At 72.6% G+C, this 43238-nt stretch carries 43 protein-coding genes, 1 rRNA gene and 1 riboswitch (1 of these 45 running past the window's edge); of the genes, 16 read left to right on the forward strand and 28 right to left on the reverse strand.

The genetic code is table 11. The features are described from left to right. Both ACZ6CZ_RS15580 and ACZ6CZ_RS15585 read left to right on the forward strand, forming a co-directional pair. Positions 1-124, forward strand: partial view of a DinB family protein gene (locus ACZ6CZ_RS15580; protein ID WP_469020322.1) — the 3' portion only. 392 nt of this gene lie to the left of the window's left edge; only the last 124 of its 516 coding nucleotides appear in the window; the start codon falls outside the window, past its left edge; its stop codon occupies positions 122-124. 114 nt (positions 125-238) lie between these two features. Continuing rightward, positions 239-706 (forward strand): hypothetical protein, encoded by a 468-nt coding sequence (locus tag ACZ6CZ_RS15585; protein WP_469020324.1) that lies wholly within the window; start codon positions 239-241, stop codon positions 704-706. Positions 707-747: 41 nt separating this feature from the next. On the opposite strand, the gene ACZ6CZ_RS15590 is transcribed toward ACZ6CZ_RS15585, so the two are convergent. The 7 genes from ACZ6CZ_RS15590 to ACZ6CZ_RS15620 form a co-directional block, all read right to left on the reverse strand. Then, on the reverse strand, positions 748-1365 hold the full coding sequence (locus ACZ6CZ_RS15590; RefSeq protein WP_469020330.1) for a hypothetical protein: 618 nt from the start codon (positions 1363-1365) through the stop codon (positions 748-750). A 97-nt stretch (positions 1366-1462) separates the two neighbouring features. Then, positions 1463-2146, reverse strand: a complete 684-nt coding sequence (ung, locus tag ACZ6CZ_RS15595) for a uracil-DNA glycosylase (protein ID WP_469020334.1) — start codon at positions 2144-2146, stop codon at positions 1463-1465. Between the two features lie 93 nt (positions 2147-2239). Then, positions 2240-3817 carry an ABC transporter substrate-binding protein gene (locus ACZ6CZ_RS15600; RefSeq protein WP_469020338.1) on the reverse strand — a complete coding sequence of 526 codons (1578 nt, stop codon included), beginning with the start codon at positions 3815-3817 and terminating at the stop codon, positions 2240-2242. Between the two features lie 203 nt (positions 3818-4020). Continuing rightward, complete coding sequence (locus tag ACZ6CZ_RS15605; protein WP_469020341.1) at positions 4021-4782, reverse strand: SDR family oxidoreductase; 762 nt, start codon at positions 4780-4782, stop codon at positions 4021-4023. 17 nt (positions 4783-4799) lie between these two features. After that, positions 4800-5561, reverse strand: a complete 762-nt coding sequence (gene fabG / locus ACZ6CZ_RS15610) for a 3-oxoacyl-ACP reductase FabG (RefSeq protein ID WP_469020344.1) — start codon at positions 5559-5561, stop codon at positions 4800-4802. Between the two features lie 136 nt (positions 5562-5697). Beyond that, positions 5698-6147, reverse strand: a complete 450-nt coding sequence (locus tag ACZ6CZ_RS15615; protein ID WP_469020350.1) for a DUF3037 domain-containing protein — start codon at positions 6145-6147, stop codon at positions 5698-5700. Next, positions 6144-6908, reverse strand: coding sequence for a HipA family kinase (locus ACZ6CZ_RS15620; protein ID WP_469020353.1), 765 nt, complete (start codon positions 6906-6908; stop codon positions 6144-6146). Before ACZ6CZ_RS15620 ends, ACZ6CZ_RS15615 begins: the two co-directional genes overlap by 4 nt. A gap of 172 nt (positions 6909-7080) precedes the next feature. On the opposite strand from ACZ6CZ_RS15620, the gene ACZ6CZ_RS15625 reads away from it, so the two are divergent. Further along, complete coding sequence (locus ACZ6CZ_RS15625) at positions 7081-7563, forward strand: Rieske (2Fe-2S) protein (RefSeq protein ID WP_469020358.1); 483 nt, start codon at positions 7081-7083, stop codon at positions 7561-7563. A 115-nt stretch (positions 7564-7678) separates the two neighbouring features. Beyond that, positions 7679-8146, forward strand: a complete 468-nt coding sequence (locus tag ACZ6CZ_RS15630) for a pyridoxamine 5'-phosphate oxidase family protein (protein ID WP_469020361.1) — start codon at positions 7679-7681, stop codon at positions 8144-8146. A 35-nt stretch (positions 8147-8181) separates the two neighbouring features. Here ACZ6CZ_RS15630 and ACZ6CZ_RS15635 read toward each other — a convergent pair whose 3' ends face one another. Further along, positions 8182-9084, reverse strand: a complete 903-nt coding sequence (locus ACZ6CZ_RS15635) for a LysR substrate-binding domain-containing protein (protein ID WP_469020364.1) — start codon at positions 9082-9084, stop codon at positions 8182-8184. Between the two features lie 74 nt (positions 9085-9158). On the opposite strand from ACZ6CZ_RS15635, the gene ACZ6CZ_RS15640 reads away from it, so the two are divergent. After that, positions 9159-10106, forward strand: coding sequence for a DMT family transporter (locus ACZ6CZ_RS15640; protein WP_469020370.1), 948 nt, complete (start codon positions 9159-9161; stop codon positions 10104-10106). 64 nt (positions 10107-10170) lie between these two features. On the opposite strand, the gene ACZ6CZ_RS15645 is transcribed toward ACZ6CZ_RS15640, so the two are convergent. Continuing rightward, complete coding sequence (locus tag ACZ6CZ_RS15645; protein WP_469020372.1) at positions 10171-11502, reverse strand: aminotransferase class I/II-fold pyridoxal phosphate-dependent enzyme; 1332 nt, start codon at positions 11500-11502, stop codon at positions 10171-10173. Positions 11503-11537: 35 nt separating this feature from the next. Here ACZ6CZ_RS15645 and ACZ6CZ_RS15650 point away from each other — a divergent pair, with 35 nt between their 5' ends. Further along, positions 11538-12248 (forward strand): pyridoxamine 5'-phosphate oxidase family protein, encoded by a 711-nt coding sequence (locus ACZ6CZ_RS15650; protein ID WP_469020376.1) that lies wholly within the window; start codon positions 11538-11540, stop codon positions 12246-12248. Positions 12249-12297: 49 nt separating this feature from the next. On the opposite strand, the gene ACZ6CZ_RS15655 is transcribed toward ACZ6CZ_RS15650, so the two are convergent. The 4 genes from ACZ6CZ_RS15655 to ACZ6CZ_RS15670 all read right to left on the reverse strand — a co-directional run bounded on the left by ACZ6CZ_RS15655 (position 12298) and on the right by ACZ6CZ_RS15670 (position 15995). Continuing rightward, positions 12298-13275: a DMT family transporter gene (locus ACZ6CZ_RS15655; RefSeq protein WP_469020380.1), complete on the reverse strand. Its 978-nt coding sequence runs from the start codon at positions 13273-13275 to the stop codon at positions 12298-12300. A gap of 233 nt (positions 13276-13508) precedes the next feature. Beyond that, on the reverse strand, positions 13509-14513 hold the full coding sequence (locus ACZ6CZ_RS15660; protein WP_469020385.1) for an EamA family transporter: 1005 nt from the start codon (positions 14511-14513) through the stop codon (positions 13509-13511). 46 nt (positions 14514-14559) lie between these two features. Further along, complete coding sequence (locus tag ACZ6CZ_RS15665; protein WP_469020556.1) at positions 14560-15096, reverse strand: hypothetical protein; 537 nt, start codon at positions 15094-15096, stop codon at positions 14560-14562. A 242-nt stretch (positions 15097-15338) separates the two neighbouring features. After that, positions 15339-15995, reverse strand: coding sequence for a PadR family transcriptional regulator (locus tag ACZ6CZ_RS15670; protein ID WP_469020391.1), 657 nt, complete (start codon positions 15993-15995; stop codon positions 15339-15341). A 236-nt stretch (positions 15996-16231) separates the two neighbouring features. Here ACZ6CZ_RS15670 and ACZ6CZ_RS15675 point away from each other — a divergent pair, with 236 nt between their 5' ends. From ACZ6CZ_RS15675 to ACZ6CZ_RS15685, 3 genes are all read left to right on the forward strand, one after another. Then, entirely contained in the window at positions 16232-16660 is a 429-nt protein-coding gene (locus ACZ6CZ_RS15675) for a VOC family protein (protein ID WP_469020395.1), read from the forward strand. A 592-nt stretch (positions 16661-17252) separates the two neighbouring features. Continuing rightward, positions 17253-18746: an IMP dehydrogenase gene (locus ACZ6CZ_RS15680; RefSeq protein WP_469020398.1), complete on the forward strand. Its 1494-nt coding sequence runs from the start codon at positions 17253-17255 to the stop codon at positions 18744-18746. A gap of 276 nt (positions 18747-19022) precedes the next feature. Beyond that, positions 19023-19835, forward strand: a complete 813-nt coding sequence (locus ACZ6CZ_RS15685) for a PhzF family phenazine biosynthesis protein (RefSeq protein ID WP_469020401.1) — start codon at positions 19023-19025, stop codon at positions 19833-19835. 66 nt (positions 19836-19901) lie between these two features. Here ACZ6CZ_RS15685 and ACZ6CZ_RS15690 read toward each other — a convergent pair whose 3' ends face one another. Beyond that, complete coding sequence (locus ACZ6CZ_RS15690) at positions 19902-20642, reverse strand: CPBP family intramembrane glutamic endopeptidase (protein WP_469020559.1); 741 nt, start codon at positions 20640-20642, stop codon at positions 19902-19904. A 164-nt stretch (positions 20643-20806) separates the two neighbouring features. Continuing rightward, on the reverse strand, positions 20807-22324 hold the full coding sequence (locus ACZ6CZ_RS15695) for a glutamate-cysteine ligase family protein (protein ID WP_469020407.1): 1518 nt from the start codon (positions 22322-22324) through the stop codon (positions 20807-20809). Between the two features lie 566 nt (positions 22325-22890). Here ACZ6CZ_RS15695 and ACZ6CZ_RS15700 point away from each other — a divergent pair. Together ACZ6CZ_RS15700 and ACZ6CZ_RS15705 are read left to right on the forward strand one after the other, a co-directional pair. Further along, positions 22891-23475 (forward strand): hypothetical protein, encoded by a 585-nt coding sequence (locus ACZ6CZ_RS15700; RefSeq protein ID WP_469020412.1) that lies wholly within the window; start codon positions 22891-22893, stop codon positions 23473-23475. Between the two features lie 292 nt (positions 23476-23767). Beyond that, entirely contained in the window at positions 23768-23974 is a 207-nt protein-coding gene (locus tag ACZ6CZ_RS15705; protein WP_469020417.1) for a DUF5999 family protein, read from the forward strand. A gap of 229 nt (positions 23975-24203) precedes the next feature. On the opposite strand, the gene ACZ6CZ_RS15710 is transcribed toward ACZ6CZ_RS15705, so the two are convergent. After that, complete coding sequence (locus ACZ6CZ_RS15710; RefSeq protein WP_469020563.1) at positions 24204-25247, reverse strand: endo-1,4-beta-xylanase; 1044 nt, start codon at positions 25245-25247, stop codon at positions 24204-24206. 328 nt (positions 25248-25575) lie between these two features. On the opposite strand from ACZ6CZ_RS15710, the gene ACZ6CZ_RS15715 reads away from it, so the two are divergent. The 4 genes from ACZ6CZ_RS15715 to ACZ6CZ_RS15730 all read left to right on the forward strand — a co-directional run bounded on the left by ACZ6CZ_RS15715 (position 25576) and on the right by ACZ6CZ_RS15730 (position 28996). Beyond that, positions 25576-25971 carry a TOBE domain-containing protein gene (locus ACZ6CZ_RS15715; protein WP_469020423.1) on the forward strand — a complete coding sequence of 132 codons (396 nt, stop codon included), beginning with the start codon at positions 25576-25578 and terminating at the stop codon, positions 25969-25971. A gap of 285 nt (positions 25972-26256) precedes the next feature. Next, a complete protein-coding gene (modA, locus tag ACZ6CZ_RS15720; RefSeq protein ID WP_469020429.1) occupies positions 26257-27081 on the forward strand; it encodes a molybdate ABC transporter substrate-binding protein in 825 nt (274 codons plus the stop codon). Beyond that, positions 27078-27935, forward strand: coding sequence for a molybdate ABC transporter permease subunit (gene modB / locus ACZ6CZ_RS15725; RefSeq protein WP_469020433.1), 858 nt, complete (start codon positions 27078-27080; stop codon positions 27933-27935). Before modA ends, modB begins: the two co-directional genes overlap by 4 nt. Beyond that, positions 27932-28996, forward strand: a complete 1065-nt coding sequence (locus ACZ6CZ_RS15730) for an ABC transporter ATP-binding protein (RefSeq protein WP_469020436.1) — start codon at positions 27932-27934, stop codon at positions 28994-28996. The genes modB and ACZ6CZ_RS15730 overlap by 4 nt, the downstream gene beginning before the upstream one ends. 112 nt (positions 28997-29108) lie before the next feature. Here the strand turns inward: ACZ6CZ_RS15730 and gcvP are convergent, their stop codons facing one another. Next, entirely contained in the window at positions 29109-31994 is a 2886-nt protein-coding gene (gcvP, locus tag ACZ6CZ_RS15735; protein WP_469020442.1) for an aminomethyl-transferring glycine dehydrogenase, read from the reverse strand. A 173-nt stretch (positions 31995-32167) separates the two neighbouring features. Then, positions 32168-32263: riboswitch (glycine riboswitch) on the reverse strand. Positions 32264-32375: 112 nt separating this feature from the next. Here gcvP and ACZ6CZ_RS15740 point away from each other — a divergent pair. Further along, positions 32376-32747, forward strand: a complete 372-nt coding sequence (locus ACZ6CZ_RS15740; RefSeq protein ID WP_469020446.1) for a PRC-barrel domain-containing protein — start codon at positions 32376-32378, stop codon at positions 32745-32747. Here the strand turns inward: ACZ6CZ_RS15740 and ACZ6CZ_RS15745 are convergent. From ACZ6CZ_RS15745 to rrf, 11 genes are all read right to left on the reverse strand, one after another. Then, complete coding sequence (locus ACZ6CZ_RS15745) at positions 32669-34180, reverse strand: DNA polymerase IV (RefSeq protein ID WP_469020451.1); 1512 nt, start codon at positions 34178-34180, stop codon at positions 32669-32671. The genes ACZ6CZ_RS15740 and ACZ6CZ_RS15745 overlap by 79 nt on opposite strands. A gap of 87 nt (positions 34181-34267) precedes the next feature. Next, positions 34268-34951, reverse strand: coding sequence for a MerR family transcriptional regulator (locus ACZ6CZ_RS15750; RefSeq protein WP_469020454.1), 684 nt, complete (start codon positions 34949-34951; stop codon positions 34268-34270). A 272-nt stretch (positions 34952-35223) separates the two neighbouring features. Continuing rightward, a complete protein-coding gene (locus ACZ6CZ_RS15755) occupies positions 35224-35697 on the reverse strand; it encodes a bifunctional nuclease family protein (RefSeq protein WP_026253112.1) in 474 nt (157 codons plus the stop codon). An 85-nt stretch (positions 35698-35782) separates the two neighbouring features. Further along, positions 35783-36517 (reverse strand): transcriptional regulator FtsR, encoded by a 735-nt coding sequence (gene ftsR / locus ACZ6CZ_RS15760; protein ID WP_469020459.1) that lies wholly within the window; start codon positions 36515-36517, stop codon positions 35783-35785. Positions 36518-36557: 40 nt separating this feature from the next. Beyond that, on the reverse strand, positions 36558-37094 hold the full coding sequence (locus tag ACZ6CZ_RS15765; protein WP_469020464.1) for an FHA domain-containing protein: 537 nt from the start codon (positions 37092-37094) through the stop codon (positions 36558-36560). Positions 37095-37578: 484 nt separating this feature from the next. After that, entirely contained in the window at positions 37579-38457 is an 879-nt protein-coding gene (locus ACZ6CZ_RS15770) for a DUF881 domain-containing protein (protein ID WP_469020467.1), read from the reverse strand. 5 nt (positions 38458-38462) lie between these two features. Next, a complete protein-coding gene (locus tag ACZ6CZ_RS15775; RefSeq protein WP_003988855.1) occupies positions 38463-38795 on the reverse strand; it encodes a small basic family protein in 333 nt (110 codons plus the stop codon). Further along, on the reverse strand, positions 38792-39712 hold the full coding sequence (locus tag ACZ6CZ_RS15780) for a DUF881 domain-containing protein (RefSeq protein ID WP_469020471.1): 921 nt from the start codon (positions 39710-39712) through the stop codon (positions 38792-38794). Before ACZ6CZ_RS15780 ends, ACZ6CZ_RS15775 begins: the two co-directional genes overlap by 4 nt. A gap of 100 nt (positions 39713-39812) precedes the next feature. After that, complete coding sequence (locus ACZ6CZ_RS15785; RefSeq protein ID WP_469020473.1) at positions 39813-42308, reverse strand: sugar phosphate nucleotidyltransferase; 2496 nt, start codon at positions 42306-42308, stop codon at positions 39813-39815. A 117-nt stretch (positions 42309-42425) separates the two neighbouring features. Next, entirely contained in the window at positions 42426-43034 is a 609-nt protein-coding gene (locus ACZ6CZ_RS15790; RefSeq protein WP_469020476.1) for a CDP-alcohol phosphatidyltransferase family protein, read from the reverse strand. 109 nt (positions 43035-43143) lie between these two features. Then, positions 43144-43238 (reverse strand): 5S ribosomal RNA (gene rrf, locus ACZ6CZ_RS15795); the annotation flags it as partial.

Genomic DNA, 43238 nt, shown 5'->3' on the forward strand with positions numbered 1-43238 from the left:
CCGGCAGAGCGGGCAGCCGTTCAGCCTGCGCTGGATCTACACCCACATGATCGAGGAGTACGCCCGCCACAACGGCCACGCGGACCTGCTGCGCGAGCGGCTCGACGGCGCCACCGGCGACTGACGTCAGCCTCGGCGCTCCCGGCTCACCCGGACGGGGCATGACGTCACCCGTACGGATCATCATCCGCTCGGCTGCCGTTCCCAACGCGGGCGCCGACCCAGCAGAGTTGCTCGGGTGCATCGAACGACCACCACCGCGGCGCTCCTGGTCACCGTGGCCGTCTCGGCCCTCTCCGGCTGTGTGACGGTCCAGCGTCCGGCGCCGCCCGGGCCGCCGGACACGGCGTCCTCGCAGCGGTCGGCGTCCCGGCCGGACGGCCACACCACGCCGCGCGTCGTGCAGGCGCCGGCCCGGGAGGCCCTGGAGAGGGTCGGCCCGTCCCGGGATCCACGGCGTCCCGCGGAATCCGTCGCGCATCCGCCCGCGCCGCCGCCTCCCGCGGCCCGGCGTGCGCCCGCCGCACCGGGCCGTCCGCAGCACCGGCCGCGTCCCGAGCGGCCCAGGCCGCCGCGCGCCGGCCTGCCCGGCGTCTCCGGGGCCGTCCCGGTCACCCCGGACGTGTGCGCCCTCGGCAGGCGGTACGGCGGCTGGCACCAGGACAGCCCCGAGGCGGTGATCTGCGGGCGGGCCTCCGGCCGCTGACCGCCGCCCACCCGCACCCCGGTGCCCCGGGGCCGTGGGCGCTACGTCGGCCGCCGGCGCGGCGGTCCCCCGAAGGCCCCGTCCCCGGCGCCGCCCTCGCCGAGCCGCAGTTCCAGCCGGCCGATCGCGGCCCGCACCCCGTCGCCGTAGCCGTCGTCGGCGAGGGCGCCCACCGCACCGCGCGCCCGGCGCAGGTGGACGCGGGCGGCGTCGGCGCGGCCGAGCCTGACGTAGTCGGCGGCGAGGTTGAGGTGCAGGGACGGGTAGAAGCCGCGGATGCCCGGCGGGCCCGCCCCGGCCGGCTCGGCGCCGGGCGCCTCCTGTCCGGGCCCGCCCCCGGTGTCCGCCGGTACGGCGGCCCCGGCCGCGGTGACGGCCGCTTCCGGCTCCGCCTCGGCGGCTCGGTGCGCGGCCTCGTCCGCCGCCGACAACGCGCGCAGGTCCCAGGCGAGTTCGTCGTCGGGGTCGTCCTGGGTGTCGGCGAGGTAGTGGGCCAGGGTGCAGCGGTGCAGCGGGTCGCCGTCCTCGCCGACCTCCGTCCACAGCTCGAGCAGCCGGCGCCGGGCCTCCTCCCGGTCGCCGGCGTGATGCAACATCACGACCTGCCCGATCCGGGTCAGCACGGCGTCCGGCGCCGTCCGCTCCTGTCGCTTGGCCACCGCGTCCTCCGGGCACTCGTCGGTTGTCCCCCGACGCTAACCGGCGGCGGGGGCATTCCCGGTCAGGCGGCTCCGACGGCACCGCCGGGCAGGGCGGTCAGCCGAGGTCCGGGATACGCCAGTCGATCGGCTCGTGACCCTGCCGGGCGACGGCCTCGTTGATCTGGCTGAAGGGGCGCGAGCCGAAGAACCTCTTCGCGGACAGCGGCGAGGGGTGGGCGCCCTTGACCACCACGTGCCGGCTCTCGTCGATCAGCGGGAGCTTCTTCTGCGCGTAGTTGCCCCACAGCACGAACACCGCCGGGTCGGGCCGCTCGGCCACCGCGCGGATCACCGCGTCCGTGAACTTCTCCCAGCCCCGCCCCTTGTGCGAGTTGGCCTCGCCGGCCCGGACGGTGAGCACCGCGTTGAGCAGCAGCACGCCCTGCCGGGCCCACGGCATCAGATAGCCGTTGTCGGGCACCGGCAGGCCCAGCTCCTCCTTCATCTCCTTGTAGATGTTGCGCAGCGAGGGCGGGGTGCGCACCCCGGGGCGCACCGAGAAGCACAGGCCGTGCCCCTGTCCCTCGCCGTGGTAGGGGTCCTGGCCCAGCACGAGCACCTTGACCCGGTCGTACGGCGTCGCGTCCAGGGCGGCGAAGACCTCCTCGCGCGGCGGGTACACCGGTCCCTTCGCCCGCTCCTCCTCGACGAACTCGGTCAGCTCCTTGAAGTAGGGCTGCTGCAGTTCGTCGCCCAGAACCCCGCGCCAGGACTCGGGCAGCATGGCGATGTCGGTCACGTCAACGTCCTCACGATGTGCGGTCACTTGCCGGATGCAGAACCTACCGGCGAGCACTGACAACCGGCCCCGGGGCCGGTTGCGCAAGTCCCGCTACCAGCTGGTCTTGCGGTGCAGCTCCCACATCATCATGATCGTCGACGGGTCGAGGGCGCGCTCGCCGCCGGAGACGTCGTCGCTGGCCGCCACGTACTGCCGGCCCTGCCACAGCGGCAGCAGCCGGGCGTCGTCGACGAGGATCTGCTGGGCCTGCTCGAATTCCTTGACCACCTGGGCGCGGTCGCTCTCGCCGCGGGAGCGGGGCAGCAGATCGTTGGTGATCTTCGGCGCCGGGTAGGGCGTGCCGAGGGCGTTCTGCCGGCCGACGAACGGGGCGATGAAGTTGTCGGCGTCGGGGAAGTCCGGGAACCAGCCGCGGCCGAACACCGGGTACTCGCCCTTCTGGTAGCCGACCACGTAGGTCTTCCAGGGGCGGCTCTTGAGCGTGACGGAGAACAGCCCGGAGGCCTCCAGCTGCCGCTTCAGCTCGCGGAACTCCAGTGCCGTCTCGGAGCCGTAGCGGTCGGTGGTGTACCAGAGGACCAGCGGGACGCGCTGGGTGATGCCGGCGTCGGTGAGGATCTTGTGCGCCTTGGGGACGCTCGGGTCGCCGTAGTCGTCGAAGAAGCTGGTGGTGTGGCCGGTGAGGCCCTTGGGGACCATCGAGTACAGCGGGTCCACGGTGTCCTTGTACACCTTGTGCGCGATCGCGGCGCGGTCGATGATCTGGGCGATCGCCTTGCGGACGGCGGGCTGCTTGGCCCACGGGTCCTTGGGGTTGAACACCAGGTAGCTGATGTCGGTGCCCGCGCCGTCGACCAGTTGCAGGTCGCCGGTGCCCTGCTTCTGGAGGGCGAGGATGTCGTCGGCGGCCAGACCTCGGTAGGTGACGTCGATCTGCCCGTCGCGCAGCGCCTTCACCATGCTGGACGAGTCCTGGAAGTAACGGATCGTCACCGCGTTGTTCTGCCGCTCGGCGAAGCCGTCGTAGTGGTCGTTGCGCACCAGGACGGCCTTCTTGCCGTCCTCGTAGGAGTCGAGCTTGTACGGCCCCGAGCCGAAGACCTTGCCGTCCTTGCGCAGCGACGCGGCCGGGTAGTCGTCGGGGTCGACGATCGACATGGCCGGGGTGGCGAGGACGAACGGGAAGGTGGCGTCGGGCTGGTTGAGGTGGAAGACCACCTCGCGGTCGCCGGTCACCTGCACCCGGTCCAGGCTGCCGAGCAGTCCGGCGGGGCCGCCGGGGGCGTCGATGGTCCTGATGCGGTCGAGGGAGTGCTTGACGGCCGCGGCGGTCAGCGGGTCACCGTCGGCGAACTTCATGCCCGAGCGCAGCGTGCAGCGGTAGGTGCGGTTGGTGCCGTCGGTGAACGAGCAGTGCTCGGCGGCGTCCGGCTGCGGGGTCGTCGCGCCGTTCGGGTAGGCGAGGAGGGTCTGGTAGATGTTGCGGAACAGCTCCCAGGAGCCGTCCCAGGCGGCGGCGGGATCGAGGGTGCTCGGCGCACTGGTGGTACCCACGACGATCGGACCCTGGCTGTCGGGACTGCCGTCGGAAAAGACGCTGCATCCCGCCATCAGGGATATGGACGCGACCGCCGCCACTGTGTGCAGGCATCGGTTCCGGTTGAACACGCGCACGCTCCTCGATCTGCCATACCAAGGGTCGGCAGACCATACCGCAGCGCCCGGCGCGCTGAACCACCGCGGGAGAAGGCGTCTTGATCGTTACCGATGACGACGTTGTCAGCCCGCTGTGCGTGTCCTGTACGTCCGTCGGGGCGCCGTTTCGGGGGAAACGGCGCCCCGCGCGGTGGCCGGTCCGGCCGCTGTCGCGGTCAGGCGACGCCGGCGTTGAGGAAGAGGCCGCCGTCGACGACGAGCGTCTGCCCGGTGACCCAGCCGGACTGCTCGGAGGTGAGGAACGCGGCGGCCCCGCCGATGTCGGAGGGCACGCCGAGCCGGGCGAGCGGGTAGGCCGCGGCCGCCTCGGCCTCCCGGCCCTCGTAGAGCGCCTCGGCGAACTTGGTCTTGACGACGGCCGGGGCGATCGCGTTGACCCGGACCCGCGGCGCGAACTCGTGCGCCAGCTGCTGGGTCAGGTTGATCATCGCGGCCTTGCTGACACCGTAGGCGCCGATGAACGGCGAGGGCGCGAGGCCCGCGACGGAGGCGATGTTGACGATGGCGCCGCCGTTGTCCTTCTGCCAGGCGTGCCAGGTCTTCTGGGCGAGGCCGAGCGCCGAGATCACGTTGGTCTCGAACACCTTGCGCGCGACGTCCAGGTCGAGGTCGGCGATCGGGCCGAACACCGGGTTGGTTCCGGCGTTGTTGACCAGGTAGTCGACGCGGCCGAAGGCCTCCATGGCGCGCTCGACGGCCTCTGCCTGGTGGGCGAGGTCGTGGGCCTTGCCCGCGACCCCGATGACCCGGTCGGCGCCGAGCCGGTCGACGGCCTCCTTGAGGGCGTCCTCGTTGCGGCCGGTGATGCAGACCCGGTCGCCGCGGGCCACCAGGGCCTCGGCGATGCCGTAGCCGATGCCGCGGCTGGCGCCCGTGACCAGGGCGGCCTTGCCGGAAAGTGCAGGCAGTTCAGTCATGTCCGTGATCCCGTGTCCTAGTTGAGCGGTCCGCCGGCGACGTACAGGACCTGGCCGGAGACGAAGCCGGCCGCCTCGCCGGTGAAGAAGGCGATGGCGTTGGCGATGTCCTCGGGCTCGCCGACGCGCTGCACGGGGATCTGGGTGGCGGCCGCGGCCTTGAACTCCTCGAAGCCCATCTTGACGCGGTCCGCGGTGGCCTTGGTCATCTCGGTGGCGATGAAGCCGGGGGCGACCGCGTTGGCGGTGATGCCGAACTTGCCCAGCTCGATGGCGAGGGTCTTGGTGAAGCCCTGGAGGCCGGCCTTGGCGGCGGAGTAGTTGGCCTGGCCGCGGTTGCCGAGCGCGGAGGACGAGGAGAGGTTGACGACCCGGCCCCAGCCCGCGTCCACCATGTGCTTCTGGACGGCCTTCGTCATCAGGAACGAGCCGCGCAGGTGCACGTTCAGGACGGTGTCCCAGTCGGAGACGCTCATCTTGAACAGCAGGTTGTCGCGGAGCACGCCGGCGTTGTTGACCAGGATGGTCGGGGCACCCAGCTCCGCCACGATCCGGGCGACGGCGGCCTCGACCTGCGCCTCGTCGGAGATGTCGGCGCCGACCGCGAGGGCCCGGCCGCCGGCCGCGGTGATCTTCTCCACGGTGTCCTTGCAGGCGGCCTCGTCGAGGTCGATGACGGCGACCGCGCGGCCTTCCGCGGCCAGGCGTACGGCGGTCGCGGCTCCGATGCCGCGCGCCCCGCCGGTGACGACGGCAACCCGCTGCTCAGTGGTGGACATGTGTGTCTCCTCGCCCTTGAGAGAACCTGCAGAGAACCTGACGGGTGCGGTGAGCGACCGCTTAGTACCTTCAGCAGACGTGACGCTAGAAGCCCTGGCACCCGGTGTCAACGCCACACCCGGCCGGTGTGATCCATTACCTCACCAGGAGGTCCAGCAACCGCTCCGCCTCGGCGGCCGGGTCGGCGGTCAGACCCGTGTGCACCGGGCCGGGCTGCACGACCGTCGAGCGGGGCGCGATCAGCCAGCGGAAGCGCCGCCCGGCGTCGTCGCCCGCGGCCTGCCCCGCCCCGTCCCCGCCCGCGCAGACGCGCTCCACCGCGCCCAGCGCGGCCCGCACCCCGGCCACGTCGGCCGCCGGGTCCAGGGCCAGCAGCCGGGCCTCGTCCAGGTGGGTGCGGGCGCCCACGTAGGCCCGCGCCCGGCAGTACACGAGCACGCCCGCGTTGATGCACTCGCCGCGTTCGACGCGGGGGACGACGCGCAGCACGGCGTACTCGAAGACGTCGCGGTCGCCGCCCTGGCCCGCCCGGGTGATGTGACGCTCCGTCACATGTCCGGCCATGTGGATGTGCTGCCCGCTCACGCGTCCTCCTCGATGCCGGTGATGCGCTCGTGGACGGCCGCGGCGCGCGCGAGCAAGGGGCGCGCGTAGGCCCGCCGCAGGTCGTCCGGGGTGTCGAAGCCGGGCTCGCCGGTCAGCCAGGCGTCCGGGATCTCCGCGGTGACCTCGGCGAGCAGCTCCTCGGTGACCCGGGGTGCCAGGTCGGCCGCGGCGGCCCGGACATCCGGCGCGAAGCGGGCCAGGGCGTGGTCCGAGGCGTCGTACGGGCGGGCGGCCGAGGCCTCGGCGGAGGGCCAGTTGTGGTGCCAGATCATGGTCGCGCCGTGGTCGATGAGCCACAGTTCGCCCCGGTGCACCAGCAGGTTGGGGTTGCGCCAGGAGCGGTCGACGTTGTTGACCAGCGCGTCGAACCAGACGATCCGTCCCGCCGACGCGCGGCTCACCGGGAAGGCGAGCGGGTCGAAGCCGAGGGCGCCGGAGAGGAAGTCCATGCCGAGGTTGGCGCCGCCGCTGGATCTGAGCAGCTCCTGCACCTGCGGGTCGGGCTCGCCGAGCCCCAGGACCGGGTCCAGCGCGAGCGTCACCAGCCCGGGCACCCGCAGGCCGAGCCGGCGGGCGAGTTCGCCGCACACCACCTCGGCGACCAGCGTCTTGCGGCCCTGTCCGGCGCCGGTGAACTTCATGACGTAGGTGCGGAAGTCGTCGGCCTCGACGAGTCCCGGCAGCGAACCGCCCTCCCGCAGGGGCGTGATGTAGCGGGTCGCGATGACGTCCTTGAGCATCGCCCCAGGTTACTGGGGTGCGACGCGTGCGCCGCGGGCAGCGGGCCGGCCGCTCGCGGCTGCCCGCCGGCCGGCCACCGGGGCGGCACCGGGCCGCCGTCTGAACAGGCGGCGGCCGCGGGCCGTACCCCTGGGCAGCACCACGAACAGCTCCGCCGAAGGGACGTCCCACATGACCAGCGCACCGTTCGAGCCCGCCACCGCGGGACCGGCCCGCCGTACCGTCGTGGCGGCGGCCGGAGCGGCGGGACTCGCCGCCGCGCTGACCGCCTGCGGCTCGCAGGACGACTCCACCGACGCCACGCAGGTCGGCAGCGGGGCGAAGGCCGACGGCGGGGCGAAGGGCGGTGGCGACGGCGCGGGCGGCGGGAGCGCGCTCGCCGCCGCCTCCGACATCCCGGAGGGCGGCGGCAAGATCTTCAAGGACCAGGGCGTGGTGGTCACCCAGCCCACGGCCGGCACCTACAAGGCCTTCTCGTCCACCTGTACGCACGCGGGGTGCGCGGTGGGCAGCGTGGCCGACGGCGCCATCGTCTGCCCCTGCCACCACAGCGAGTTCTCCGTCGCCGACGGCAGTGTCCGCAAGGGCCCGGCGACCAAGCCGCTGCCCGAACGGAAGATCACCGTCTCCGGCGGCGAGATCACCCTGGCCTGACGGCCCGGCCGCGTACGGGACGGGAGCGCGCCGGGGGACGACGACCCGTTCCCTTTCCCGGTGCGCTGCCGCAGGATCGGCGGGACCGCCGTGGGAGACGAACGAGGGGGGCCGGATGACCGTCGCGCAGCGCCGGGGCCGCAGGATCATGATGACACCCGGTGAACTGGACGCGTTCCTCACGTCTCAGCGCACCTGCCGGGTCGCGACCGTCTCGGCGGACGGCGTGCCGCACGTGAGCGCCCTGTGGTTCGCCTGGGACGGCACCTCGCTGTGGCTGTACTCGGTGGTGCGCAGCAGGCGCTGGGCCGACCTGCGCCGCGATCCGCGGATCGCGGTGGTGATCGACTCCGGCGAGGAGTACGACCAGCTGCGCGGCGTCGAGCTGTCCGGGCGGGCGGAGTTCGTGGGCGAGGTCCCGCGCACCGGTGAGCTGTGCGCGGAACTGGACACCGCCGAGACGCTGTTCGCGCGCAAGAACTTCGGCCTGGACGAGATGCCGCACGACGGCCGGCACGCCTGGGCGCGGCTGACACCGGAGAAGATTGTCTCCTGGGACTTCCGGAAACTGGGCGGCGCCTGAGGGCCTGTCGCGCGTCCGTGCCGGGTCGCCCCCGTTCAGCCCAGGCGCCGCGCCGCCGTGAGCAGGGCGTCGACGGCCGCGCGGATCGAGGGGCGGCGGTCGGCGTCGGCCCGCCAGACCACGTAGACGTGCCGGCGCATGCGCTGCCGGAGCGGGACCATGACGACGCCCGGTGGCACCGGGTGCCGGCCGAGCAGGGGCGCGATGCACACGCCCAGGCCGGCGGCGACCAGGCCGAGCTGGGTGTGGGTCTCGGCGGCGCGGTGGCCGATGATCGGCTCGATGCCCCGCGAGCGCAGCGTGAACATCAGCCACTCGTGGCAGAACTCGCCCTGCCCCCAGGTGATCCACTCGTCCTCGGCGAACTCCCCCAGGTCCACCTCGTCCCGCCCGGCGAACCGGTGCCCGGCGGGTATGGCCACCTCGGCCGGGTCGTCCAGCAGCGGCGCCTTGACCAGGCCGTCGGGCACCGGCATCGGCTTGTTGTACCAGTCGAGGACGACCGCGAGGTCGAGGTCGCCGCGCACCACCGAGGCGACGCCCAGCTCGGGTTCGAGTTCGCTGGAGCGCACGCGCAGCGCGGGGTGCCGCACGCGCAGGTCGGCGAGCGCGGCCGGGAACAGGCCGCGGGCGGCGGTCGGGAACGCCGACAGGCGCAGTTCGCCGGCGACCTGGCCGCGCTGTGCCTCCAGGTCGGACTGGGCGAGTTCGACCTGCGACAGGATGCGGGCCGCGTGCTCGGCGAGCAGTCGTCCCGCGTCGGTGAGCCGGACGCCCCGGCCGTTCCTGGCGAGCAGCCGCTGCCCGACCTCGCGCTCCAGCTTGCCCAGCTGCTGGGAGACGGCGGAGGTGGTGACGTGCAGCGCGTCGGCCGCGCCGCTCACCGAGCCGTGCCGGGCGAGGGCGTCCAGGGTGCGCAGGCGCTCCAGGTTCAACATGTAAGCGATCCTACGAGATATCGGGTGCGAATTCTCGATTGTGCTACGAGGTTGCGTACCGCATCGTTACCGTCATGAGCACCGCCACCACGCCCGTGACCCCCGTCTCCGCCCCTCCCCTCCCCCGCCCCCGCCGGCTCGACTGGCGGCTCCGCTTCGGGGCGCTGTCCCTGATCTGGGGCTTCAGCTTCCTGCTGATCAAGGTGGGTACGGGGGCGTACGCGCCGTTCCAGGTCACTCTCGGCCGGCTGGTGTTCGGCACGGCGGTACTGCTGGCCGCGATGGCCGTGAAGCGGGAGCGGCTGCCGCGCGGGGCGCGCACCTGGGGGCACCTGACGGTCGCCGCGCTCCTGCTCAACGCGCTGCCCTTCTCCCTGTTCGCCTACTCGGAGCTGACGATCCCCTCGACGCTGGCCGGCATCTGCAACGCCACCTCGCCGCTGTGGGGCATGGTCCTGTCGCTGGTCGCCCTCTCCGAGGACCGGCCCTCGCGGGTGCGGGTGGCCGGGCTGGGGCTCGGTTTCCTGGGCGTGCTGACGGTCCTGGGCGCGTGGCAGGGCTTCCACGGGCTGGACGCCCGGGGCACGTCGATGGCGCTGCTGGCCTCGCTCAGCTATCCGGTCGGCTGGATCTACCTCCGTCGTACGCTCGCCGGGTCGGGCGGCTCCCATCTGTCGATGACGGGGGCGCAGCTGCTGCTGGCGACGGTGCAGATGGCTGTGGTGACATCGCTGTTCACCTCCGTCCCGAGCCGGTTCGCGCCGGTGCCGCTGCTCGCGATCGCCGCGCTGGGGGCGCTCGGCACCGGGCTCGCGGTGCTCATCCAGTACGGGCTGGTGGCGGAGGTCGGCCCGACGACCGGCCAGATGGTCACCTACTTCATCCCGGTCATCGCCACCGCGGCCGGTGTGGCGGTCCTCGGGGAGTCGCTGCGCTGGACCACCCCCGTGGGCGCGGTGATCGTCCTGGCGGGCGCGGCGCTCACCCAGGTCAAAGGCAGGGCGGGCGCGCGACGCGGGTGATGCCGGACGGGCGCGGGTCCCGGCGCCGCGACACGGTGACCGCCCGCCCGGTGAAGGCGGGCGGTCAGGCGTAGCCGCGCGCCGGGGCCGGGCCGGTCGCCGCCGCCACGGCCGCCGCCAGCGGGCCGGTCTCCCGGGGCGTCAGGGTGGAGACGGTGACGCGGATGCCGGGCGGGGTCCGCAGGCGGAAGAGGGCTCCGGGGGCGACGGCCCAGCCCGCGTGGAGCAGGCGGGCCACCGCGGCGGTCTCGTCGGGCACCGGCACCCAGACGTTCATGCCGCTGCGGCCGTGGGCGGTGACGCCGAGGTCGGCGAGCGCGCCGACGAGGAGCTCACGACGCGCCCGATAGGCGGCCGCCACGGCCGGCCCGTCCACCGCGCCCTCGGTCCACAGGCGCACGACGGCACGCTGGATCAGCAGGCTCACCCAGCCCGGCCCCAGCCGCTGCCGGCCGTGCACCCGGTCGACGGTGACCGGGTCGCCGGTGACGACGGCCAGCCGCAGGTCGGGTCCGTAGGCCTTGGCGACGGAACGGACCAGCGCCCAGTGCCGGGTGGTGCCGGCGAGGGGGTGCAGCGGCAGGTCGACGATGCCGTGGCCGTGGTCGTCCTCGATCAGCAGGGTCTGCGGGTGCTCGCGCAGCACCGTGCGCAGCGCCCGGGCGCGGGCCTCGCCGACCGAGGCACCGGTGGGGTTGTGCGCGCGGTCGGTGACGAGCAGGGCGCGGGCCCCGGACTCCAGGGCGTGGCGCAGCCCGTCGGGCAGGGGTCCCTCGTCGTCGACGCCGACGGGGACCGCGCGCAGGCCCAGTGCCGGGACCAGGTCGAGGGTGCGGGCCCATCCGGGGTCCTCCACCGCGACGGCGTCACCGGGCCTGAGGTGGGCCGCCAGGACGCGTTCGACGGCGTCGAGGGAGCCCGAGGTCACGGCGAGCGGCCCGGCGGGGACGCCGTCGGCGTCGAGTCCGGCGCGGGCCAGCCGGGCCAGGTCGGGGTCGACGGGCTCGGCGCCGTACAGGACGGGCCCGCGGTCGGCCTCGGCCGCCACGGCCGCGAGCGCGGGGGCGAGGGGCGGCAGCAGTGCGGGGTCGGGGTTGCCGGTGGACAGGTCCCGGACGCCGGCCGGGACGGTGACCCGCAGCTGTTCCCGGCCGGTCGTCACCGGGCGGGTCCGGACCCGGCTGCCGCGGCGGCCGGCGGTCTCGATCACGCCGCGCTCGCGCAGGATGCGGTAGGCGGCCGCGACCGTGTTGGGGTTCACCCCGAGGTCGGCCGCCAGCTCCCGCATGGGCGGCAGGGCCTGGCCCGGTCGCACCTCCCCGGCGCCCACCGCGCGCTCCACGTCGGCGGCGATATCCGCTGCACCACGTCCGCTGATCCGATAGCCTCCTAGCACAAAACCAATTATGCACTAGTACAATGGAGGGCGCCATGCAGGGGACGCCGGAAGTCGAGGACACCCACGGAACGGCACCGGAGGGGTCCGGCGCCTACGCCCCGACCGACCGCACCGTTCCCACGCGCTCGGCGGAGCGGGCGTCGTACGACAGGGACCTGGTGCACGCGATACTCGACGAGGGGTACGTCTGCCACCTCGGCTTCGTCCGCGACGGGCGCCCGGTGGTGCTGCCGACGCTGTACGCCCGGGTCGACGAGCGGCTCTACGTGCACGGCTCCACCGGCTCCCGGCCGCTGCGGCTGACCGGCCAGGCCGACCCGGGGCTGCCGGTGTGCCTGACGGTGACCCATGTCGACGGGCTGGTCCTGGCGCGTTCCGCGTTCCACCACTCGATCAACTACCGCTCGGTCGTGGTGCACGGCACCGCCCACCAGGTCACCGACGAGGAGGAGCGGCGCGCCGCCCTCGACGCCCTGGTGGACCACGTCGTACCGGGCCGGGCGGCCGACTCCCGCCCCGCGAACCGCAAGGAGCTGGCCGCCACCGCGGTGATCCGCCTGGACCTCGACGAGGTCTCCGCCAAGGTGCGCACCGGCGACGCCAACGACGAACCCGAGGACCTGGAGCTGCCCCACTGGGCGGGTGTCGTCCCGCTGCGCAAGGGATACGGCACACCGGCCGCCAACGCCGACCTGGCACCCGGTGTCCCGCTCCCCGGCTACCTGCGGTCCCTGGCCGACTGAGGCATCCCGGTGCCCACGCGGCGCTCCCCCGTGTCCGCCCCGCACGGGCTCACGCCGCCACCGGCGTCTCCTCCGCCTCCGCCCTCTGCGGTGCCGACGCTCCGCGGCGCGCCCCGCGGGCCTCGCTCAGGGCCAGGCCGGTGACCGCGCCGAGCATCAGCAGGGTGCCCGCCACCGTCGCGGTGCTCAGCCGCTCGCCGAGGAACGCCACGGCGAGCACGGCGGCGGTCACCGGCTCCAGAAGCATGATCACCGACACGGTGGCGGAGCGGACGGCGGCGGCGCCCGCGAAGTACAGGGCGTAGGCGAGAGCGGTGGGGACGGCCGCGATGTACACCATCAGCCACAGCAGCCGGCCGGGGTGGGCGGTGTGCGGGAGCAGGCCCTCGTGCAGTGCGAACGGCAGCAGGACCAGGGCGGTCACCGCGAAGGCCGACACGGTGGTGCCGGCGGAGTCCGCCCCGCCGCCGCGCCCCCACCGGCGGGTCAGCAGCGTCATGGCCGAGTAGCCGGCCGCCGAGGCGAGGGCGAGCAGCACACCGGCCGGCCGTACGGTCGCCTGCGAGCCGCCGAAGGTCAGCACGGCGAGGCCCGCGACCGCCCCGGCGACCGCGAGGGTGCCGCCGCCGCCCAGCCGCTCGCCCAGCGAGAGCCGGGCACCGAGCGCGATCAGGACGGGACCGGCGCCGAGCGTGACAACGGTGGCGACGGCGAGGCCGGTGGCCTGGACGGCCGCGAAGTAGGCGGTCTGGAACACGGCCAGGCCGAGCCCGGTGACGACGGCCCGGCCGGCCCGGCGGCCGAGCGGCTCCGCCGGTGCGGGACGCCTGCGGGGGCGCAGCCGGCGGCCGGCCAGCAGCAGCGCCAGGCCGGCCGCGCAGCGCCAGAAAGAGAGGCTGAAGGCGCCCATGTCGCTGGTCCGGTAGACCAGGGAGGCGGCGGCGCCGGCGGTGCCCCAGGCGGCACCGGTGACGAAGAGGTAGAGCAGGCCACGCCCGACGGGCAGGCCTGAGGTGGTGTTCGGCACGAGAGGTCCTTCGCGACTGCCGCGGATGCGGACGTTCGGGCGGCGGCCCCGTACGTGCGGGGCGCGCGGACGTCATCTGCGGGCGGCACCGTCCGGCCCGGCGGCATGCCGAGCGGGGGCCTGTCGTGACGTTCCACGAAAGACCCGGTTCTCCGGGGCCCGCCTCAGGCGGCCGGAGGCGGAAGAACGAGCTGGTGCACGGACATGCCCCGCAGTCTAGTCCCGCAAGCCGGCTAGGCGGCCGTTCCCCGGGCGGACAGCGCCCGCTCCGGGCCGCCCGCGGCGACCGGCTCGGCGGAGCCCTTGGCGGGTGCGGCGGACTGGGCGATGAACGCGCCGGCCAGGACGACGGCGCCGCCGACGACCTGCGGCGCCGAGAGGTGCTCACCGAGCAGCACCCAGGCCAGCACGGTCGCGATGACCGCCTCGAGACAGGCCACGACCCCCGCGACCTGCGGGGAGAGCCGCCGTACGGACAGCACGCCGGTGATGTAGGCGACGACCGTGGCGACCAGGACGATCCAGGCCAGCAGCGCCACCGCGGGCACCGCCGTGCCGTCGAGCCGCGCGGAACCGGCCAGCACCGACCAGTGCATGCGCCAGGGGCGGGCGACGACCGTGAGGACGGCCGTCCCGACGAGCAGACCGTAGGCGATGACGCCGAGCGGGTCCGGCGCCCGCTCACCGCGGTCGGCGCCCTGGTCGGACAGCACGAAGTAACCGACCTGGCAGCAGGCGGCGCCCAGCGCGAGCAGCAGCCCGGCGGCGTCGAAGCTCAGCCCCGACCACACCTCGACCACACTGGCGAGGCCGCCCGCCGCGAGGACGACACCGAGCACGGCGGCCCGGGTCACCGGGCGGCGCTGCACGAACCGCACCCAACCCAGCACCAGGGCCGGCGCGAGGTACTCCACGAGCAGCGCGACGCCGACCGGGATGCGCGAGAGCGCGGCGAAGTAGCAGGCCTGCACCCCGGCGACGGCGAGCAGCCCGAACCCGGCGAGCAGCGCGGGCCGGCGGCGCGGCAGGGCACGGTGGCGCACGGCCAGCGGCAGCATCACCAGGGCGGCGCCCGCCACCCGCAGCCACACCACGTGCAGCGGGTCGAGTCCCGCCTCGATCAGCGGCTTGGCCGCCACTCCGGAGCCGCCGAAGGCCAGGGCCGAGACGAGCGCCAGACCGAGCCCGACACCTCTGCCGGGGCTGCCCTGACTGATTCCAGACGTATGCACCGGCACATGATGACAGGCGACGACATGAGCGTCACCCTCGTTGACACCTGTCTCATGAGGTGGACGGGGAGGTGCCCGGTGCCGTGATCCGCGCGGACACCCCGGCGGCCGGGACGCCGGCCCGGCCGAGAACCTCGACGGCCCGGCAGCCGGGGTCCATGACGAGCGAGGCGAGCAGATCGGTGCCGGTAGCGTGGCCGGCGGCGCGCCGCCGGGCGCGGCCGGCGGCGCGTTCCAGGGCAGCGGCCGCGGCCGGGGACCAGTCACCGGACTCCCCGGGCGCCTCCGGGCGCGCGGAGTCCTCCGGGCTGCCGCGCCAGCTCAGCCCGTAGCCGATGCTGCGCTGCACGAGGTAGCCGAAGACGCGGGCGAGCTGCGGGGCGTCGCCGAGCGCGGCGCGGGATGCGGGGTCGCACTCCAGGAGCGAGTGGAGCAGATGGGCGGTGTCGATCTGCCGGTCCCCGTCCCGTGCGGCCCTGCGGCGGGCGCCGGAGACCACCGCCGCCAGCTCGGCACCGAGCCCGGCGGCGCCGTCCGCTCCGGGGAGGCCCGGGTCACCGGCGGACCGGCGGGAGATGCGGGGGTGCACGGACACCACCCCATCAGTTCCGGCCCGCCGGGTCGTCCCCGGCGGGGAGCATTCGGGGGTCCCACGAGGAGTGGACACCGGCTCTCACGATCTCCTCCCTGGGGAGGAGATCAGGCCGTTCTCCGTACGACCGCGCGCGCCGGCTTGCCGTACGCCCCCGCGTCGGCACCCGGGCTCGGCGCAGGACGCGGCAGGGCGCCCGGCGGAGTGTTCCACCGGGCGCCCTGGCCGCCGTACGGCTGTCAGTCCTCGTCGGCGAGGATCAGGTACAGCCTCTTGCGCGCGTCGTTGATGACGGTCAGCGCCTTGTCGCGCTGCTCCTTGCTGCCGGTCTTCCAGACCTGCCCGAAGGCCTCCATCAGGCCGAAGCCGGCCTGGCGGATCTCGGCGAGCACCTCCCAGTCGACCCCGCGCGAGGCCTCCTCCCAGGGGGCGTCCGGCCCGGCCTCCGCCGTCTCGCGGCCGCTGTCGGTGAGCGTGAACAGCTTCTTGCCGCCCTCGCTCTCGCTGGCGATCAGGCCCTCGTCCTCCAGCAGCTGGAGGGTGGGGTAGACCGAGCCGGGGCTGGGCTTCCACGCGCCGCCGCTGCGTTCGGCGATCTCCTGGATCATCTCGTAGCCGTGCATGGGCCGGTCCTTCAGCAGGGCCAGGATCGAGGCCCGTACGTCGCCGCGCCGCGCCCTCCCCCGGGGACCGCCCCGCCCTCGCGGCCCCCAGGGACCTGGTCCGAAACCGGGGCCGCCGGGACCGAAGCCGGGGCCGCCCGGCCCGAAGGGGCCGAAGGCCGCGCGGCCTTCACCGAAGCCGCCGAAGCCGCCGAACCCGCCGGGTCCACCGCGACCACGCCGGCCGCCCGGGCCACCCTGCCGATGTCCACGCTCGAAACCGTGGGTACGCATTCCCCTCACTCCTTCGTCCTTCATCACCGGTCATCCGCCAATGGTTCATCCAGTTGACGTATCGCGTGTTGTCGCGATGGCTCAACGATATATCGCTGCCGATCGCATGACAAGCCCCTGCCGACGTCCCGCCGACGTGGACTCACCCAGGCAGATCCCGATGACGAAGGGCGCGCGGACCACCTCGGCCGACCTGCGGGCTTCCGGTGATCGGTACGCGTCAATAGGGTGGGCCGATGGCGTCGATCAGGAAGTTCCAGGTGACCTTCGACTGCGCGGAGCCCGAGCGTCTCGCCCGGTTCTGGTGCGAGGTGCTGGGGTACGTCGTACCGCCGCCGCCGGAGGGGTTCGCCACCTGGGACGACTACCAGGACGCACAGCCACCTGAGCAGCGGGACTCCTGGTTCGCCTGCGTCGACCCCTCGGGCGTGGGCCCGCGGCTGTACTTCCAGCGCGTCCCGGAGGGCAAGACCGCGAAGAACCGGGTGCACCTCGATGTGCGGGTCGGCACCGGACTCGTCGGTGCGGAGCGCCTCGCCGCACTCGAGGCCGAATGCGCACGGTTGACCCCGCTCGGCGCGGTCCACGTGCGGACGCTGTACGACGGCACCGATTCATGCATCCCGATGCTGGACATCGAGGGCAACGAGTTCTGTATCGACTGAGGGCTCGGAGGCCGCGGACGTGTCGGGCGGCCATACGCCGCTCGCCCCCCACCCTGCCCCGGAGCGCCCGGAGCGCCCGGCATCGCGGACTCCTGAAATCCACACGGTCGCATTCGCGAAAGGATTATCCGCGTCCCGGAACATTCCACTCGCGCCGCCGCCCGATCGCGCACCGGATTAACCGACCCCGCGCCCCGGGCGCGGAGGCGGGTGGCGACCGGGGGCCGGACCGGGCGGTGACCGCGTGCGCCGCGGGCGGCAGCGAGCAGGTGGGACACGTGATCCCCGGCACTGCCGTCCGCCCTGCCCGCCCCCGCGATCAGGACGGCGGGCGTTTCCGGTGCGGTACCATCTCGTATGGCGTAATGGAAGTCAGCGCCTGTGCAGAACCGTGCAGGTTGAGTCTGTAGTGCCTTCGCTGTCGATTCGGCCGCGCGCGCGAGCACTGTCCCCGCCCGGTGTGTCCGCTCCCCGAAGTTCCGAGGGGCGAGTTCTTCCCGTTGACGCACTGACGGCAGGTGACAATCTGCACTGCCCGCACGAGCCCGCCGACTCACAGATATCGGTTCGCAGGCTCCTTTCTGGAGACGATGTGAAAATCCTCCCCGAGATCTCTCGTACGCTGAGCGAATACCTCCTCATCCCGGGTCTGACCACTGAAGCATGCACTCCGGACAATGTGGATCTCGGAGCGCCACTGGTGCGTCACCGGGTCGGCGAGGAGTCGGCGGTCAGGATCGCCACCCCGATGGTGAGCGCCATCATGCAGGCGGTGTCCTCCCCCACGCTGGCCGTGGCACTGGCGCAGGTCGGCGGGCTGTCGTTCGTCCACCAGAACCAGCAGATCGAGGACCAGGTGTCGGACGTGCTGGCGGTGAAGCGGCACAAGGCCGGCTTCCGGACCAGCGAGGTCACCGTGACTCCCGGGACCTCTCTCGGCGAGGTCGGCCGGCAGCTGTCGGAGGCCGAGCAGGGCGTGGCGGTGGTCACGGAGAACGGCGAGCCCGACGGCACCTTCCTGGGCGTCATCAGCCTCGACGACTTCCACCTGGAGCGTCACGGGGCCGGCGAGACCGTCGGCAACCGGATGCGGGGCCGGGACGGCCTGATCACCGCGCCGTCCACCGTCTCCCTGTCCGAGGCGAACGAGCTGATCTGGCAGCACCACCTGGACGTGCTGCCGGTCGTCGACGACGGCCGCGTCGTCTCCCTGGTGCTGAAGCGGGACTACCAGGCCCACAAGACCTACCACCGCGCGACCGTGGACGGCGAGAAGCGGCTGCGGGTCGGCGCGGGCATCAACTCCCGCGACTTCACGGACCGCATTCCCGCCCTGGTGGACGCCGGCGCCGACGTGCTGTGCCTGGACTCCTCCGACGGCTACTCCGTGTACCAGGCCAAGGCCCTGGAGTTCGCCCGGGACAAGTACGGGGACGACGTCTTCGTGGGCGCGGGCAACGTCGTCGACGGGCGGGCCTTCCGCTACCTGGCCGACGCGGGCGCCGCCTTCGTGAAGGTCGGTATCGGCGGCGGCGCCATCTGTACGACGCGGGAGCAGAAGGGCATCGGCCGCGGCCAGGCCTCCGCGCTGCTCGACGTGGTCGAGGCGCGCGACGCCTACGCCCAGGAGACCGGGGTGTACGTGCCCCTGTGCTGCGACGGCGGTCTGCTCAACGACTCGCACATGGCGATGGCCCTGGCGATGGGCGCGGACTTCATCATGCTCGGCCGCTACTTCGCCCGGCTCGACGAGAGCCCCTCGCGCAAGCTCCAGATCGGCGGCCAGTGGTACAAGGAGTACTGGGGTGAGGGCTCCCAGCGCGCGCAGAACGCGGCCCGCTACGGCCAGCGCGGCCAGATGGTCTTCGAGGAGGGCGTCGACGGCTACGTCCCCTACGCGGGCAGCCTGTACGACAACGTGGAGCGCACCCGGGCGAAGCTGATCTCCACGATGATCAGCTGTGGCTCGACGAACCTGCGGGACTTCCACCGGGACGCGGTGCTGGTGCCCGTGTCCTCGGAGTCGTTCAAGCAGACGGGCGCGGAGATCGAGGTACGCCGCCCCGGCATCGACGCCGCGGAGTGACCTGACCGGACGCCAGGGCCGACGGCCCCGTACCACCGGCCTGGGAGTCGGTGGTACGGGGCCGTCCGGCGTTCTCCGGCAGCCGTCGAACGTCCGGACGGCGACCGCCGGAGATCCTGATCGTGTCGATGTGCCGATGTGCCGGTCCGGGAAGCCAGGGAGGCGTCCGGCGTCCTGGACGCGGTGCGCGGTCGTGTGCGCGGCCGCGGCGGACCAGGCCAGGACTCTCGAATTGGCCTTGGTCCGCCGCCGCCCGCTGCCCCTAGCGTCGTCGCCATGCGCATTCGAATCGTCGACGCCTTCACCGACCGCCCCTTCGCCGGCAACCCGGCCGGGGTCCTGCTCCTCGATGACGCCTTCCCGGACGACGACCGGCTCCAGAACGTCGCCATGGAGGTCAACCAGGCCGAGACGGCCTTCGCACACCCGCTGCCGCCGGGCGGTGAGGCGGACTGGGCGCTGCGCTGGTTCACGCCCGTCGCCGAGGTGGCGATGTGCGGGCACGCCACGCTGGCCACGGCCCACGTGCTGCACACCACCGGCGCCCACCAGGGCCCGGTGCGGTTCGCGACCCGCAGTGGGGTGCTCGTGGCGACGCCCGCCGAGGACGGCTGGGTCACCCTGGACTTCCCCACCGCCCCGCTCACCCCGGCGGAGGTGCCGGACGGGATCGCCGAGGCCCTGGGCGCCGTTCCGGTCGCCGCGTTCGACACCGGGCCGCACATCGGCGACCTGCTGCTGGAGCTGTCCGACGAGAAGACGGTGCTCGCCCTGGCCCCCGACCACCGGGCGCTGGCCGAGTACTCGGAGCGCGGCATCATCGCCACCGCCCTCGCCGACGACCCCGCACGCGGCTACGACTTCGTCTCCCGCTGCTTCTTCCCGCGGATCGGCATCGACGAGGACCCGGTGACCGGCAGCGCCCACACCGCGCTGGCCCCGCACTGGTCGCCGCGCCTGGACCGCACCGACCTCACCGGCCTCCAGGCGTCCCGGCGCGCCGGCCTGGTCCGCACGGGCCTGCGGGGCGAGCGCACCCTGCTGACCGGGCGTGCCGTGACGGTGATCGACGGGGAGCTGCTCGCCTGAGACCGGCGGGGGCGGCGGCTCCGGAACGGCCGCGGGGCCGGGGCCGTACGTCCCCCGCGTGGCGGGTCAGACGGTCGGCAGCCAGCCCACCTTGCCCGCGAGCAGGGCGTATCCGACGAACGCCCCGATGTCGAGCAGGGAGTGGGCCACCACCAGGGGGCCGACGCGTCCCCAGCGGCGGTACAGCAGGACGAAGACCACGCCCATCGCCATGTTCCCGACGAAGCCGCCGATGCCCTGGTAGAGGTGGTACGAGCCGCGCAGGACGGAGCTGGCGACCAGCGCGGTGCCCGGCGTCCAGCCGAGCCGGTCCAGCCGGCGCAGCAGATAGCCGACGACGATCACCTCTTCGAGGACCGCGTTCTGCAGCGCGGACAGGATCAGCACGGGGTACTTCCACCACACGCCGGGCAGCGCCTCGGGCACGACGGTGAGGTTGAAGCCGAGGCCGCGGGCGGCGAGGTAGAAGGCGATCCCGGTGCTGCCGATCACGGCCGCGATCCCGGCGCCGCGGGCCAGGTCGGACCAGGGACGGGTGCGGTCGAAGCCCAGGCTGCGCAGGCTCGCCCCCTCGCGCAGCAGCAGGTGGGCGACCAGGGCGACGGGGACGAGGGCGCCGGCGATGCCGAACAGCTGCCAGGCCAGGTCCAGCCAGGGGCGGCCGGGGGCGGCCGAGGCGTTGAGGGTGGCCGCCTGGTCCTTGAGCCCGCCGGGTTTCGTGACCGAGCCGACGAAGCTGATCAGCGCCGACACTCCGCTCGCCCCGAGCGACAGCGCCAGGACGAGCAGCGTCTCGTCCCGGAACATCCGCCGCGAGGGCCGCTCCCGCGGATAGAGACCGTCCGCGTCCGCCTCCACCTGCACCCCTGCCTTCAGCCGTGAACCCGCCCGTTGCGGATCACAGCATGCCGCACGCCCCCGCGCCCCGGCGCACCGGCCGGGTGGCAGGGGCCACGGCGGACGCGGGGCGCTCAGCTCAGCGGTGCGGGCTCCGGCAGGCCCACGGGCCAGGTGTGCACCGGCTCGCCCGCGTGCATCAGCTCGGCGTAGCGGCGCGTCGTCGCGGCGAGGGCCGCCTCCCGGCTGAGACCTTGCTCCAGCGCGCGGTGGAAGGTGTCCGCCTGCCAGGAGGCGCCGTTCACCCGCCGACGGCACCGCTCCTCGATGACGCCCAGGTAGAGATCGCGGTCGGCGGCCTCGACACCCCAGGCGTCCAGCCCCGCCGCGGCCAGCGGCAGCAGCTCGTCACGGACCAGGGTGACGGCGTCGACCTCGGCCGTACCGCCGTACCGTCCGCGCCGCGGCCACACCAGGCGGGCGTCGATGCCGTACCGGCACGCGGCGTCGAAGTTGGCCTCGGCCGCCTCGAACGGCAGCCGCGTCCACACCGGCCGCGACTCCTCGGCGAGGGCGCGGACCAGGCCGTAGTAGAAGGCCGCGTTGGCGATGATGTCCGTGATCGTCGGCCCGGCGGGCAGCACCCGGTTCTCCACCCGCAGGTGCGGGACGCCGTCGGCGATGCCGTACACCGGGCGGTTCCAGCGGTACACCGTTCCGTTGTGCAGGACGAGTTCGGAGAGCTTGGGCACCCCGCCCGCGTCCAGGACCTCGAGCGGCTCCTCGTCGTCGCAGATGGGCAGCAGCGCCGGGAAGTAGCGCAGGTTCTCCTCGAAGAGGTCCTGCGCGGAGGAGATCCAGCGCTCGCCGAACCAGGTGCGCGGCCGGACGCCCTGCGCCTGGAGTTCCGGCGGCCGGGTGTCGGTGGACTGCTGGAACAGCGGCGGCCGGGACTCGCGCCACAGTTCGTGACCGAACAGGAACGGCGAGTTGGCGCCGACGGCTATCTGCACGGCGCTGGCGGCCTGCGCCGCGTTCCACACGTCGGCGAAGCGGGACGGCGTGACCTGGAGGTGCAGCTGCACGGAGGTGCACGCGGCCTCGGGAACGATCGACTTCGAGGTGCAGGTCAGGTGCTCGACGCCGTCGATGTCGAGCAGGAAGTCCTCCCCGCGGGCGGCCACGATCTGCTCGTTCAGCAGGGCGTAGCGGTCGACCTCGGAGAGGTTGGAGGAGACCAGGTCGTCGCGGTCCAGGGTGGGCAGGATGCCGATCATCACGATGCCGGCGTCCACCTCGCCGGCCTTGCGGTCGGCGTACGCCAGCGAGGTGCGCAGCTCCTCGGCGAGCCGGTCGAAGACCCGGCCGCCCAACGGGTGCGGGGCGATGTTGACTTCCAGGTTGAACATGGCGAGTTCTGTCTGGAAATCTCGGCTGGCGATGCGTTCGAGTACTTGCCCGTTCAGCATTTTCGGTTGCCCGTCGGAACCGGCGAGATTCAATTCGATCTCCACGCCCATGAGGTTCTTGGCGCGGTCGAAGCGCTTCTCGACCAGCAGCCGCTCCAGTCCCGTCAGGCACTTCCGGAGCTTTTCTCGGTAGCGCTGGCGATCGGACAGGTCGAACGGCCCTGCCACGACCTTCTCCCCCATCTGGGCTTCCCTCCTCGGATGGGCGGGCCGCGGATCCGGCCGCCGGTGTTGTCCCGGGTCACGTGGGATGATGCCCCGCGGAAGCGATCGATAACGTCCCGCGCGGGCACGGTACCCGCTACGCTGTCGGAATGTGTCCGGAGGCACATTCACGAGGCATGCGGCATCACGCATCTGCGGGTGCCCCGATCGCCTCGTGAAAAACGCCGACGACATTCGGCCGACCGCAGGGGCCGTCGATTCCGAGGTCAGCGGCGTGCGCGGGGTCCGGAAAACGGGATGATTACCGCGAATCGGCGACCGAATAGCGACTTGTTCTACTCACCGGAAACGGCTAGCCGAAACATCGGGTGAACACGTGTCGTATAAACTTCGCGAACAAGGCAGAAGGTTGGCGCCCACGGTCCTGGTTCCTGCCGTCTAGGTGACGTGCGGCAGGCCGCCTCGTCCGCACTCCTCGTCCACCGGTCCGGAGCCCCGCCCCTCTGCCCTTTCCCGCTGAGCTGACAGCGCTGTCCGCCCCCGCCCTCGCGCCGTCGCGCCTGTCGAATGAGAGGCGACCCACCATGCCGCTGCACGTTCCCCCTGCCCCCGCGCCCGCCCTGCGCACCGTCCTCACCGCCCTCGGCTCGCCCACCGCCGTCCGTGAGGCCCGCACCCCCTCCCTGCGCACCGCACAGGGGCCCGCGACGCCCGAACTGCCGTTGCCCGTGCACGTGCTGGACCGGATCACCCCGGAAGGCGTGTCCGCCACCCGGCTCACCGGCTGGCGCTTCCTGATCCGCTGCGGCGACCGCGCGGTCGCCGCGGCGGAGACCATGCTGACCCCCGACGGCTGGGCCTTCTCGCACTTCTTCGAGGGCCCTTACATCACCTCCACCGAGCGCGCGCTGCGCCAGGCCGAGACCATGCAACAGCCGTACCAGGCACGCCTGCTGTCCATACCGAGTCTGTACATGCTCACCCTGTGGCTGCACGGCGACTGCGCGGCCGACGGCGCCGAGGGCCACCCCGCCGCCGCCGACCTGCTGGTGCCCCTGGCCCCCGCGCCTCCCGGCATCGCGGCCCACCGCCCGCACCGCGTCGCCGAGTTGCTGCCCGTCCTCACCCACCGCGCGACCCCGGTACCGCTGCTCGGCACCCCCGCCTGAGCCCCGCTCCCCCGCGCTCCGCGTACCCCGTTGCCCGCCGGGCAGCGGGGTACCGCCGCGTCCGGCGGACCCGGACTCCCCCGGTGGACTAGCCCGTTACGGCCACCGGGAACCACCCGAAGTGGCGGGCGGGCGGCGCTGAACCGCCCGCGCGGGTGACGCGTCCTCAACCTGTGAGGAGCGGTGCCACGAAATGCCTGCGGATTGACGCCCGGAGGGCAAGACTGGGTGCCGACCGACCGACAGCAAACGGGGGATGGACATGACCACGACAGAGCGAGAGATCCCACCCATGTGCCAGCACCAACCGCCGTGCCCGCAGGCCGAATCCGCCGACCGGGAGTCCGCCCGTCTCGTGGCGCACCACCCGGAGCAGGGCTGGAGCCTCCTCTGCAACGGCGTGCTGCTCTTCGAGGACACCGGTGAGCTGCTGCCCGACGGGCAGATCATCGCCCCGCACCGCCCGCTCGGCGCCGACCAGGTGATGACCGCCGCCTGACCACCGCCCGACCTGGCCCGGCCACGGCCACCGGCCGGCCGGCACCGGTGCGCCTGCGGTGTGCCTGCCGTCCCGGGCGCGCCACCCTCCGTGCGGCCCGTCACACCGCACGGCGATCCACCTGTGCGGCCCCCGCAGGCCGCACGGCGAACAGAGGGGCCGGCCGCACACCTCGCGTGCGCACCGGCCCCGACGCGTGTCCCGGCGGTCACCCACCGTGTCCCGGACGCTACCGCAGCGCCTCCCGCAGCGCGTCGTACGCCGGCTTCGGCCGCAGCTGCTCGTCCCACGGCAGGGCCGCGCCCTCACCGGGGAAGAAGGCCGGGATCCACGAGTACTTGTCGGTGTAGTCCCAGATCGTCACGCCCACGCACCGCCGCACCGCCAGGCACGCCTCGGTCAGGTCCCGGTACCAGGTCGCCTGCTCGGCCAGCGTGGCCTCGGTGGCGGGCAGTTGCATCCGCACGTCGACCTCGGTGAGCGCGGTGTCGAGCCCCAGCCGTGAGAAGCGGCGGAGGTTGTCCTCCAGGGTCGTCGGATAGCCGTACTGCAGCGCCAGGTGGGCCTGGAGACCGATGCCGTCGAGGGGCACGCCCTGCGCCTTGAGGTCCTTGGCCAGCCGGTAGTAGGCGTCGCTCTTGGGGCCGGTGGCCTCGATGTTGTAGTCGTTCAGGTAGAGCCTGGCGTGCGGGTCGGCCCGGTGGGCCCAGCGCAGCGCGTCGGCGATGTAGCCGGGGCCGAGCGTCCGGTACCAGATCGTGTCGCGGTAGGTGCCGTCCTCGTTGAACGCCTCGTTGACGACGTCCCAGGAGTAGACCTTGCCCCGGTAGTGCCGTACCTCCTCGGTGATGTGCTTCTTCAGCACGGCCCGCAGGTCGTCGGCGGTCCACTCCCGTGAGGTCAGCCAGTCGGGCAGCTGGCTGTGCCAGACCAGGGTGTGGGCGCGGACCCGCTGGTGGTGGGCGCGGGCCAGGCCGACGATCTCGTCGCCCGCGCTCCAGTCGAAGACGCCCTGCTGCGGCTCGGTGGCGTACCACTTCATCCCATTGCCCGGGGTGATCATGTCGAACTCGCTGCCGAGGATCTTCGTGTAGGCCTCGTCGGTGAGTTCGGGGTTGTCGGTGGCGCTGCCGAAGTAGCGGCCGTGGCGCTCGGCGAGCGCGCCGAGCGTGGGCGCGCGGCCGTGGGCCTGGGCGGCGGGGCCGGTGAGGACACCGGCGGCCACCAGGACGGCCGCGAGGGCGCCGGTGAGCCTCAGACGCCGGCGGGAGATGGACTTCAAGGTGCACTCCTGGTGCGAAAGTTTCGGATGGGATTCGGAGAACTGCGCCGCACCCTAAGGACGGCCCGACCGGGGTGACAACCCCTCGAACAGCCTTGTTTTGCGCCGGTCGACACCCGTCACCTCGAATCCGCAGGCCGGAGCCGTCGACCGGGCCGGGCGCCGATCGGCCGCCTTCGGCGCCACCGGGGTCCGAAACATTCGATCGCGAACCCGTCCTGGCCCCACGACCGTGCCCCACCCCGGCCGTACGACCGCACTGCGCCCCGGCCACGGGTCGCGTCGGCGGGGCGCCCGCCGGGGCCCTATCGTGACCGGCATGCAGTCCTACACGATCGGCCAGGCGGCACGGCTGCTCGGCGTCAGCCCGGACACCGCCCGCCGCTGGGCCGACGCGGGCCGGATGACGACCCACCGCGACGAGGCGGGGCGCCGGCTCATCGCGGGCGCGGACCTCGCGGCCTTCTCCGTCGAACTGGCCAAGGCGGGCAGCGGCGAGGAGGACGCTCCGTACACCTCGGTCCGCAACGCCTTCCCCGGCATCGTGACCGCGATCAAGCTCGGCGACGTGGCCGCCCAGGTCGAGATCCAGGCCGGGCCGCACCGGCTGGTCTCCCTGCTCACCCGGGAGGCCGTCGAGGAACTGGGCCTGGAGGTCGGCATGGAGGCCACCGCCCGCGTGAAGTCGACCAACGTGCACATCGACCGCGTCTGACGGTCGGCTTCGCGCGGGCGTGATCCGCGCGCCGCGCCTGCCCGCCCCGCGCCGACGGCACTCGCCGAGCGGCCGGTGGCACACGCCTCAGGGCGAACAGCTCCGTGACCCGCCCCGTACAAACGCACATGCGAGGTCATCTCCCCGCACGCACAGCTCATGCGATGCGACAGAAGACGTACGCCTCGCAGATGCGGCATTATTATCACCGCGGCGACCCCTCCCCGGCCGTGGCGACAGGACGCGACGGCATGTGCGAGCAGAACCACCCGGAGGAGCAGTTCCATGAAGGTCCGTACCGTGCGCCGGTCCCGGCGAGTGCTTCGGCTGGCCGGCGCCGGAGCCGCCGCCGTGCTGGCACTGAGCGCCTGCTCCTCGTCCGACGACTCCACCACGGCCGCGGCGTCCCCGTCCTCCTCCGGCTCACCGAAGCTGTCCGGCACGGTCACCGTGTTCGCGGCGGCCTCGCTGAAGGAGAGCTTCACCACCCTCGGCGAGGAGTTCGAGCAGCGGCACCCGGGCACCAGGGTCACCTTCAACTTCGGCGGCAGCGACACCCTCGCGGCGAGCATCACCGGCGGCGCCCCCGCGGACGTGTTCGCCGCCGCCAGCCCCAAGACGATGGCGATCGTGACGGACGCGAAGGACGCGGCCGGCACCCCCGCCACCTTCGTCCGCAACCAGCTGGAGATCGCCACCCTGCCGGGCAACCCGGACAAGGTCTCCTCCCTCGAGGACCTCACCACGTCCGGCCTGAAGGTCGTCCTGTGCGACCGGACGGTGCCCTGCGGCGCCGCCGCGCAGAAAGCCCTGGACGCCGCCAGGCTGAAGCTCACCCCGGTCTCCTACGAGCAGGACGTCAAGAGCGCCCTGACCAAGGTGGAGCTGAAGGAGGCCGACGCCGCGGTGGTCTACAGGACCGATGTGAAGGCCGCGGGTGACAAGGTGGAGGGCGTGGAGTTCCCCGAGTCGTCCGACGCGATCAACGACTACCCGATCGCCCTGCTGAAGGACGCCCCCAACGCCTCCGCGGCAAAGGCGTTCATCACGCTCGTGCGGTCGGCCGAGGGCCGGCGGGTGCTGACCGGGGCGGGCTTCCTCAAGCCGTGACCCCGCTCGACAGGACAGGCACCGCGGCCGGCCCCCGCACGGGCGGGCCGCGGCGCCGCCGTGTCCGCACCGGCGGGCGCGGGGTGCCGCTGCCGCTGCTGGTGCCGGGCCTGGTGGCGCTGGCCTTCCTGCTGCTGCCCCTGCTCGCGCTGCTGCTGCGCGCCCCCTGGGGCAGCCTTCCGGACGAGCTGACCAGCCCGGAGGTCTGGCAGGCGCTGCGGCTGTCCCTGATCAGCGCGACCGCGGCGACCGCCGTGAGCCTGGTGCTCGGCGTTCCGCTGGCCTGGCTGCTGGCCCGCACGGAGTTCCCCGGCCGCGGCCTGCTGCGCGCCCTGGTCACCCTGCCCCTGGTGCTGCCGCCGGTGGTCGGCGGTGTGGCCCTGCTGCTCGCCCTCGGCCGCAACGGGGTCGTCGGGCAGTGGCTCGACGCCTGGTTCGGCATCACCCTGCCGTTCACCACCGCGGGGGTGGTGCTCGCGGAGGCCTTCGTCGCGATGCCGTTCCTGGTCATCAGCGTCGAGGGCACCCTGCGCGCCGCCGACCCCCGCTTCGAGGAGGCGGCCGCGACCCTGGGCGCCTCCCGCTTCACCGCGTTCCGCCGCGTCACCCTGCCGCTGATCGCCCCCGGCATCGCGGCGGGCGCCGTACTGGCCTGGGCCCGGGCGCTCGGCGAGTTCGGCGCGACGATCACCTTCGCCGGCAACTTCCCCGGCCGCACCCAGACGATGCCGCTCGCCGTCTACCTCGCCCTTCAGGACGACCCCGAGGCGGCCATCGCCCTCAGCCTGGTCCTGCTGGCCGTGTCGGTCGCGGTGCTGGCGGGGCTGCGCGACCGCTGGATGAGAGCGTCATGACGGGCGAGATGACGGGCGACATGACGGGGCTCGACGCCCGTCTCGTCGTCGAGCGGGAGGACTTCCGCCTGGACGTGGCCCTGACCGCGGCACCCGGCGACGTCGTCGCGCTGCTCGGCCCCAACGGCGCGGGCAAGACCACCGCGCTGCGCGCCCTCGCCGGCCTCCTCCCGCTCACCGGCGGCCATCTGCGCCTGGACGGCATCGCGCTGGAGCGCACGCCCCCGGAGTCCCGGCCGGTCGGCGTGGTCTTCCAGGACTATCTGCTCTTCCCGCACCTGTCCGCCCTGGACAACGTGGCCTTCGGGCCGCGCTGCCACGGCGCCTCCAGGAGCGAGGCCCGCGCCCTGGCCGCCGCCTGGCTGGACCGCATGGGCCTGGCCGGGCACGCCGCCGCCCGGCCCCGCCGGCTCTCCGGAGGCCAGGCCCAGCGCGTCGCCCTGGCCCGCGCCCTGGCCACCCGTCCCCGGCTGCTGCTGCTGGACGAGCCCCTCGCGGCCCTGGACGCGCGCACCCGCCTGGAGGTCCGCTCCCAGCTGCGCCGCCATCTCGCCGAGTTCGAGGCGGTCGCGGTCCTGGTGACCCACGATCCGCTGGACGCGATGGTCCTCGCCGACCGGCTGATGGTCGTCGAACATGGCCGGGTCGTCCAGGAGGGCAGCCCGTCCGACATCGCGCGCCGGCCCCGCACCGACTACGTCGCCCAGCTCGTCGGCCTCAACCTCTACCGCGGGCAGGCCGAGGGCCACACCGTGCGTCTCGACTCCGGCCCCGCGCTCACCACCACGGAGGAGCTGACCGGGCCCGCCTTCGTGGCGTTCCCGCCGGGCGCCGTCACCCTCTTCCGGGACCGGCCCACCGGCTCCAGCGCCCGCAACCTGTGGCGCTGCGAGGTCGCCGGGCTGGAGACCCACGGCGACCAGATCCGCGCCGCCCTCACCGGCGAACTCCCCCTCGCCGCCGACCTCACCGCGGTCGCCGCGGCCGAACTCGACCTGCACCCGGGCGCCCCGGTCTGGGCGACGGTCAAGGCCGCCCAGACCCACGCCTACCCCGCCTGACCGCCTCCCGCGACGACTGCCGCCGCCCGGTACGGCGTCCCACCCGTGCACGGGGAGAGCCCCCGCCCGGTACGGACAGGGGCCCTCGGCCAGCTCACTCGCGCCGCTTCGCTCAGTCCTCGTAGGCGTCCAGCGGCGGGCAGGAGCAGACCAGGTTGCGGTCGCCGTAGGCCTGGTCGATGCGGCGCACCGGCGGCCAGTACTTGTCGGCTGCCGAGACCCCGGCCGGGAAGACGGCCGCCTCACGGCCGTAGGCGTGCGTCCACTCCCCGCCGAGCGCGGCGGCCGTGTGCGGGGCGTTGCGCAGCGGGTTGTCCTCGGCGGGCCACTCGCCGGACCCGACCTTCTCGATCTCCGCGCGGATGGCGATCATCGCCTCGCAGAACCGGTCCAGTTCGACCAGGTCCTCCGACTCGGTCGGCTCGATCATCAGCGTGCCGGCCACCGGGAAGGACATGGTCGGCGCGTGGAAGCCGTAGTCGATGAGCCGCTTGGCCACGTCGTCCACGCTCACGCCGGTCGCCTTGGTCAGCGGACGCAGGTCGATGATGCACTCGTGCGCGACGAGACCGCCGGGGCCGGTGTAGAGCACCGGGTAGTGCGGCTCCAGGCGCTTGGCGATGTAGTTGGCGGACAGCACGGCCACCTGGGTGGCGCGCTTCAGCCCCTCGCCGCCCATCAGCCGGACGTACGCCCATGAGATCGGCAGGATGCCCGCGGAACCCCAGGGCGCGGCGGAGATCGGGCCGACGCCCGTCTCCGGGCCGGCCTCCGGCTGCAGCGGGTGGTTGGGCAGGTACGGCGCGAGGTGCTCGCGGACCGCGACCGGGCCGACGCCGGGGCCGCCGCCGCCGTGCGGGATGCAGAACGTCTTGTGCAGGTTCAGGTGCGAGACGTCGCCGCCGAAGTGGCCCGGCTTGGCGAGGCCCACCAGGGCGTTGAGGTTGGCGCCGTCGACGTAGACCTGGCCGCCCGCCTCGTGGACCTGGGCGCAGATGTCGGCGACGTGCTCCTCGAACACGCCGTGCGTCGACGGGTAGGTGATCATCAGCACGGACAGTTCGTCGCGGTACTGCTCGATCTTCGCCCGCAGGTCCTCGACGTCGATCTCGCCGTCCCCGGCGGTCTTGACGACGACGACCTTCATGCCCGCCATGACCGCGCTGGCGGCGTTGGTGCCGTGCGCGGAGGACGGGATCAGGCAGACGGTCCGCTGCTCGTCGCCGTTGGCGCGGTGGTAGCCGCGCACGGCCAGCAGGCCGGCCAGCTCGCCCTGCGAACCGGCGTTCGGCTGGAGCGAGACCTTGTCGTAGCCGGTGACCTCGGCGAGACGTTCCTCCAGCTCGTGGATGAGCGTGAGGTAACCCTGCGCCTGCTCGGCCGGGGCGAAGGGGTGCAGCTGGCCGAACTCGGGCCAGGTGACCGGCTCCATCTCCGTCGTCGCGTTGAGCTTCATGGTGCAGGAGCCCAGCGGGATCATGCCGCGGTCGAGCGCGTAGTCACGGTCGGCCAGCTTGCGCAGGTAGCGCAGCATGGCCGTCTCGGAGCGGTGCTCGCGGAAGACCGGGTGGGTGAGGTAGTCGTCGGTGCGCAGCAGAGCCGCCGGCAGCGCGTCGCCGGCCGCCGCGTCCAGCGCCTCGACGTCGCCGCGCACGCCGAAGGCGGCCCAGACGGCGTCCAGCTGGGCCCGCGTGGTCGTCTCGTCGCAGGCGAGGGACACCTGGTCGGCGTCGACGAGGTGCAGGTTGACGCCGTTGTCCCGGGCGGCGGCGACGACCTCGGCGGCCCGGCCGGGCACCCGCGCGGTGAGGGTGTCGAAGAAGGCGCCGTGCACGATCTCCACCCCGCCGGCCCGCAGGCCCTCGGCGAGGATCGACGCGTAGCGGTGGGTGCGCCCGGCGATGGCCCGCAGCCCCTCGGGACCGTGGTAGACGGCGTACATGCCGGCCATCACCGCGAGCAGCACCTGCGCGGTGCAGATGTTGCTGGTGGCCTTCTCCCGGCGGATGTGCTGTTCACGGGTCTGCAGGGCGAGCCGGTAGGCCTTGTTCCCGTCGGCGTCCACGGAGACGCCCACGAGGCGTCCGGGCAGGCTGCGCGCGAACTTCTCGCGCACCGCCATGTAGCCGGCGTGCGGTCCGCCGAAGCCCATCGGCACGCCGAACCGCTGGGTCGTACCGACCGCGATGTCCGCGCCCAGCTCGCCCGGGGAGGTCAGCAGGGTCAGCGCGAGCAGGTCGGCGGCGACGGTGACGAGCGCGCCCAGCTCGTGCGCCTGGTCGATGACCGGCTTGATGTCCCGTACGGCACCGGAGGCGCCCGGGTACTGGAGCAGCACGCCGTTGATCTCACGCTCGGCCAGGCCGGCCGGAATGCCCCCGGAGAGGTCCGCCACGACGACCTCCACCCCGGTCGGTTCGGCCCGGGTGCGGATCACGGCGACGGTCTGCGGCAGCACGTCCGCGTCGACCAGGAACAGGCCCTTCTTGTTCCGGCCCATGCGCCGGGACAGCGCCAGCGCCTCGGCGGCGGCGGTGCCCTCGTCGAGGAGGGAGGCACCGGAGGTGGGCAGGCCGGTGAGGTCGGCGACCATGGTCTGGAAGTTCAGCAGCGCCTCCAGCCGTCCCTGGGAGATCTCCGGCTGGTACGGCGTGTAGGCCGTGTACCAGGCCGGGTTCTCCATGACGTTGCGCAGGATGACGGGCGGCGTGAACGTCCCGTAATACCCGAGCCCGATCATCGAGCCGAGCACCTGGTTGCGGTCGGCGAGCGAGCGCAGCTCCGCGAGCACCTCGGCCTCGCTGCGGGCGCCGGGCAGGTCCAGGGCGTCGGCGTTCTTGATCACGTCCGGCACCGCGGCGGCGGTCAGCTCGTCGAGGGAGCCGTAGCCGATGTGCGCGAGCATCTTGGCCCGCGCCTCCTGGTCGGGCCCGATGTGGCGCTGCTCGAAGGGGATGCCCTGTTCGAGTTCGGAGAGCGGGATGCGCTGGGCGGTCATTGCGGAGGCCTCCTGGTCTGACGCGACCTTCGAGGGGCACCACGGCGCGGGTGCCCCGACGGCCTCCCCCTCTGTCATCTCGACCTGAGAGCTTCACCGGGCACCCGAAGGCCCGGCTTTCACCGTCGGTGAGAGCGGGAGCCGTCGACACCCGCTCTGCTTTCCAGAGTGACCTCGTCCGTGCGGTACGTGGGCCTGAGAGATTCCGGGGAGGATTTGCTCCTTCGGCGCCTCCGGTTCCTTCCGGAGGACTCTCCCGCACGGGGTCAGCAGCCATTGGCCAGCCTACCAGCGGGGTCAACGCCTGCGTCTTCGAGTGGCCGCCTCCTTGATTGTGCTCTTTCGTAGTGCTTACGGATGATTGCGACCAATGGAGGGACCGTGCAGACCGACATCGATCCGCGCAACCTGATCGGCCGCAAGGCGTTCGACCGCAACGGCAGCAAGATCGGCACCATCGACGAGGTGTACCTGGACGACGCGACCGGGGTGCCGGAGTGGGCCGCCATACGCACCGGCCTGTTCTCCCGGGACGCCTTCGTGCCCCTGGAGCCGAGCGAGCTGGTCGACGGCACCCTCCACGTCCCCTTCGACCGCACCCTGATCAAGGACGCCCCGGACTTCGGCGTCGGCCGCCACCTCTCCCCCGACCAGGAACTCCAGCTCTACCACCACTACGGCCTCGACCTCGCGCCCCCTTTCGCGGTGCCGGACCACGACTTCGGCGCGGTGGCCGGCCCCGACGAGCCCTGAGGCCCGCCGGACGTCCCACCGCCGCCGGACGCGGCGCCCTCGCCCGGCACGGCCCCCTGCGGCCCCGGGACGTCCCCGCCGCCCGCCTCCGCGCCGCTCACCTCCGCCGGGACCAGCGGCAGCGGGTCCGCCGGCTCCAGGTCGGGGTCGTCCGTCCGGAAGGTCCGCACCCGCCCCGGCCCGGCATACGGCGTCTCGAAACGCACGGTGACCCGGCCGAGGCCGCTGCCCTGCACCCAGCCGTGGCCGAACCCGGCGTGACGCACGTCGTGGCCGGCGGGCCAGTGCCGTTCGACCGGCACCGGTCCCTCCTCGACGGGGCCGGCCTCGGCCTCCTCCGCCGTCTCCGGGGTCTGCTCGCCCGCCGCCTGCGCGAACAGGTCCTCCTGGGTGTAGTCGGCGAGCCCGGACACGCCCACCCCGAGCAGCCGCACGCCGCCCGTGGTGTCCACGGCCTCCAGCAACCGCGCGGCCGCCTCCCGCACCACCGCCGGGTCGTCCGTCGGCCCGCGCAGCGTCTCGGAGCGGGTCAGCGTGGAGAAGTCGTACCGCCGCACCTTCAGCACGATCGTCCGCCCGGACAGGCCCGCCCCGCGCAGCCGGCGCACACACCGGTCGGCGAGCCGCTGCACCTCGAGGCCGACCCGCGTCCGGTCGTGGATGTCCACGTCGTAGGTGTCCTCGACCGACACCGACTTCGCCTCCCGCTCGGCGACCACGGGCCGCTCGTCGTGCGCCAGCGCCATGGCGTGGAGCGCGTGCCCGTGGGCCTTGCCCAGCAGCCGCACCAGCTCGTCCTCGCCCGCCTCCGCGATGTCACCGACCGTGGTGATCCCGGCCCTGCGCAGATGGTCCCCGGTGGCCGGTCCCACCCCGGGCAGGGTCCGCACCGACATCGGGGCCAGCAGCGCCCGCTCCGTCCCGGGCTCGATCACCACCAGCCCGTCCGGCTTGGCCTGCTCGGAGGCGATCTTGGCGAGCATCTTGGACGCGGCCAGCCCCACGGACCCCGTCAGCCCCGTGACGGCCCGGATGTCCGCGCGCAGGGTGGCGCCGGCCGCGCGTGCCGCCGCCTCGTCCGCGGCCGTCCCGCCGGCCTCCAGGTCCACGAACGCCTCGTCCAGGCTGAGCGGCTCCACCAGCGGCGACAGCCGCCGCAGCAGCGTCATCACCTGGTCGCTGATCGACCGGTACAGGGCGAAGCGCGGCACCAGGTAGGCGGCGTTCGGTGCCAGCCGGCGCGCCTGGGCCATGGGCATCGCCGAGTGGACACCGAAGACCCGCGCCTCGTAGGAGGCGGTGGCCACCACCCCGCGCGGCCCCAGTCCGCCCACGACGACGGCCTTGCCCCGCAGGCTCGGCTTGGACGCCTGCTCCACCGAGGCGAAGAAGGCATCCATGTCGAGATGCAGGATCGTGGGCGCGTTTCTCACTCCTCGATGCTGCACCACGCCACTGACAATGCCCTGCCCGGGTCGCGCGGGCGAGGACCGGCGGGCCGGGAGCGGCGTACCGGCGGCTCAGACGGCCCGGTTGCGCCGTCGTGCCAGCTCGTCCGCCGGGTTGTGCCCGACCAGGGTTTCCCCCGTGTCGATGCGCTCGCCGTGCAGCTGGGAGAGCGCGCTCTCCACGTCCCGCCACACCACGCCCACGGCGATCCCGAAGACGCCCTGACCGCCCTGGAGCAGGGCGTGCACCTCGTCGGGCGAGGTGCACTCGTAGACGGTGGCGCCGTCGCTCATGAGCGTCATCCGCTCCAGGTCGCAGAAACCGCGTTCCCTGAGGTGCTGCACGGCCGTGCGGATGTTCTGCAGGGAGACCCCGGTGTCCAGGAACCGCTTGACGATCTTCAGGACGACGACGTCCCGGAAGCTGTAGAGGCGCTGCGTACCCGACCCGTGGGCGGGCCGCACGCTCGGCTCGACCAGACCGGTGCGCGCCCAGTAGTCGAGCTGCCGGTAGGTGATGCCCGCGGCGGCACAGGCCGTGGGCCCGCGGTAGCCGATCTGCTCGGACGTCATGGACGCCACCCCTCCGCCGTTCCGCACTGCCGTGGGCTCCGGCGGAGCGTGATCGACCGCGCTGCCGTGATGAGGGAACCCCCTGCTCGAGCGCAGCCGGGAGCTGGGGGAAGGGTACGGCCCGCTCGCCCCGGGATCGCGTCCGGGGGCACCCCCGGCCGTACCGTCGCCGCTGCTGCTCACGCCGACCTCCGTCCTTGACCTGCCTCCTCGACGGTAGGCAGTCACCAGGGGTGCGTCAACGATCGCCACACTCGGCACGCCGAGTGATAATCACCCCAGGAGTGGTTTCCCGTGCCCCACCGCGGGGAAAGGCTAGCCGAATGCGCTCTCCGGGAGTCGTAGGACGCTCTCACGGGCCGTTGGCAATTGCCACCGCCGCCGGCGCGCCGCCGGCCCTGCTCGCCGGATCGAGGCCGGCCCCGCACGGGCCCGGAAACCGCCGGCCGGAGCGGCTACTGGCTGCTGGTGCCGAAGTCCTCGGGCGAGATCTGGTCGAGGAACTCGCGGAACTTCTCCACCTCGTCCTCCTGCTCGTCCGGGATCGCGATGCCGGCGTCGTCCAGCACCGTGTCACTGCCGTAGATCGGCGTACCGGTGCGCAGCGCGAGCGCTATGGCATCGGACGGGCGGGCGCTCACCTCGACCCCGCTGGCGAAGACCAGCTCCGCGTAGAAGACGCCCTCACGCAGGTCCGTGATGCGCACTTCGGTCAGCTCCTGGCCGACGGCCTCCAGCACGTCCTTGAACAGGTCGTGCGTCAGCGGTCGCGCGGGGGCCATGCCCTGCTGGGCGAAGGCGATCGCCGTCGCCTCCCCAGGCCCGATCCAGATGGGGAGGTACCGGTCGCCTCCCACTTCGCGCAGGAGCACGATCGGTTGGTTGGAGGGCATTTCCACCCGGACACCTACGACATCGAGCTCGTTCACACAGCAACCCTAGGCCGTGGTCGGGACGTTTGGGTAGTCGGGCCGGGATCGGGCGCCCGATCCAGCCGTCGGCACACCCCGCCGCTCACGGCAACCGCACCCCGAGAGCGGTCTGCACCAGGGCCGCGTGCAGCTTCACGGCCAGCGCCGCCAGCTCCTTGGTACGGGCCTGGGCCAGGGCCCTGGTCTGCGGGTTGCGGTGGCGTTTGAGGGGGGCCACCACCTGGTCGATCAGCCCGGCCTCGCGGTCGGCGGCGGCCCGCATCGCCCGCAGGTGGCGCGGCTCGATCCCGAACCGCCCCAGCTCGGCGAGGAGCGAGGCCACGGTGACCGTCTCGGCGTCGTACACCCCGTCCCCGAGCGGAACGACGAGCCCGTACGACTCCCACTCCTTCAGCTGGCCCTCGCCGACGTCGGCGGCCGCGAGCAGCTCGGCGCGCCCGATCCGGGCCACCGTGGGCCCCTCGGAGGCCTCCGGGAAGCTCTCGCCGTCCCGCTGCCGTCCCACGAGCGGCAGCTGGATGCTCTCCCCGCGCTCCATGGCGTCCAACTGCTCCCGGATGACCTTGAGCGGCAGGTAGTGGTCCCGCTGCATCCGCAGGACGTGACCGAGGCGCTCGACGTCCCCGGCGCTGAACTTGCGGTACCCGGAAGGGGTCCGCCGCGGCTCGATGAGCCCTTCCGACTCCAGGAAGCGGATCTTGGAGATGGTCACTTCGGGGAACTCGTCGCGCAGCACGTTCAGCACCGTGCCGATGCTCATCAGCCCATCCGCGGCGGCGGTACCGTGCCCGGCACCGCCGCTCGGTGTTTGAAGCATGGACCTTCCCTGGGGGGTTCCCGGACTGAGCCGGGGGAGGTCAGATGCCCTGCCGGCTCGCGTAGAAGACCAGCCGGTACTTGCCGATCTGCACCTCGTCACCGTTGGACAGGGCGACCTGGTCGATCCGCTCCCGGTTGACGTACGTGCCGTTGAGACTGCCCACGTCCGCCACCGTGAAGGAGCCGTCCGCGGCGCGGCGGAACTCCACGTGCCGGCGCGAGACCGTCACGTCGTCCAGGAAGATGTCGCTCTGCGGATGGCGCCCGGCCGTGGTGAGGTCGCTGTCGAGCAGGAAGCGGCTGCCGGAGTTGGGTCCCCGGCGCACCACGAGCAGCGCCGAACCCAGCGGCAGCGCGTCCACGGCCGCCTGGGCCTCGGGCGAGAGCGTCGGCACCGGCGTCTGGCCGGTGACCTCGGCGTCGTAGGCCTCGAGGCCGGAGATGGAGATCGTGGACGTCGTCTCCGAAGGCCGCTCCGGCGTGGCGCCGGCCCGCAGGGGCGCACCGCAGTTGGAACAGAAGCGGGCGTTCTCCGCGTTGCGGTTACCGCACCTCGTACACACCAGGACCGACATGGACGGATCCTCCTGCCGCGGCTGCCCCGCCGGGGCGTTGGACGGGTACGGGGCAGGGGCAAACCCTCCATCCGTACCTGAGGTTGACGGTTGCCCGAAACCTATGCCGCCCGACCGGCCAGGGTCAACTGACGCCGCGCCCTGACCACCGGAAATGTCACCGCCCGGACCAGCGACCTGGTCGCGGAACAGCGGGCGCCCGCCCTCCGCGTCAGGCTGTGCGCGATGGCGCGCGGTCGCGTTCTCGCCGCCGTCTCGCGCACTCTTGCCGAACAACTTCTGAAACAACTTCACGGGCGATTCCCCTTGACCGAAACAGACCCGCCCGTGGGGCAGGACGAACCCTGATTGCATTCACCGGCCGACCCGGACATCCTCACAACGTCCGTATCCGCCAAACAGTTTCCACCACGCACCACCTCTTCGGTGCGCCGACCCCCCGCATCCTCATGCCCCTGCCGGACGTCGCCCATGCGCCACCGGATCACTGCGAGGACGACCGAGCGTAGTCAGGCCGCTTCACCGGCCGCAAGGCGTCCACGACGATCTTGGTGGACCGCTCCACGGTGACCGTGGCCTGCTCCTTCTCCAGAGTCTGCACCACACCTCCAGGGATGTTCAGCGCCGGCTCGAGGTCCTGCGGATTGCCGATGACCTGGAAACGATAGGGGGCGGTGATCTTGTTCCCGTCGACGCCCACGCTCTTGCCGGAGTCCGTCACATAGGTGTTGGCGACCACGCGCACACCGTTGACCTGGATCGCCTCGGCACCGGCCGCGCGCAGTTCCTGGATCGCGTCGAGCAGCATGTCCGCCTTGACCGTCCCCTTCGTGTCCCCGATCGTCACCGTGATGCCGGGACCCTGCGCGGCCACGGTGCCCGCGAGGATGCCGAGTTGCTTCTCCTTCTCGGCCGTCTGCCTGCGCGCCTCCGCCGCCTGGTCGGAGCTGCTCTGCAGCTCCTGGCGCTGCTTCTCGAGTCCCTGCTTCTCGTCCTCAAGACGCTGAGTACGGTCGTCCAGTTCATCGAGGATGCGGACGAGATCTTCCTGACGTGCCCCGCGCAGCGCGTTGTCGCTGTCGGAGTTCGACGCCACCTGCACGGCCAGGCCGAAGCCGAGACCGAACAGCAGAACGGCGACGATGAGTTGGGCCCGGCTCAACCGCGGCGGCCACAGCCCCTTCACCAGCCGCTGCCGGCCCGTCAGCGGCCGCGGTGTCTCCTCCTCGGCGGCCCGCCCGGGCACACCGGTCTCCTCGGGCGCGCCGGCCCGCTCGGGCACACTGCCCGCGGCGGGCGCGGGCACCTCGTCGGGCAGTTCCCTGCGCAGCCTGTTCTCCGGCTGCTCGTCCTGGTCGCTCATCGCCCTCACGCCCGGAACACGTGACGCCGGATCGCCGCGGCGTTGGAGAAGATGCGGATACCGAGGACCACCACGACACCCGTGGACAGCTGGGCACCCACACCCAGCTTGTCGCCGAGGAAGACGATCAGGGCGGCCACCACCACGTTCGACAGGAACGACACCACGAAGACCTTGTCGTCGAAGATGCCGTCGAGCATGGCCCGCAGGCCACCGAACACGGCGTCGAGCGCCGCGACGACGGCGATCGGCAGATACGGCTCGACGACCGCCGGAACCTCGGGCCGGACCAACAGGCCGGCCACGACTCCCACGACGAGGCCCAGTACGGCGATCACGATGTGCCCTTGCCCTTCTCAGTCTTCTCGGTGGTCGGCTGCGCTGTGCGGACGATCACACTGGGTGCGGCGGGCAGCCGGACGTCGCTCTCCGTGGAGATGGTGGCCCGAATGCCGTAGTTCTCCCCCAGGGCGTGCAGATACAGCCCGTCCGCGCTGTCCTGGAACGTGGTGCTCAGCCGGTCCCCGTCCCCCACGGCCAGCACGGTGTAGGGCGGTACGAGCGGCTTGTTGTCGACCAGTATCGCGTCACCCGCGGCCCTGATCGCCGACAGGGCGGTCAGCCGCTGCCCGTTGATCGAGACGGCCTCGGCGCCGGAGGCCCACAGCCCGTTCACCACGCGCTGCATGTCCCGGTCGCGCACCCGCCCGGTGTCGGAGAAGCCGGACGTCTCCCGGGGATCGCCGTCACCGCCCGTGGTGGCTTCCTTGGCGTCGTTCACGACGAGCCGCACACCCGGGCCGTGCACCGCCGTGGCACCCGACAGGACGCCCACCAGGTCGGCCCGGCCGCTGCCGCCGCTCTGCTTCAGCGCGGCCCGCTGACGGGCGCTGACGTCGTCGCGCAGGGCGTCGACGCTGCCCTCCAGCTTGTCGGCGGCGGAGGTCTCGCTGTCGATGCGGTCCAGCAGCTCCTGGCGCTCCTTGGCCACCACGGGCGCCGCCACCCGCGCCTGGGCCGCTCCCACGGTCACCACGAGCGCCGCGAGGACCAGCCCGGCCGCCAGGCCGAGCCTGGCCCTCAGAGTCTTCGGCATGCCGCTCTCGCCCCGGCTCCTGCGGCGGGCGGCTGCCTCGGCGTACCCGTCGTCGAGGCTGTGGTCCATGACGTTGGTGATCAACGACATGGAGGCGTCCGGGCGCTGCGGCCGCGTGGGGCTGCTCCGAACGGGGGGTTGCTGCGGCATGCCGCACATCGTCGCACGTCGCCGGGAATACCTCCGAACGGCCCCACCGGCGTGCCGGACAGGCACCCCTGAGGGCACGTGTCCGGCACGCGCGCGTGCGGGTGTCTCCCTACCGGCCGGCGCTGTCCACGACCGCCGCCCACTCGTCCAGCAGGGCCTGCGCGGAGGCGTCGTCCGGGCCCTCGGCCCACAGGTGGGTGACCGCCTCGGCCGGGTCCGGCAGCACCATGACCCAGCGGCCGTCGGCCTCCACGACCCGCACCCCGTCGGTCGTGTCGACGGAACGGTCTCCGGCCGCCTCGACCACGCGGCGCATCACCAGGCCCTTGACGGCCCACGGGGTCGCCAGGTCCCGCTTGAGGACGTGGGCCCGCGGGATGCGCGCGTCGATCTGGCTCAGCGTGAGCTGGGTCCGCGCCACCAGACCGATCAGCCGCACGAACGCCGCCGTGCCGTCGTAGACGCTGCTGAACTCGGGGACGATGAACCCGCCCTTGCCGTCACCGCCGAAGATGGTCCCTTCCTCGCTCCCCACGCGCGTGAGGTCGTCCGGAGAGGTCGTGGTCCACTCGACCTGCGTGCCGTGGTACGCGGCCACCTGCTCGGCGATCCTGGTCGTCGTCACCGGCAGCGCCACCCGGCCGCTGCGCCGCTCGGCCGCGACCAGGTCGAGCATCACGAGCAGCGCCCGGTCGTCCTCGATGATCCGGCCCTTCTCGTCCACGAGCGACAGCCGCTCGCCGACCGGGTCGAACCGGACACCGAACGCGGCACCCGAGGACGCCACGATCTCGCCGAGCCGCACGAGCCCGGCGCGGCGCATCTCCTCGGTCTCCGTGGGCCTGGACTCGTCGAGACCGGGGTTGATGGTCAGCGAGTCCACGCCCAGCTTGCCCAGCAGGCTCGGCAGGAGCAGGCCGGCGCTGCCGTTGGAGGCGTCCACGACGACCTTCAGGCCGGACTCGGCGATCCCGGTCGTGTCGACGTTGCGCAGCAGCGACCCGGTGTACGAGTCGAAGACGCTGGACGGGAAGTACAGGTCGCCGATCTCGCCCGGGAAGGCACGCCGGTACTCCTGGCGCGCGAACACCCGGTCCAGCTTGCGCTGGCTGCCCTGGGACAGGTCGGCTCCCTGTCCGTCGAAGAACATGATGTCGACGGAGTCCGGCACGCCGGGCGAGGTCCGGATCATGATGCCGCCGGAGCTGCCCCGCGCGGTCTGCTGCCGTGCCACCGGCAGCGGCACGTTCTCCAGGTCCCGTACGTCGATGGCGCTGGCCTGGAGCGCGGAGATCACCGCGCGCTTGAGCGCACGGGCACCGCGGGAGTGGTCACGGGCCGTGGTGACCGTGGTGCCCTTCTTCAGCGTCGTCGCGTAGGCACCGGCCAGCCGGACGGCCAGTTCCGGTGTGATCTCCACGTTCAGGATGCCGGAGACGCCGCGCGCGCCGAAGAGGTTCGCCTGGCCCCTGGACTCCCAGATGACCGAGGTGTTGACGAAGGCACCGGCCTCGATCGTCTTGAACGGGTACACCCGGACGTTGCCCTGCACGATCGATTCTTCACCGATCAGGCACTCGTCACCGATGACCGCGCCGTCCTCGATCCGGGCCGCACGCATGATGTCGGTGTTCTTCCCGACGACACAGCCACGCAGGTTGCTGTGCTGGCCCACGTACACGTTGTCGTGCACGACGGCCCGGTGCATGAAGGCACCGGTCTTGACGACGACGTTGGAGCCGACGACCGTGTGCTCGCGCAGTTCCGCGCCGGCCTCCACCTTGGCGTAGTCGCCGATGTAGAGCGGCCCGCGCAGGACGGCGTCGGGATGCACCTCCGCGCCTTCGGCCACCCACACGCCCGGGGAGATCTCGAAGCCGTCGATGTCGACGTCGACCTTGCCCTCGAGAACGTCGGCCTGCGCCTTCACATAGCTCTCGTGCGTGCCGACGTCCTCCCAGTAGCCCTCGGCGACGTAGCCGTAGATCGGCTTGCCCTCCTTCATCAGCTGAGGGAAGACGTCGCCGGACCAGTCGACGGGGACATCGGGGTCGACGTAGTTGAAGACCTCGGGCTCCATCACGTAGATGCCCGTGTTCACCGTGTCGGAGAAGACCTGCCCCCAGGTCGGCTTCTCGAGGAAGCGCTCGACCTTGCCCTCCTCGTCGACGATGGTGATGCCGAACTCCAGCGGGTTGGGGACGCGGGTCAGGCAGACCGTGACCATCGCGCCCTTCTCCTTGTGGAACCGGATCAGCTCGGTGAGGTCGAAGTCGGTCAGGGCATCGCCGGAGATGACGAGGAAGGCATCGTCCTTCAACGCCTCTTCGGCGTTCTTGACGCTTCCGGCGGTACCGAGTGGCTTCTCCTCATTGGCATAGGTGAGCTCCATGCCGAGCTCTTCACCGTCACCGAAGTAGTTCTTGACGAGCGACGCCAGGAACTGCACGGTGACGACGGTCTCGGTGAGCCCGTGCCTTTTGAGCAGCCGTAGCACGTGCTCCATGATCGGTCGGTTCACCACCGGCAGGAGCGGCTTGGGCATGCTCGAGGTCATGGGGCGCAGGCGTGTGCCTTCGCCACCGGCCATCACGACGGCCTTCATGTCGGAAGCGTCCTCCTCCAAAGAGACGACGGTCTAGCCGACTTCACCCGACAAGATTGTCCCGCACTTTTCCGCCACGGGCCATCGGGGCAACTGGGTCAGGACAATCCGCCGAGCTCAATCGGCCATGGCGTCCGCGCGCACCAGACGGCGGACTTGTACCACGTAGAGCACTCCTGCCCACCAATAGAGGGTTGTACCCCATCCGGTGAACGCCCATCCGAAAATCGCACCGAGTGACGCGATCCAACCACTTCCGTCACTGAGGAGCAGGAGGGGGAAGGCGTACATCAGGTTGAAGGTGGCCGCCTTCCCCAGGAAGTTCACCTGGGGCGGCGGGTAGCCGTGCCGGCGGAGGATGCCCACCATCACCAGCAGCATCAGCTCACGCGCCAGGAGCAGGCCGGTGAGCCACAACGGCAGGATTCCGCGCCAGGTGAGGCCCACGAGCGTGGAGAGGATGTAGAGCCGGTCCGCGGCCGGGTCGAGCAGCCGGCCGAGGCTGCTGATCTGGTTCCAGCGCCGTGCGAGCTTGCCGTCCAGATAGTCACTGATCCCGCTCAGTGCCAGCACCAGCAGCGCCCAGCCGTCGCTCTTGGGTCCACCGAACTCCGGCCGGAGGATCAGCCACAGAAAGAGGGGTACGCCGACGAGCCGAGCCATGCTGAGGATGTTCGGGATGGTGAGGACCCGGTCCGTCTGAACACGGGTCTCCTGGACCTCCACCCGGGGGCCTCCTGTGGGAAACGAGCCAACGATGCCCCCTGACCCTACCGCAACGCAAAAAAGCTCCGGCCCCTGGGCTGATTGCCCAAGAGCCGGAGCTGTAAAAGGAGTTCGGCGGTGTCCTACTCTCCCACAGGGTCCCCCCTGCAGTACCATCGGCGCTGTGAGGCTTAGCTTCCGGGTTCGGAATGTAACCGGGCGTTT

The sequence above is a fragment of the Streptomyces sp. NPDC041135 genome (assembly GCF_055592085.1).

Bases quoted from the DNA above. Each gene is read 5' to 3' on its own strand.
- ACZ6CZ_RS15635 (WP_469020364.1), bottom strand. From the start codon at position 9,084: ATGTTGAACCTGGAGCGCCTGCGCACCCTGGACGCCCTCGCCCGGCAC.
- gcvP (WP_469020442.1), bottom strand. From the start codon at position 31,994: ATGACCGCCCAGCGCATCCCGCTCTCCGAACTCGAACAGGGCATCCCC.
- ACZ6CZ_RS15620 (WP_469020353.1), bottom strand. From the start codon at position 6,908: ATGCTCAAGGACGTCATCGCGACCCGCTACATCACGCCCCTGCGGGAG.
- ACZ6CZ_RS15730 (WP_469020436.1), top strand. From the start codon at position 27,932: ATGACGGGCGAGATGACGGGCGACATGACGGGGCTCGACGCCCGTCTC.
- ACZ6CZ_RS15780 (WP_469020471.1), bottom strand. From the start codon at position 39,712: ATGTGCGGCATGCCGCAGCAACCCCCCGTTCGGAGCAGCCCCACGCGG.
- ACZ6CZ_RS15695 (WP_469020407.1), bottom strand. From the start codon at position 22,324: ATGGGGGAGAAGGTCGTGGCAGGGCCGTTCGACCTGTCCGATCGCCAG.
- ftsR (WP_469020459.1), bottom strand. From the start codon at position 36,517: ATGCTTCAAACACCGAGCGGCGGTGCCGGGCACGGTACCGCCGCCGCG.
- ACZ6CZ_RS15715 (WP_469020423.1), top strand. From the start codon at position 25,576: ATGCAGTCCTACACGATCGGCCAGGCGGCACGGCTGCTCGGCGTCAGC.
- ACZ6CZ_RS15605 (WP_469020341.1), bottom strand. From the start codon at position 4,782: ATGACTGAACTGCCTGCACTTTCCGGCAAGGCCGCCCTGGTCACGGGC.
- ACZ6CZ_RS15625 (WP_469020358.1), top strand. From the start codon at position 7,081: ATGACCAGCGCACCGTTCGAGCCCGCCACCGCGGGACCGGCCCGCCGT.
- ACZ6CZ_RS15670 (WP_469020391.1), bottom strand. From the start codon at position 15,995: ATGCGTACCCACGGTTTCGAGCGTGGACATCGGCAGGGTGGCCCGGGC.
- modA (WP_469020429.1), top strand. From the start codon at position 26,257: ATGAAGGTCCGTACCGTGCGCCGGTCCCGGCGAGTGCTTCGGCTGGCC.
- ACZ6CZ_RS15700 (WP_469020412.1), top strand. From the start codon at position 22,891: ATGCCGCTGCACGTTCCCCCTGCCCCCGCGCCCGCCCTGCGCACCGTC.
- ACZ6CZ_RS15770 (WP_469020467.1), bottom strand. From the start codon at position 38,457: ATGAGCGACCAGGACGAGCAGCCGGAGAACAGGCTGCGCAGGGAACTG.
- ACZ6CZ_RS15630 (WP_469020361.1), top strand. From the start codon at position 7,679: ATGACCGTCGCGCAGCGCCGGGGCCGCAGGATCATGATGACACCCGGT.
- ACZ6CZ_RS15705 (WP_469020417.1), top strand. From the start codon at position 23,768: ATGTGCCAGCACCAACCGCCGTGCCCGCAGGCCGAATCCGCCGACCGG.
- ACZ6CZ_RS15650 (WP_469020376.1), top strand. From the start codon at position 11,538: ATGCAGGGGACGCCGGAAGTCGAGGACACCCACGGAACGGCACCGGAG.
- ACZ6CZ_RS15765 (WP_469020464.1), bottom strand. From the start codon at position 37,094: ATGTCGGTCCTGGTGTGTACGAGGTGCGGTAACCGCAACGCGGAGAAC.
- ACZ6CZ_RS15785 (WP_469020473.1), bottom strand. From the start codon at position 42,308: ATGAAGGCCGTCGTGATGGCCGGTGGCGAAGGCACACGCCTGCGCCCC.
- ACZ6CZ_RS15640 (WP_469020370.1), top strand. From the start codon at position 9,159: ATGAGCACCGCCACCACGCCCGTGACCCCCGTCTCCGCCCCTCCCCTC.
- ACZ6CZ_RS15690 (WP_469020559.1), bottom strand. From the start codon at position 20,642: ATGTTCCGGGACGAGACGCTGCTCGTCCTGGCGCTGTCGCTCGGGGCG.
- ACZ6CZ_RS15685 (WP_469020401.1), top strand. From the start codon at position 19,023: ATGCGCATTCGAATCGTCGACGCCTTCACCGACCGCCCCTTCGCCGGC.
- fabG (WP_469020344.1), bottom strand. From the start codon at position 5,561: ATGTCCACCACTGAGCAGCGGGTTGCCGTCGTCACCGGCGGGGCGCGC.
- ACZ6CZ_RS15675 (WP_469020395.1), top strand. From the start codon at position 16,232: ATGGCGTCGATCAGGAAGTTCCAGGTGACCTTCGACTGCGCGGAGCCC.